Source organism: Rhodococcus sp. NPDC019647 (genome assembly GCF_044389235.1).
Lineage (GTDB): Bacteria > Actinomycetota > Actinomycetes > Mycobacteriales > Mycobacteriaceae > Rhodococcus_F > Rhodococcus_F oxybenzonivorans.
The window spans coordinates 57,672-115,342 of the sequence record NZ_JBIRXS010000004.1 but is presented as its reverse complement, the minus strand read 5'-3'; the positions used below and the strand labels follow the sequence as shown (position 1 = coordinate 115,342).

48 protein-coding genes and 2 pseudogenes (2 of these 50 cut by a window edge) are annotated in these 57,671 nt (G+C 64.6%); 21 read left to right on the top strand and 29 right to left on the bottom strand.

The window, feature by feature from the left end; genetic code table 11:
* The 12 genes from ACH49N_RS10565 to ACH49N_RS10510 form a co-directional block, all read right to left on the bottom strand.
* Positions 1 to 1,516 carry the 5' portion of an AMP-binding protein gene (locus ACH49N_RS10565; RefSeq protein WP_397504536.1) on the bottom strand. 83 nt of this gene lie to the left of the window's left edge, so the window shows 1,516 of its 1,599 coding nt (coding positions 1-1,516); its start codon is at positions 1,514 to 1,516; the stop codon falls past the left edge of the window.
* A gap of 26 nt (positions 1,517 to 1,542) precedes the next feature.
* Positions 1,543 to 2,424 carry an amidohydrolase family protein gene (locus ACH49N_RS10560; RefSeq protein WP_358272563.1) on the bottom strand — a complete coding sequence of 294 codons (882 nt, stop codon included), beginning with the start codon at positions 2,422 to 2,424 and terminating at the stop codon, positions 1,543 to 1,545.
* Between the two features lie 153 nt (positions 2,425 to 2,577).
* A complete protein-coding gene (locus tag ACH49N_RS10555) occupies positions 2,578 to 3,573 on the bottom strand; it encodes a PDR/VanB family oxidoreductase (RefSeq protein WP_358272565.1) in 996 nt (331 codons plus the stop codon).
* Positions 3,574 to 3,630: 57 nt separating this feature from the next.
* Complete coding sequence (locus ACH49N_RS10550; RefSeq protein ID WP_358272567.1) at positions 3,631 to 4,743, bottom strand: NAD(P)-dependent alcohol dehydrogenase; 1,113 nt, start codon at positions 4,741 to 4,743, stop codon at positions 3,631 to 3,633.
* An 87-nt stretch (positions 4,744 to 4,830) separates the two neighbouring features.
* Positions 4,831 to 7,155, bottom strand: coding sequence for a LuxR C-terminal-related transcriptional regulator (locus ACH49N_RS10545; RefSeq protein ID WP_358272569.1), 2,325 nt, complete (start codon positions 7,153 to 7,155; stop codon positions 4,831 to 4,833).
* 240 nt (positions 7,156 to 7,395) lie between these two features.
* A complete protein-coding gene (locus ACH49N_RS10540; protein WP_358272571.1) occupies positions 7,396 to 7,614 on the bottom strand; it encodes a DUF3263 domain-containing protein in 219 nt (72 codons plus the stop codon).
* A gap of 87 nt (positions 7,615 to 7,701) precedes the next feature.
* Entirely contained in the window at positions 7,702 to 7,890 is a 189-nt protein-coding gene (locus ACH49N_RS10535) for a ferredoxin (protein WP_358272573.1), read from the bottom strand.
* 28 nt (positions 7,891 to 7,918) lie between these two features.
* The gene (locus tag ACH49N_RS10530) at positions 7,919 to 8,572 is read right to left on the bottom strand and encodes a cytochrome P450 (RefSeq protein WP_358272574.1); all 654 of its coding nucleotides are present in this window, start codon (positions 8,570 to 8,572) and stop codon (positions 7,919 to 7,921) included.
* On the bottom strand, positions 8,490 to 9,113 hold the full coding sequence (locus tag ACH49N_RS10525) for a hypothetical protein (protein WP_358272576.1): 624 nt from the start codon (positions 9,111 to 9,113) through the stop codon (positions 8,490 to 8,492). The genes ACH49N_RS10530 and ACH49N_RS10525 overlap by 83 nt, the downstream gene beginning before the upstream one ends.
* A gap of 74 nt (positions 9,114 to 9,187) precedes the next feature.
* Positions 9,188 to 10,681, bottom strand: coding sequence for an aldehyde dehydrogenase family protein (locus ACH49N_RS10520; protein ID WP_358272578.1), 1,494 nt, complete (start codon positions 10,679 to 10,681; stop codon positions 9,188 to 9,190).
* A 208-nt stretch (positions 10,682 to 10,889) separates the two neighbouring features.
* Positions 10,890 to 11,741 carry a cytochrome c oxidase assembly protein gene (locus ACH49N_RS10515; protein WP_358272580.1) on the bottom strand — a complete coding sequence of 284 codons (852 nt, stop codon included), beginning with the start codon at positions 11,739 to 11,741 and terminating at the stop codon, positions 10,890 to 10,892.
* A 213-nt stretch (positions 11,742 to 11,954) separates the two neighbouring features.
* Positions 11,955 to 14,159 carry a hypothetical protein gene (locus ACH49N_RS10510; protein WP_358272582.1) on the bottom strand — a complete coding sequence of 735 codons (2,205 nt, stop codon included), beginning with the start codon at positions 14,157 to 14,159 and terminating at the stop codon, positions 11,955 to 11,957.
* Between the two features lie 593 nt (positions 14,160 to 14,752).
* Here ACH49N_RS10510 and ACH49N_RS10505 point away from each other — a divergent pair.
* A complete protein-coding gene (locus ACH49N_RS10505; RefSeq protein WP_358272584.1) occupies positions 14,753 to 16,096 on the top strand; it encodes an MFS transporter in 1,344 nt (447 codons plus the stop codon).
* Positions 16,097 to 16,385: 289 nt separating this feature from the next.
* On the opposite strand, the gene ACH49N_RS10500 is transcribed toward ACH49N_RS10505, so the two are convergent.
* From ACH49N_RS10500 to ACH49N_RS10485, 4 genes are all read right to left on the bottom strand, one after another.
* The gene (locus ACH49N_RS10500) at positions 16,386 to 17,123 is read right to left on the bottom strand and encodes an SDR family oxidoreductase (RefSeq protein ID WP_358272585.1); all 738 of its coding nucleotides are present in this window, start codon (positions 17,121 to 17,123) and stop codon (positions 16,386 to 16,388) included.
* A 125-nt stretch (positions 17,124 to 17,248) separates the two neighbouring features.
* On the bottom strand, positions 17,249 to 18,652 hold the full coding sequence (locus tag ACH49N_RS10495) for a hypothetical protein (protein WP_358272586.1): 1,404 nt from the start codon (positions 18,650 to 18,652) through the stop codon (positions 17,249 to 17,251).
* A 45-nt stretch (positions 18,653 to 18,697) separates the two neighbouring features.
* Entirely contained in the window at positions 18,698 to 19,393 is a 696-nt protein-coding gene (locus tag ACH49N_RS10490; RefSeq protein ID WP_358272588.1) for a 4-carboxy-4-hydroxy-2-oxoadipate aldolase/oxaloacetate decarboxylase, read from the bottom strand.
* Positions 19,390 to 20,112, bottom strand: a complete 723-nt coding sequence (locus ACH49N_RS10485) for a PIG-L deacetylase family protein (protein ID WP_358272590.1) — start codon at positions 20,110 to 20,112, stop codon at positions 19,390 to 19,392. Before ACH49N_RS10485 ends, ACH49N_RS10490 begins: the two co-directional genes overlap by 4 nt.
* Positions 20,113 to 20,301: 189 nt before the next feature.
* Between ACH49N_RS10485 and ACH49N_RS10480 the strand changes: the two genes are divergently transcribed.
* The 10 genes from ACH49N_RS10480 (at position 20,302) to ACH49N_RS10435 (ending at position 29,156) form a co-directional block, all read left to right on the top strand.
* The gene (locus tag ACH49N_RS10480; RefSeq protein ID WP_358272592.1) at positions 20,302 to 21,624 is read left to right on the top strand and encodes a glutamate ligase domain-containing protein; all 1,323 of its coding nucleotides are present in this window, start codon (positions 20,302 to 20,304) and stop codon (positions 21,622 to 21,624) included.
* Positions 21,621 to 22,844 carry an aminodeoxychorismate synthase component I gene (gene pabB / locus ACH49N_RS10475; protein WP_358272594.1) on the top strand — a complete coding sequence of 408 codons (1,224 nt, stop codon included), beginning with the start codon at positions 21,621 to 21,623 and terminating at the stop codon, positions 22,842 to 22,844. The genes ACH49N_RS10480 and pabB overlap by 4 nt, the downstream gene beginning before the upstream one ends.
* Positions 22,845 to 22,946: 102 nt before the next feature.
* The gene (locus ACH49N_RS10470) at positions 22,947 to 24,302 is read left to right on the top strand and encodes a hypothetical protein (RefSeq protein ID WP_358272595.1); all 1,356 of its coding nucleotides are present in this window, start codon (positions 22,947 to 22,949) and stop codon (positions 24,300 to 24,302) included.
* Positions 24,303 to 24,336: 34 nt separating this feature from the next.
* Positions 24,337 to 25,221, top strand: coding sequence for a methylenetetrahydrofolate reductase (locus ACH49N_RS10465; protein ID WP_358272596.1), 885 nt, complete (start codon positions 24,337 to 24,339; stop codon positions 25,219 to 25,221).
* The gene (gene purU / locus ACH49N_RS10460; RefSeq protein ID WP_358272597.1) at positions 25,218 to 26,090 is read left to right on the top strand and encodes a formyltetrahydrofolate deformylase; all 873 of its coding nucleotides are present in this window, start codon (positions 25,218 to 25,220) and stop codon (positions 26,088 to 26,090) included. The genes ACH49N_RS10465 and purU (ACH49N_RS10460) overlap by 4 nt, the downstream gene beginning before the upstream one ends.
* A gap of 9 nt (positions 26,091 to 26,099) precedes the next feature.
* Positions 26,100 to 26,945 (top strand): tetrahydrofolate dehydrogenase/cyclohydrolase catalytic domain-containing protein, encoded by an 846-nt coding sequence (locus tag ACH49N_RS10455; RefSeq protein WP_358272599.1) that lies wholly within the window; start codon positions 26,100 to 26,102, stop codon positions 26,943 to 26,945.
* A gap of 9 nt (positions 26,946 to 26,954) precedes the next feature.
* Positions 26,955 to 27,299 carry a protocatechuate 3,4-dioxygenase gene (locus ACH49N_RS10450; RefSeq protein WP_061696852.1) on the top strand — a complete coding sequence of 115 codons (345 nt, stop codon included), beginning with the start codon at positions 26,955 to 26,957 and terminating at the stop codon, positions 27,297 to 27,299.
* A 1-nt stretch (position 27,300) separates the two neighbouring features.
* A complete protein-coding gene (locus tag ACH49N_RS10445) occupies positions 27,301 to 28,158 on the top strand; it encodes a class III extradiol dioxygenase subunit beta (protein ID WP_358272671.1) in 858 nt (285 codons plus the stop codon).
* Positions 28,155 to 28,859, top strand: a complete 705-nt coding sequence (locus tag ACH49N_RS10440; protein ID WP_358272601.1) for an alpha/beta fold hydrolase — start codon at positions 28,155 to 28,157, stop codon at positions 28,857 to 28,859. Before ACH49N_RS10445 ends, ACH49N_RS10440 begins: the two co-directional genes overlap by 4 nt.
* 18 nt (positions 28,860 to 28,877) lie before the next feature.
* Positions 28,878 to 29,156: a muconolactone Delta-isomerase family protein gene (locus ACH49N_RS10435; RefSeq protein ID WP_358272602.1), complete on the top strand. Its 279-nt coding sequence runs from the start codon at positions 28,878 to 28,880 to the stop codon at positions 29,154 to 29,156.
* Between the two features lie 102 nt (positions 29,157 to 29,258).
* Here the strand turns inward: ACH49N_RS10435 and ACH49N_RS10430 are convergent, their stop codons facing one another.
* The 3 genes from ACH49N_RS10430 to folP (ACH49N_RS10420) form a co-directional block, all read right to left on the bottom strand.
* Positions 29,259 to 29,897 carry a response regulator transcription factor gene (locus tag ACH49N_RS10430; protein WP_358272603.1) on the bottom strand — a complete coding sequence of 213 codons (639 nt, stop codon included), beginning with the start codon at positions 29,895 to 29,897 and terminating at the stop codon, positions 29,259 to 29,261.
* Positions 29,898 to 29,926: 29 nt separating this feature from the next.
* Positions 29,927 to 31,552 (bottom strand): ATP-binding protein, encoded by a 1,626-nt coding sequence (locus tag ACH49N_RS10425; protein ID WP_358272605.1) that lies wholly within the window; start codon positions 31,550 to 31,552, stop codon positions 29,927 to 29,929.
* 232 nt (positions 31,553 to 31,784) lie between these two features.
* Positions 31,785 to 32,639 (bottom strand): dihydropteroate synthase, encoded by an 855-nt coding sequence (gene folP / locus ACH49N_RS10420; protein WP_358272606.1) that lies wholly within the window; start codon positions 32,637 to 32,639, stop codon positions 31,785 to 31,787.
* 573 nt (positions 32,640 to 33,212) lie between these two features.
* On the opposite strand from folP (ACH49N_RS10420), the gene ACH49N_RS10415 reads away from it, so the two are divergent.
* A complete protein-coding gene (locus ACH49N_RS10415) occupies positions 33,213 to 34,616 on the top strand; it encodes an NAD(P)H-quinone dehydrogenase (RefSeq protein WP_358272608.1) in 1,404 nt (467 codons plus the stop codon).
* Between the two features lie 51 nt (positions 34,617 to 34,667).
* Here ACH49N_RS10415 and ACH49N_RS10410 read toward each other — a convergent pair whose 3' ends face one another.
* The 7 genes and pseudogenes from ACH49N_RS10410 to ACH49N_RS10380 all read right to left on the bottom strand — a co-directional run bounded on the left by ACH49N_RS10410 (position 34,668) and on the right by ACH49N_RS10380 (position 43,874).
* On the bottom strand, positions 34,668 to 35,804 hold the full coding sequence (locus ACH49N_RS10410) for a cobalamin-independent methionine synthase II family protein (RefSeq protein WP_358272610.1): 1,137 nt from the start codon (positions 35,802 to 35,804) through the stop codon (positions 34,668 to 34,670).
* 251 nt (positions 35,805 to 36,055) lie between these two features.
* On the bottom strand, positions 36,056 to 37,420 hold the full coding sequence (locus ACH49N_RS10405) for a DUF222 domain-containing protein (protein ID WP_358272611.1): 1,365 nt from the start codon (positions 37,418 to 37,420) through the stop codon (positions 36,056 to 36,058).
* A 750-nt stretch (positions 37,421 to 38,170) separates the two neighbouring features.
* Positions 38,171 to 39,355 carry a thiolase family protein gene (locus ACH49N_RS10400; RefSeq protein WP_358272613.1) on the bottom strand — a complete coding sequence of 395 codons (1,185 nt, stop codon included), beginning with the start codon at positions 39,353 to 39,355 and terminating at the stop codon, positions 38,171 to 38,173.
* Between the two features lie 61 nt (positions 39,356 to 39,416).
* Positions 39,417 to 40,211 (bottom strand): enoyl-CoA hydratase-related protein, encoded by a 795-nt coding sequence (locus tag ACH49N_RS10395; RefSeq protein ID WP_358272615.1) that lies wholly within the window; start codon positions 40,209 to 40,211, stop codon positions 39,417 to 39,419.
* Positions 40,211 to 42,175 (bottom strand): annotated as a pseudogene (locus ACH49N_RS10390) (acetoacetate--CoA ligase); the annotation flags it as partial. The pseudogene ACH49N_RS10390 and the gene ACH49N_RS10395, both read right to left, overlap by 1 nt.
* Before the next feature lie 87 nt (positions 42,176 to 42,262).
* A pseudogene (locus ACH49N_RS10385) lies at positions 42,263 to 43,018 on the bottom strand (HpcH/HpaI aldolase/citrate lyase family protein); the annotation flags it as partial.
* Entirely contained in the window at positions 42,975 to 43,874 is a 900-nt protein-coding gene (locus ACH49N_RS10380) for a hypothetical protein (protein WP_358272617.1), read from the bottom strand. The gene ACH49N_RS10380 and the pseudogene ACH49N_RS10385, both read right to left, overlap by 44 nt.
* Positions 43,875 to 44,034: 160 nt before the next feature.
* On the opposite strand from ACH49N_RS10380, the gene ACH49N_RS10375 reads away from it, so the two are divergent.
* The 4 genes from ACH49N_RS10375 to ACH49N_RS10360 all read left to right on the top strand — a co-directional run bounded on the left by ACH49N_RS10375 (position 44,035) and on the right by ACH49N_RS10360 (position 47,080).
* On the top strand, positions 44,035 to 44,955 hold the full coding sequence (locus ACH49N_RS10375) for a VOC family protein (protein WP_358272618.1): 921 nt from the start codon (positions 44,035 to 44,037) through the stop codon (positions 44,953 to 44,955).
* Positions 44,956 to 44,988: 33 nt separating this feature from the next.
* Positions 44,989 to 45,462 (top strand): nuclear transport factor 2 family protein, encoded by a 474-nt coding sequence (locus tag ACH49N_RS10370; RefSeq protein ID WP_358272619.1) that lies wholly within the window; start codon positions 44,989 to 44,991, stop codon positions 45,460 to 45,462.
* Positions 45,463 to 46,212 (top strand): alpha/beta hydrolase, encoded by a 750-nt coding sequence (locus ACH49N_RS10365; protein ID WP_358272620.1) that lies wholly within the window; start codon positions 45,463 to 45,465, stop codon positions 46,210 to 46,212.
* Between the two features lie 136 nt (positions 46,213 to 46,348).
* The gene (locus tag ACH49N_RS10360; RefSeq protein WP_358272622.1) at positions 46,349 to 47,080 is read left to right on the top strand and encodes a GntR family transcriptional regulator; all 732 of its coding nucleotides are present in this window, start codon (positions 46,349 to 46,351) and stop codon (positions 47,078 to 47,080) included.
* A 71-nt stretch (positions 47,081 to 47,151) separates the two neighbouring features.
* On the opposite strand, the gene folD is transcribed toward ACH49N_RS10360, so the two are convergent.
* Both folD and purU (ACH49N_RS10350) read right to left on the bottom strand, forming a co-directional pair.
* The gene (gene folD / locus ACH49N_RS10355) at positions 47,152 to 48,081 is read right to left on the bottom strand and encodes a bifunctional methylenetetrahydrofolate dehydrogenase/methenyltetrahydrofolate cyclohydrolase FolD (RefSeq protein WP_358272623.1); all 930 of its coding nucleotides are present in this window, start codon (positions 48,079 to 48,081) and stop codon (positions 47,152 to 47,154) included.
* Positions 48,081 to 49,034 carry a formyltetrahydrofolate deformylase gene (purU, locus tag ACH49N_RS10350; protein WP_358272625.1) on the bottom strand — a complete coding sequence of 318 codons (954 nt, stop codon included), beginning with the start codon at positions 49,032 to 49,034 and terminating at the stop codon, positions 48,081 to 48,083. The genes folD and purU (ACH49N_RS10350) overlap by 1 nt, the downstream gene beginning before the upstream one ends.
* 311 nt (positions 49,035 to 49,345) lie before the next feature.
* Between purU (ACH49N_RS10350) and folP (ACH49N_RS10345) the strand changes: the two genes are divergently transcribed.
* The 5 genes from folP (ACH49N_RS10345) (at position 49,346) to ACH49N_RS10325 (ending at position 57,357) form a co-directional block, all read left to right on the top strand.
* Entirely contained in the window at positions 49,346 to 50,269 is a 924-nt protein-coding gene (gene folP / locus ACH49N_RS10345; protein WP_358272626.1) for a dihydropteroate synthase, read from the top strand.
* Between the two features lie 88 nt (positions 50,270 to 50,357).
* The gene (locus ACH49N_RS10340; protein ID WP_358272627.1) at positions 50,358 to 51,695 is read left to right on the top strand and encodes an aminodeoxychorismate synthase component I; all 1,338 of its coding nucleotides are present in this window, start codon (positions 50,358 to 50,360) and stop codon (positions 51,693 to 51,695) included.
* Between the two features lie 123 nt (positions 51,696 to 51,818).
* On the top strand, positions 51,819 to 53,156 hold the full coding sequence (locus ACH49N_RS10335; RefSeq protein ID WP_358272628.1) for a glycine cleavage T C-terminal barrel domain-containing protein: 1,338 nt from the start codon (positions 51,819 to 51,821) through the stop codon (positions 53,154 to 53,156).
* Positions 53,157 to 53,294: 138 nt separating this feature from the next.
* Entirely contained in the window at positions 53,295 to 54,350 is a 1,056-nt protein-coding gene (locus ACH49N_RS10330; RefSeq protein ID WP_397504501.1) for a porin PorA family protein, read from the top strand.
* A gap of 115 nt (positions 54,351 to 54,465) precedes the next feature.
* Positions 54,466 to 57,357, top strand: coding sequence for an AAA family ATPase (locus tag ACH49N_RS10325; RefSeq protein ID WP_358272631.1), 2,892 nt, complete (start codon positions 54,466 to 54,468; stop codon positions 57,355 to 57,357).
* 79 nt (positions 57,358 to 57,436) lie between these two features.
* Here ACH49N_RS10325 and ACH49N_RS10320 read toward each other — a convergent pair whose 3' ends face one another.
* Positions 57,437 to 57,671, bottom strand: the 3' end of a protein-coding gene (locus ACH49N_RS10320; protein ID WP_358272633.1) for a 3,4-dihydroxy-2-butanone-4-phosphate synthase. 794 nt of this gene lie beyond the right edge of the window; the window shows 235 of its 1,029 coding nt (coding positions 795-1,029); its start codon lies beyond the right edge, outside the window; its stop codon occupies positions 57,437 to 57,439.

The window sequence follows — 57,671 nt, the reverse complement described above, 5'->3', positions numbered from 1 at the left end:
GGAGGACAACCGTGCGCGGCACTTTATATCCGGCGAGTTCCTGCCGAACCCAGTTCTGCAGGTCCTCCTCGGTGACTGTGCTCGCGGCATCGACGGCGACGACGGCTGCGACTTGTTCACCCCACTTCGGGTCCGGTGCGCCGACAACGACGCAGTCTCGGACGTCTGGATGGGTGAGCAGTACGTCCTCGACCTCCTGGGGATGTACCTTCTCGCCACCGGTATTGATCACCCCGGATTGGCGTCCGAGGAATCGGATGGAGCCGTCCTGGTGCACCTCCACGAAGTCTCCTGGAAGGGCGTACCGGACCCCATCGATCACGCGGAAGGTCAGCGCCGTCTTGCCGTCATCCTTGTAGTAGCCGAGGGGGGAGGGGCCGCTGTAGGCGAGGACACCGGTTGTTCCGCTGCCCGGTAGCACCTCGTTGTCGTGCTCGTCGAAAACCTTCGTCGCCGGCACCGGAAAGAAATTGGCGGGTAGGTCGTCGACCGAGGACGTGGTCGCGAATACGAACGGTCCGCCCTCGCTCGAGCCGATCGCGTCGATGATCGTGACGTCGGCCCGCTCGTGAAGCGCATGTTTGAGATGATCGCTGAACGCGGTGCCCGAACTGAGCACGGTGTGCAAGTTGCTCAGATCATAGGGGCATCCATCGGTTTCGGACCGGATGAGCTCGTCAATCAGCGGCGAACAGACGGCATTGCCCGCGACAATGATCGTTTTGACGTGCTTGTCCTGCACGATCGACCACACCCGGGAGGGGTCCAGCCCGCCCGGGTCCGCGAGCACCACGGTTCCCCCCAGCAGCATCGTGCCGATCGTATTGAACAGACCGGTGGCGTGCATGAGCGGCACGACCGGCATGGTGACCGGGACCATCCCGCGAACGCTTGCCTCTCGGGCGGCGTCGACGGCGTCGGCGATCGTGGTGGGCAGGTCACGCCCAACCGGCCGATAGACGGGCACTGCCAGTGAATGCAGAAGGTCCCGGTGTCGCCAAATCACCCCTTTAGGGCGACCGGTGGTGCCTCCGGTGTACATGAACAAGGTGTCGGTCCCCGGCCTCGGCGCCTGCGGAAGTGGTGGGTGAGCGGCGATTACCCCGTTCAAGTCATCACCCGCGGCAATCCCCACCGCCTTTCCGCCGGCGCGCAGGGCCACGGCCAGCGTGGGGACAGCGTCGACGATACCGTCGACATTGGCTGCCAGCTGATCGCTGTAGACCAGGGCGCGAGCATCCGCGTCGGTGAGCAACGAGGCCAGTTCGGAACCGGTGTACCGGTAGTTGGCGTTGACCGGGACCGCCCCGATCTTGAACGCGGCGAACACCGTCTCGAGGTACGCGGCACTGTTGTAGAGGTAGCACGCGACGGTGTCGCCGGCGGCCACACCGGATTGCTGCAGAGCCGTCGCGAGCCTGGCTGACCGCTCCTCGAATTGGGCGTAGGTGTACTCGCTGTCCGGTGTGGAGATGGCGATGCGGTCGGGCACGGCTTCTGCGACGGCCTCGAGGATCGAGCCAAAACTGACGTCGATGGTCCTCAGCCCCTTTCCTTCTCGGGGCCGTTGAGACCGAACAGGCGGATGGCGTTTTCCTTGAGCACCAGGGGTCGAACTTCATCCTTGATCGGCAGTTTTTCGAAGTCCTTCAGCCACCGGTCGGGGGTGATCGCCGGGAAGTCGGACCCGAACAGCACCTTCCGCTTCAGCAGTGAATTGACCTGGGCCACCAGATTCTCCGGGAAGTACTTCGGCGACCACCCGGACAGATCGATGTAGACCTGCGGCTTGTGACCGGCCACCGCCAATGCCTCGTCCTGCCAGGGGAACGAAGGATGCGCGATGATGATCGGCATATCGGGAAAATCCACCGCGACGTCGTCGAGAAACAGCGGGTTGCTGTACTTGAGTCGGATCCCACCGCCGCCGCGCTGGCCTGCTCCGACACCGGTCTGGCCGCTGTGGAACAGCGCCGGCAGCCCTGCTTCGGCGATCACCTCGTAGAGGGGGTACGCGCTGCGGTCGTTCGGGTAGAACGCCTGCTCGCTGGGATGGAATTTGAAGCCGCGCACCTTGTGCTCGTCGATCAGTCGCTTCGCCCACTTCACGCCCGCGGCACCCCGACCGGGATCGACACTGGCAAACGGCAGCAGCACGTCCGCGTTCTCGGCTGCGAGCTCGGCGATCTCTTCATTGGACACCCGCGGTTCGCGCCCGGACCGGACGGGGCTGTCGACGGTGAACACCACTGCCGCCATGTTGCGCTCACGGTAGTAATCGGCCAGCTCGGGAACGGTGAGTTCGGGCATATCACCGAAGACGTTCGCGATTTCGGACGCGCCACCGCCGTCGGAGGCCGGTGTGCGCGTCGACGCCAACACGTGAGTGTGCACGTCGACGGCGACCAGTGTTTCGGTGTTCATGCGGATCCTGTTCGTTGTGGTGAAATACGCTCGCTCGCAGCGGGCAAAAGAGTTGTGTAATGCGTGTCAGTCCTGGATGTTACGAACTTCATCGAGTCCGGAACACCGCAAACCGTCGCCACGATGGCTGAGTCAAATGACGTAGCCGCGCGGTCAGAGTTCGAGAACGAGCTTCTTCGAGCACGACCGAGACACGCAGATCATCATGTAGTCGTTCTCGGCCTGCTCGTCGGCCGTGAGAACCGAGTCCCGATGGTCGGGCGTTCCCTCCAGAACGGCGGTCTCGCAGGTGCCGCAGGTGCCCTCCTCGCACGAGGCGGTTGTTCCGACACCCGCAGCGCGCACCACCTGGAGAATCGACTTGTCGGCTGGAACATGCAGCGTCAGTCCGCTCTCTCGAAGTTCGACATCGAAAGCGGTGTTGACGGCATCGTCAAAGTGCTTGGGTGAGAACCGTTCGATATGCGGATCGCCTACTTTCCACTGCGCACATTTGTCTTCCACCGCCGTGAGCAAGCCCTCCGGACCACAGCAGTACACCAGCGTTCCGGGCGCAAGCGTGGACAGGATCGCATCGAGATCGGGAAAACCTCGCGTGTCCTGAGGAAAGACGTCGACCTTGCCCCCGTGCTGTTCCAGGTCGTCGAGGAAAGCCATTGAACTGCGCTGACGCCCTCCATAGGTCAGCTTCCACTCGGCGCCGGACGCCTCGGCGGATCGGATCATCGGGATCATCGGCGTGATGCCGATGCCACCGGCGATGAAGTGATACCGATTCGATGGTGCGAGCTCGAAATGGTTGCGGGGACCGCGCACCCGGACGGTCTGGCCCTCGACCAACTGTTCATGGATGTACTCCGAGCCACCGCGGCTCTCCGGCTCCCGCAGGACACCCACCTTCCACCGCTGGTGGTCGGCGGGGTCACCCATCAATGAGTACTGGCGGGTGATGTCGCCGGGCAGGATGAGGTCGATGTGCGCACCGGGTTCCCACGCCGGAAGCTGTTCGCCATCCGAGTGCCGCAACACGAGGAGTACAACCCCGTCGGCGACCAGCTTCTTCGACTCGACCAGGACATCAGCCTCGTACTCGGTTACCTTCGTGGTTACCGACGCGGACCCGACACGGGTGTTCTCGATCTGTGTCATCACAATCTCTCCAAACATTTCGTACACGCGCTGTTCACAAGACCCCGGAACGCTGGGTCAGTCGAACAACAGAACCGGCTTGATCGTGGTACCGGCCTTCGCGTCCTCAGCAGCTCTGTTGATTTCGCTGAAGGGGTAGGTGGTTACCAGTTTTTCGAGCGGAAGCCGGCCTTGGCGGTACAGGTCGGCGAGGGCGGGGATGAAGGTCAGCGGCTCCGAATCGCCCTCCGTGACACCCACGATCTTGCGGCCGACCAGGAAGGCACTGATGTCGATGGCCAGCTCGGTGCCGGGCGCCGGTGCACCCACGACAGCACAGGTGCCGAACGTCGCAAGATTGTCGGTGATGGCACGGGTGACTCCGACGTTCGCGGTGGTGTCCACGGCATGGTCGAGGCCGGCGCCGCCGGTAATCGCCGCGATTTCACCGGCAAGATCGGCGGTGGTGGTGTTGATGGCGTGGGTTGCGCCCAGCTCGAGGGCCAAGTCCAGTCGAGACTGGACCCGGTCCACCGCGATGATCGCTCCAGCGGCCGTGACAGCAGCCCCCATGATCGCGGCCAATCCCACCGCTCCGGTTCCGAACACGGCGACGGACTGACCCGCGTCGGGCTCGAGAATGTTCAGCACTGTGCCGGCGCCGGTCTGGATGGCGCATCCGAGCGGGGCCATCAGATGCAGTGGTAGGTCGTCGTCGAGAAGGACCACGCACCGTTCGTCGACCACCGAATGTGCACTGAACGATGATTGCCCGAAGAACCGGGCGGTCACCGCTGCACTGTCGCGCCGCGCCGTCGACGTTCCGTCGGCCCGCAGACCGTTGTTGAACAGATTCGCGGGCACCCACGTCGCGCAGTAGGCGGGATGCCCGCTTCGGCAATGCGCACAGCTCCCGCAGGAGGTGAAGGTCAGGGCGACATGATCGCCTGGCCGTACCCTCGTGACCGCCGAGCCGACTGCCTCGACGATGCCGGCGCCCTCGTGGCCGAGAATGCCCGGGAATGCGTAACCGGTGTGACCGGCCTGCACGGAGAGGTCGGTGTGGCACAGCCCCGCGGCGACCATTTTCACGAGCACCTCGTCCGGCCGCAGATCGTCGAGTTCGATCTCTCCGAGAACGAAGTCAGCACCCGCTGCTTCGACCAGTGCCGCTGTCGTTGTCACTGTCATCTGTCTCTCCCTGTCAACACGATGTGCGTTGAGTCACATGGTGCTAGGGGAGGGGATTCGGCAACCGGGTAGTACTACCCGGTTCAGCTACCCGTTCTGCGCTGCGGCCCGCGTGCGGGTCACCCAGGCGGCGACCTGGGCGCGGGAATTGACGTGCAGCTTGCTGAAGATGTTTTCGACGTGTCCATCGATCGTGCGAGTCGACAGGACCAGCTCCTCGGCGATTTCCCGGTTGCTCAGCCCGTCCGCCACCATGTCCGCGACCTGACGCTCGCGGCGGGTCAGTGCCACGGGCAATGTCGTCGTGGAGGTATCGAGTGTGCGCTCCCGGCCGCCGAGAGCGTAGGTGACGGCGCGCGGGGCGCTCCAGGACGCTCCCTCGGCCGCCAGTGCATCGAACTTGTCGGGCGCGAGGGCGGCGCGAAGCCGTTTCTCGCAGAGCGCGGAATGCTCGGCGAAGTGCAAGCCGAACGCTCCGATGGTGGTGCCGAGGTCGGTCCACATCGATCGTGCGGCGCCGAGAAGGCGTACGGCCCACTCATTGTCGCCCTGCGATGCCGCCACCCAGGCCAGCAGGTCGATGTCCAGTGCGGTACCCACCCTGTTGAACTCCGGCTTCATCGCGAGCGCCTGTCGTACGAGGCGTGTCGCGCGGTCGTGGTCGGCGCTGAGCCAGCTGTCGAAGCCCAGGGCCCACATCGCCTGGCATCGTCCCCAGTGCTCCCCGCATTCCTCGCTCAACCGCAGTGCACTCGCCGCGACTTGCTGAGCACGGGAGCTCTCCCCGACTTGTGCGAGCGCCACCACCAGCTGCATCGACCCGAGCAAAGTACCGGCATGGTCGCCGATCGCTTCGAGGCCGATGATGGCCCGATCGAGAGCGGTAATCGCTTCGGACAGGTCGGAGCGGAACAGCGCGGCTGTGCCGATCATCAACTCGATATAGGTCTGTAGGTCGCCGCCGCCGAGGGCGTCGGCAGTGTGTTGTGCCTCGACAAGATAGGTTGCTGCCCCGTCACGGTCGCCTTGCACCAGAGCGACCCATGCTGCGACCCACAGTGCGGTACCCCGCGCGGGGGTGGGTTCGGGTTGATAGGTGATTGCCTGATCGAGCCACCGTCGGCCTTCCCGGAGGAAGCCGCCGATCGCCCAGTGGAAGCGCAATGTGATCACCATCTCGAGTCCGGCCTGCTGCTCGCCGGGAGTGGAGAAACTCCATTCGAGAGCTCGGCTGATGTTGAATCGCTCGTCCCGCAACCGCGCGATGCCCTCAATCTGTCGAGCGGTCGCCCAGTTGTCGAGCACTGTTCGGGCGAGGGTGAGGTAGTAGTCGCGATGTGCCCGGCTCACGCTCTCAGCCTGACCGGACTGCCGAAGTCGCTCGTACCCGTATTGACGGATGGTCTCGAGGAAACGAAATCGAGCGGTCGATGCATCGGTGTGAGCCGTCAGGATCGACTTCGAGACGAGTTGATCGACGAGCTGCAATACCTCTTCCGCCGTGACCTTCTCGGTCGCGCAGACGCCCTCGGCGGCCTCGAGGTCGAATCCACCGGCGAACACCGAGGCCCGCTGCCACAACACTTGTTCCTCGACGCTGCACAGGTCGTAGCTCCAGTCCACCAGTGCCCGCAAGGAGCGCTGCCTGGGAGGCGCGGATCGCTCGCCGGTCCCCAAAATGTGAAATTGGTCGTCCAGACGCTGGACCACCTGAGCGACGGATAGCGAACGCAACCGTGTTGCTGCCAACTCGATGGCCAGGGGGCTGCCTTCCAGACGTGCACACAGTTGCGCGACTGCCCGGAAGTTGGCGTCGGTGATCGCGAAACCCGGATGCGCTGCGGTTGCCCGGTCCAACAGTAGCGCCACCGAATCATACTGCGTGACATGGTGGATGTCTGAAACCGACGAGGGATCGGGTGCCGACAGTGGTGGAACCGGGATGACTTGCTCACCTGCTGCGCGCAGCGACTCCCGGCTGGTCGCCAGAATGTGCACATCCAAGTCAGTTGCCAACAGTTCGGCTGCCAGGGCCGCGGTCTGATCGATGACGTGCTCGCAATTGTCGAGCAGGAGGAGGATCTGTCGATCTTCGAGATACGACAGGAGGCGATCGTGCGCGGAACCCGTTGAATGATCCTGACCACCGAGCGCGGCAAGAACGGCCTCCTCGATGGACGAACTGGGTTTCACCGGTGCGAGATCGATGAACCACACACCGTCGGCGAAGGTGTCGCGAACCTCTTCTGCCACTGCGAGTGCGAGACGCGACTTACCCATGCCACCGAAACCGGTCAGGGTGACCAGCTTCGAGCGGGTCAGCGCTTCGCGAACCGAGTCCCGCACGTCGTCCCGCCCGACGAAACTCGTCACCTGAATCGGAAGATTGCCGGGCATACGGACACCGGTCACCGGCGCGCCTCCTCGTCGAAAGCGGAGTGCACGATCGCAAGCGGCGATATCGAACCAACACTCCACATGATCTACATCACAATACAGTGTGAGATCGAGGGAAGGATCAGCGCTCGCCATTTCTTCCAGGTAGCCGAAATCACCCAGCCGCGGATCGAAATGTCTGTGGGCCGGGGCAATTGGACGATCTGTCTGCACCGGGGTCGAAATTCGCAGTTGCCGGCGACCGCATCGAGCGGGTCACGGGATCCCGGGCTGGGAGTTGACCACGGCATGCAGGCGGACAAGTTCACCCGGTGACATGTTGGTCACCAGCACGGAGTCGAGTATCCGCTGGAGTTGGACATAGAAACGGGCGGGAGACATCCCGAACTCGACGAGGATGTCACCACGCCGCGGGCCACCGTACGGCGCCCACTTGCGGGCGTAATCGAGGAGCACCTGGTCGTCGGGGGTCATGCGAAGTCTCTTCCGGTCGTGGCGAAATGCGCAGTGGCGGCACTGCGCGGGCTACCCGTGCAGTGCCGCCACCAAAGGTGTGAAAGATCAGTCGAGATGAACGGCGCTGACCGGGCAGGCACGCAGTGCAAGGTCCACCGCCGGAGGCACCTCTGCCGGCACCTGCTCCTGAATCACCACCGGTTCACCGTCGTCGTCGAGTCGGACGAAATCGGGGGCGGATTGGGCGCACATGCCGTGTCCGTCGCATACGTTGCGATCGATGCCGAGTTTCACTGTGGTTGCTCCTCTCGTGGTCGGTCGCTCAGCTGATTCGTACCGGCAGTGTCGACAGACCACGGGTGATGTTGTTCGGCACTCGCGTCGGCTCACCGACGAGTTCGATGGTCGTAACCCTCTCCGCGAGGGCGGTGAACAACGCCTGCGCTTCCATCGTCGCCAGGGTCCGGCCAGGGCAGGCATGGGTACCGAAGTCGAACGCGAGATTGTCGGTCGGATTGCGCCGGACGTCGAACCGATCCGGATCCGGGTAGTGACGCTCATCGCGATTTGCTGCCGCGTAGGAGTGGATGATTTTCGAGTCGGCCGCGATGATGACGCCCTCTCCGAGGTCGACCTCCCGCGTGGTGGCCCGGGAGAAGAACTGCGCCGGGGACTCCATGCGCACACCCTCGAGGAACGCACTCGGAACAAGTGAGGGATCTTCGTGGACGAGCTTCCACTGGTCGGGGTTCTGCGCGAACAGCATCAGCAAGCTTCCGACCGCGTTGATGGTGGTATCCAGCGCTGCGTTGAGGTACCCGGCCAGCATGATCGGGACGTTTTCCTTCGGCAACTCGCCACGGTTCGCGGCATCGAGGATGATGCTGCCGAAGCTACCGGGAATCAGGTTCTCCTCGTTGGCGATCTCCTGAAGGTATTGGAATGCTTGCGCCACCTTCGGCAGCGAATCGAGCATTGTTCTCCGGGCCCGCCGAGTTGAAACTGCCCTCGGCCCATTCGAGGATCTTGTCGCGGCCGTCCTCCGGCCAGCCAACCAGATCCATCACGATGTGCATCGGCAGATCCCGGGCGAAGTCGATGACTCCGTCGAAAGTCTTGCGCTCGAGCAACTGGTCGACGACCACTCGGGCGCGTGACTCGATGTCGCCTAGGGCCTTGCGGACGAATCGGGGGCGCAGTGCGTCATCGAACACCTTGCGCGGCGCGGCATGGGCGGGCGGATCGGTGACCAGGGTCGACCCCGTCCAGGCCTCGTTGCAGGCCTGGTTGAAGGCGATCCCTCCCAGGTGCGCGGAACTGAACGTCTCCCAGTCGGCGAGTGCGTTCTTGACCTGGTCGTAACGGGTGAGGATCCACATGTCGTACTTGGTCAGGTATGCGGCCGGCCCCTTGTCCCGCAGCATCTTGTAGTGCGGATACGGGTCGAGTAGAACTTCGTCGTCCCACAGGTCGAGGTCGGTTTCGAAGCGGGCGCGATCACTGAGTGTCATGGTCATGAGAGGAATCCTTCGAGCTGGATTAGGCCGATGGCCTGGAAGGGGGCTGGGATGCGGGCCGTGCGCGACGGCGGCTAGGTGGCAACGATCACCGATTTAGTCTGAAGATATTCGTCGAGTCCTTCGGGGCCGTTCTCCCGGCCGTACCCGGATTGCTTGTAGCCACCGATGGGCATCTGGACGTCGAGGACGCCCCAATTGTTGACCCACACCAAACCTGCATTCAGGCGAGCGGCGACGCGGTGGGCACGGCCGATGTCGGTGGTCTGAAGGCCGGCGGCAAGACCGTAGCGGGTGGAGTTGGCCAGAGCGACGGCCTCGTCCTCGCTGTCGAACGGTTGCACGGTCAGAACGGGACCGAAGATTTCTTCCTGCACGAATTCCGAATCTTGGGTGACGTCGGCGAGCACGGTCGGGGCCTGATACCAGCCCGCGCCGTCGACGCCGCTGACCGCGCCGCCACCGAGCACCCGCACGTCGGCGGCTGCCGCCCTGTCCAAAAACCCGGTGACTTTCGCCAGATGCTTGGGCCCGGTCATCGGCCCGATCACGGTGGAGTCCGCGAAGGGGTCGCCGACCGGAACGTATCCGGCTCCGGCTCCGACGGCCGTGACCACATCCTCGTAGATGGGACGCTCGACAAGCAGACGGGTACCGGCCATACAGAACTGGCCGGTGTTGTAGACAAAGCCGGAAATCGCCGCCTGCACAGCCGATTCGATGTCGGCATCAGCGAAGATCAGGTTGGCTGACTTGCCGCCGAGTTCGACGGTGACATGCTTGAGTGTGGCAGCCGCACGGGTGGCGATCGTAGTGCCGACCGCGGTCGACCCGGTGAAGGCGATCTTGTCCACGCGGGGGTCCTCGACGAGGACGCTGCCGGCCTCGGCGCCGCCGGTAACGACATTGAAAACTCCGTCCGGCAGCCCCGCCTCGATGAGAAGTTCACCGATCGCCAGCGCGGTCAGCGGGGTGTCCTCGGCGGGCTTGTGGACGACGGTGTTGCCCGCTGCCAGTGCCGGCGCAATCTTCGACAGAGACAGAATCAATGGGAAGTTGAACGGCGTGATCGCAGCGACGACTCCTATCGGCTCGCGGAGCGTGTACGCGAAGGTCGGTACTCCGGTCGTGCGGGTGGCACCTTCGATTCCCAACGCCAGGCTGCCGTAGTACTCGAACATGTCCGCTGCGGTGGCGACATCGACCATTCGACTGAATGTGATGGGTTTTCCGGTGTCGGTCGACTCGAGTCGAGCAAACTGCTCGGCCCGGTCCCGCAGCAGAACCGCGGCGCGCAACAGGATGCGGCCACGGTCCCGGCAGTTCAGCGTCGCCCACGCCCCCTCGTCGAAGGCCGATCGGGCGGCGCCGATCGCGGCCCGCACATCGTCGGCGGTGGCCTCGGGTACAGAAGTCACGACGGCGCCGCTGGACGGGTCGAACACATCGCGGGTACGTCCATCGGACGCGTCCGTGCGCTGACCCGCAATGAGTAGCTTGGTGACCGGAAGCGTGATCTCGGGCCGCGTCGCGGCCGAATTCGACTCGGCTGCTCGAGTAACTGTCATTCTCAGATTCCTTCACACCTCGTGTGGTTTGCGTCGCATCAAGCGTTGCGTGAGACAGTGCCCGGGAACCGGGTAGAACTACCCGACTCGACTACCCGGGTTGTGTCCTGCGCCACGTTTACTGGCGGATATGGACTGGATCTCACCGGAGTTGTTCGGGTGCGCCCTCGGGTCAGCCGCCGGCGGACGGTGGCGATCAGCAGGGCAATCAGCACGCAGCAGGCCATGATCCTGCTCCTTCGATCGCATCAGGCCGAGTGCCTACCGGGGCCACCGTGCCGCGGCGGGCGCGCAGCCACAGTACGGTCAGACCCGCCACGGACAGCGCACTGCCGCCCAGCACCAGAACTGCGCCCGCAGCGGCAGCCCCCGAAAGGACGGACACCGTCGGAAGAAGGGCAACTGCGATGCCGAGTGCTACGTAGAGCGGCACCCCCATCATGAGCATGACCCGCTGCGTGGGCCAGGGGGTCCGACGGCCGATCGGGTCCTCGCCGATCAAGGGAATCCAGAACAGCAGGCCACAGATGAGGAAATAGATGTGTGCGGACATGTGCAACCACTGATGTTCGGTGCTCCACCGGTATACCGGCGTCAGGAGATAGACCGCCATCGACCCGTAGTAGTCCGCGCACAACCAGAACACCGCCCGGCGTCCGCCGGTGAAGCGGCGGACCACCGGATCCGCGAAGACGGCACCGATCTCGCTGCGCACGTGCTGAGGAAGAGAGCGTAGAAGCAACCGAAGCGGCCCGCCGTATACCAGCAGAATCGGCGCCACCATCATCAACACGAGATGCTGTCCGACGTGGACGGCAAAGATGTCGTCATAGTGCGATATCCCCGAAAACAAGGTGATGGCGACCACCCCGCATCCCCCCACATATGACCAGGTCCGATACCGCGGCCAGGTGCGACCGCTGCGCGATCTGCGGCGTGCCGCCAGGACAAACGCCGATGCCAGAGCACAAAGAATCACCGTTCCGGCGACGGACACGATGTCGGTCGACCACCAGTTGACAGCTTCGGTGGTCGTCGGCGCTCCGTGGGCGTTATTCATGACCGTGCGCTCGGGCAGGTGGAATCACGGAGAGATCGCGGCGTCCCCGGAGGGCGGATACCCGCCGGAACCATTTTGCCCAAGTAGGTATCCCCATCCACGTGGCGGGTGCCTCTGCGATCCAGCGGACCGTGTCGGCGTAGTGGGTACGAACCCGCTGCCATGCGGTGGTGGGCAGCCGCCGAAACGTCGGCGGGGCGGTGGTCTCGTCCTTCATCGGTTCTTGTCTCCGTTCTGGAAGGTCAGCGTCAGGGCAGAGCGACCCGCGACCTCCACCTGGACTCGCGCCCGGCCTGCGTCATCGGCAACCACGACTTTCTCGAGGGCCCCCGTGAGCGTGTACCGACCGCCCGGGCGGAGGCGGGCAAACGACACCGTCACCCGCTCCTGTCGACCGACCGTGCGCAAGACCGCGTCGAGGTCGCGGCCGTTGGGGCTGACTGCGCGAGCGACCATCACTTGGGGGTACGGAACCGAATCGATAACCGGGCCCTCCTGCCAGATGGCAGGCATCCCCTTCTCCACGATGTCGATCCAGCCGCCGTGGCGCCCGAACAGCGCCCGACCCAGACCCGCGTGAGCGAGAATCGAGGCGCCTTCGGCGACGAGCCACCCTCGATTGTCGATCGAAATGTCCAGTCGTGCGCGTAGCTCTCGGTAGACACCTTGGCTGAGCTCTTCATCGCCGGCCTCGCGTGCTTCCTCCATCACCATCGCATAGCCGGCGAGCGGATTGAAGGTGTAGTTGCCCGGGTCGAGAAGCCTGTCATCGGTGCGGAACGGGGTAATGATCTCGCCGTCCGGGGTCCTGCACGCCGCCTGCAGGAGCAAAAATCCACGGTCGGCGACGTTCGGGACGAGATTGCGCAGATCCGCTGACAGAGTCAGCCCGGCCGCACCGATCCCGACCCGGCTCGATCGGTGCCCGTTGACCATGCCATCCGGGCGGACCAGCTCCTGCTGGAACCCGCGACGGTATCGATCGCCGATCTGGTCCCAATAGGTTGTGCCATGGAGGCGGTCATGGAGCCGAAGTCCGGTTCCTCCCCGCATGTTGCACAACGAGAAGATCCAATTCGGTTCGCACACCACCAAGCCCCACGGGGAGCGCACGTAGTCGGCAGCCAGAGATGCACACAGTGCTCCATAGCTGAGTGGGTACCGCCGTTGGTCGTTCCAGGTGAACATCAGCGAACCCGGCTCGCTGTGCTGCAGATCGCCACTCACGGTCTGGTACAGCCCGAGCGACTGCGCAAAGTACCCGGTCATCATAATGTTCTGCCGCTTTGCCGGATCCGGATCCCACTCGAGATTTCCCCAGAGGTTCTCGAGCGCCCAATACCCCCACACCTTCTTCTCCAGGTACCGGGTAATCAGTTGACGTTGAGCATCTTCCAGGTAACCCTTGAAAGCCGGCACGCGGGTGTACTGCTGCAATGCCAAGGCATCGATCACCGCGTTGATTTGATAGCGCAGGGCCGCCGGCTGGAACTGGTCGATCACGTTCCAGTTCGACCAGTCGTCGGGGGCCTGATTCGCCATATCGACGAACCGACGCGTCAAAGCAAGTTCCTCGTCGTCGAGCTCATCGGCGACGTGCACATCCGGGCGGTTCGCACCTTCGAGGGGACGCGAAGCCTGCGCCAGAAACGCGTTGGCGGCCTCAGCCTGCGCGACCTGCTGCGTAAAACTGCGGCGTCGGTGCCGGCTGATCTCCAACGCTGTCAACGCCGTCGCGCCCGCAACGGCGAGAGCCGCCCTTCTCCAGGTGCGCTTCGACCTGGATGCCCGTCGAGCAGCATAGGCCGCCGCCCCGATCCAGATCACCGGCGGCAACACCATGTTGCCGGTGCCGAACCACAGCAGCAGGCTGAACGCAAAGGTGACAACCGTCAACGCGAAACGGGCGGGGTCACGGGTGTAGAGAAAGCCCGCGCCGGGGAGCATCATCCCCGTCGCGAAACCCTGATTGCGAGCCTTGCCGCCGGACAGCGAAGCCGCGACACCGACAGCCTGCGCGCTCCCTAGGATCGCGAGCATCCTGCGTTGGCGTGCTTGCGCCAGTGGACCGTTCGCCCCCGGCGCAGGAGGTATCTCGATACCTTCGTACACCGGCCCCGCATCAGCGAACGTCGTCTCGCGAGGTGGCATGACCGTGGTGACCAAACCTGCCACGAGCGGGGCGAGGAGCGGCGCCCATCCCGAGGTGGCCAACGCCGCGCCAGCGGCGATGGTTCCCGACAGTATCGAGTCCGAGGCTTTCGAGCGCCCAGCCGAGGCGTCCTCGAGCGCAGTAATGACCGAATCCCACCCGTGATCGCGGACCGTGCTTCTACATGCGTCAAGTAACTCGCGCAGGACACCGGGCGGAAGCCCGGCATCGAAACTCGGGAGCTTCGCACGCCTACCAGCGACCATGAACCAGTTCCTCACATTCTGTCGTGGGCACCGATCGCGTTCGTCAAATACGAGTCGCGATCGGAGACACTGCCCGGTGGGTTCGAGCGCCCGATGACAACGCTCCTCCATGCTAGGAGCGACCAGTGATTTCACACACAGCCGAAAGGCCGCCAGCTGCAGGCAGTTCCGGCAATCTGCTCTACGTCAATTAACGTAGGCCGATCGGAGTTACTCAACGTTGTGCCCTCTGAAAGAACCGGGCCGAGTATGTCATGTGACGTACTCGATCTACGTCGTTCGTACGCACACGCATCCGTCATGCGTCGGTTCTGAAAAGTGCTACCTACCCTTACCGTGATGTGTGTCACGACTACGTGCACGAAATCCGAGAGAGGTGACTCCGAGGCGGACATCAGAGTCCGATGACTGCTCGATCGACACAGTCGCAAACAGCCTCGACATCGCACAGCACGAGCACGGCCTTCTCGTGGTCCCCTGCACCCTCGAGGATGTCGCCGACGCTTCTCGCTGACGGAAGTCTGCGGTCGCTGCGGGTGCACTGCTGCGCGTCTTCACAGCACCCATCGTTGCTCTTCAGAAAGGTAGCCCCGATGCCCGGCACCGAGGTACACAGCAACCCATCCCCACCGACCGCACGCGAACGACGCAAAGTCCTCGGCGCGAGTTTCATCGGAACGGCGATCGAATGGTACGACTTCTTCATCTACGGTGCCGCCGCGTCGATGATCTTCGGGCCGCAGTTCTTCCCGAGCGAGGACCCGATGACTGGGACGTTGGCCGCGTTCGCGACCTTCGCGGTCGGCTTCATAGCCCGACCGATCGGCGGGATCGTGATGGGGCACTTCGGTGATCGGCTCGGCCGCAAGAAGATGCTGCTGATCTCGATGTTGCTGATGGGCGGCGCCACTGTGGCAATCGGACTACTCCCGAATTATGCCGCGATTGGCGTCTTCGCGCCGATTCTGCTGGTCACTCTCCGTTTCATGCAAGGTATCGGCGTGGGCGGCGAATGGGGCGGCGCGGTATTGATGGCCGTCGAATACGCTCCTGCCCATCGGCGTACGCTATATGGCGCGTTCCCGCAAATGGGTCTGCCGGCCGGCGTCATCACTTCCAATATCGTGTTCATCATCGTCACGTCGGTATTCGCGCCGGACGTACTCAGCGACTGGGGTTGGCGAGTGCCGTTCCTCCTCAGCGGTGCATTGATTCTGGTCGCCCTGTATCTGCGCGTTCAGGTGGAGGAAACACCGTCATTCCGCAATGCCCGGGCACATGGCGATGTGGAGTCCAGCCCGCTGATGACAGTCCTGCGGGAGCACGGTAGGACCGTAGCTTTGGCTGGAGCGATTTCGATCGCCTGTCCCGCATTCGGTTACATCTATTCGGTCTACCTCCTGTCATACGGCACCAAGGAACTCGGTATCGCGCAGTCGACGCTGCTCGAGCTGATCGTGGCCGGCGCAGTGGTGCAGTTGATTTCGATCTACATCGCCGCGGTCCTGGCCGACCGGTACGGGCAGCGCCCGATCTTCCTCGCTGGAGCTGCGGTCGTGGCGGTATGGGCGTTTCCCTTTTTCATGTTGGTCAACACCGCAAGCCCACTCCTCATTCTCGTAGCCTTCGTCGTCATGCTGTTGGGCACCTCGTTGATGGCGGGCCCCCAGGCCGCCATGATTGCGGCACTGTTTCCTGCGAACATCCGCTACAGCGGCACATCGATTGCCTACCAGATCGGGTCGATCCTCGGTGGCGGCTTTGCTCCGCTGATTGCGACCAGCTTGTATGCGCGGTTCGGTTCCACGACGCCCACCTCGATCTACCTGATGATCCTCGGTCTCATCAGCTTGATCGCAATCGCGACGCTACGTGTGCCACGCGACCGAATCGTCGAACCGGCGGCCGACGATCGTCAGGCAAATCCCGTCACCTGATCATGGGATGTGGCTGGGGCCCCGCCGAGCACGGCGGGGCCCCAGCGCCCAGGAACCTCGAAGGGACCATCGTGGTAAGTCTGTTTCTGCACGCCATTGCGGCGTTCCTCTATCTTTTCGTCCGCTCGGCATGGCGACGGTCGAGTACCGTCCCGGCCGACGACCGTACGACGCACTGCGCCACGAGCGATGACGTCGGAGCGACCACCGACACCCGTGGGCAGACGATATGGCGCGGGTGAGCACTCGGACCCGCGTGAGCTGAGCGTCTGTGTCGTCACGCAGACGTTCAGTGGAGAAGCCCGCCGCCGTCGTATACCAGCGACTGCCCGGTGATCAGGGCGCCGTCCGGGGATGCCAGGAAGGCCACCATGCCGGCGAACCACTCGGGGGTGACGAACTCCTGAATTGCTTGTTGAGACATCGTCCGGGCGAAGACATCGTCGCCGGAATGGGCGCAGGTCCCCGGTGTGGCGACTTGGGCGGGCATGACGGCGTTGACCGTGATCCGATGCTCACCTAATTCCCGGGCCATCACCCGCGTCATACCGATCAGGGCACCCTTGCTGGCGACGTATCCGATCTGCCCCGGAGCACCGGTGAAGAAGGTTCGGGATGCGATGTTGACGATGCGACCGCGGTGGGGGCTGTCGCGGAGGTGAGGAAAGCATGCCTGCACCATGCGGAGGGCACCGACCGCATTGACATCGTAGAAGCGGTGCAGTTCCTCGGGTGAGGCGTCGAGCAGGCTGCTGCGGCCGGAGAGTAGTCCGGCGTTGTTGACCAGAATATCGATGCTCCCGAGGCGCGCGGCGACAGCTTCGACGGCCGCGGTGACGGCGTCAGTGTCAGTGACGTCGCATCGCCAAGGCAGTACCGAACCCGTGGTATCAGACGCGACCTCGATATCGAACGCGGCGACCGATGCGCCATCCGCGGCGAGTCGGTCGGCGATGGCCCGGCCCAGTCCGCGGGCTGCACCGGTCACGATGGCGGTTCGACCGGTAAGGGGGCGCGAAGGGTGCATCACAACTCCTGCAGGCTCGTCGGCGCATCAAAGTTCGGCTCGGTGTGCGGGTTGTTCACGCGAGGGGTTGAGGCCGCCTCAGCCGGTCGGGCCGCTGCTTGCGCGGTGGCCCGACCGGATTGGTGTCAGGCCTTGACCGCGGTGCGCCAGCCTGCCTGGTAGGAGTCGCGGGCCATGACCGAGTACGGCGCCGGGCTCACGATCGCGCGCACGGCGAGCTGCTCATGCTGCTGCACGGTGGTCTTGCGGCTTCCACCGTCGGGCTCGCCCCAGATGACCTTGACCTCGGCACCGAGCGGAACGTCGGGGTTGATTGTCGCCAAGGACAGTGCGGCGCGTTCGTTGGCGCTGTATCCGGTGAACAGGGACAGACCGATGTTGTTCCCGTCGGCGTCGACGATCGCGTCGTAGTTCGACGACCCGTAGTTGGCGTTGGGCAGGTCGAAGAACTGGTAGCCGGGCCCCTTCGGATCGACCGGCGATGCCAGCAACTTCGCGACATCCTCGGGGTTCCAGGCGAGGGTCACCTTCCGGCGCTGGCTCTCCTGGTCGATGGCCTCGAGTGCGTCACGTCCGATGAAGTCGTGGTCGAACTTGACGAACGATCCGTATCCCAGCTCCCACGGGTTGAGGTAGTAGTCACTGATGTCGTTGGAGACGAAGCTGCCGGCCAATGCATTGGTCGCCTCGTAGCTGTCGGCGCCGAGCCATTCGCGGTAGTCCCGCATCCCGTTGCTGGTGTAGATCGCCGGCAGCGGGGACGGGATCCACCCGGATTCGAGAGTGTTGCACGAGTATGCCCGTGCGCCGGCCGGTTCGAGACCGAACTCGCGACCAGCTTCGAGGATGGCGTCGCGGATCTTGTCGTAGGACTTGTAGGGGCCCCAGATCTCGAGTCCGGGTGCACCGGCCATCCCGTGACGCAGCGTGCGGACCTGCTCGCCGGCGATGTTCATGTACCCCATGCGGAAGAATTTCACCTGTTCGACGGTGCCACCGTTGACCTTCTCGATGACATCCCAGGCACGAGGACCCTGGATCTGGAAGCGCCACAGGTCACGGGTGACTTCCTTGCCGTACGGGCGCGACGGCGACCGCGGGTCCAGGCGCAGCTCGACGTTGTAGCCACGATTGGCCTGGAAGGTCAGCCAGTTCGCCACGGGGGCGCGGCCGACGAAGGTGAACTGCTCCTCGGCCTCGCGGAAAAGGATGCCGTCGCCGATGACGCCGCCCTCGGGAGAGACTGGGACGAACTGCTTGGCGGTGTTGACCTCGAACTTCGCAACGCTGTTGATGCCTGTGTCGGAGATCAACTTCAAGGCATCCGGGCCGGTGATGAACAGGTTGACCATGTGGTGGCTCTGGTCGAACAACACCGCGGTCTCGCTCCAAGCCTTCACCTCGCGGCGGAAGTTCGTGAACTCGGACGGGACCACCGGGTAGATATAGGTGCCGAGTTGGGAGTTGCGCAGCAGCTCCACGGTGTTTCCGGCCTTGTCGAGGACGTCCTGGAGATTCTTCGGGCTCATGAATTTTCCATTTCGTTGTTGGGAGAACAGGTAGTTGAAGGCAAGTCAGGAAAGGTGCTGTTCGGCACTGATGTACTCGACACCGAGCTCGGCGAGCTTGGCGCGCAGACCGTAACGGTCCAGTCCGAGTTCACCGCTACGGAACGCGGCGCGGGTTGCTTCTTCTTTATCGGTGCGGGCCTGCGCGGCCTCGATCGCGCGGTCGACGTCGCCGCGGGGGACGACCATCACGCCGTCGTCGTCAGCGAGAACGGCGTCACCGGGCCGGATAGTCTGTCCACCGATGGTGATCGGGATATTCACCGCACCGGCAGTGGCTTTCACGGTTCCCTGTGCGCTGACAGCGGTGGACCATACCGGGAACCCCATTGCATCGAGCTCGGCGACATCGCGCACGCCTGCCTCGGTGACGAGCCCCCGCACCCCGCGGGTCTGCAGCGCAGTCGCGAACAAATCACCGAACATGCCGTCCGAGCTCGGCGACGTGGTGGTCACGACCAGGAGGTCACCGAGTCGGCACTGCTCGATGGCCGCGTGAATCATCAGGTTGTCGCCGGGCCAGCTCAGAACGGTGACCGCCGTGCCGCCGATACGCGAGCCCAGGTGAACCGGCCTCAGCTTCGGCCCCAGGAAGCCGGTTCGGCCCAACGCCTCGTGAACTGTGGCGACGCCGTATTCGGCAAGCTTGTCGACCCTCTCGATGCACGCGCGCGGTGGGTCTGTGACAACGACGTTTCTCATGAGAGTTCCTCGGTAACTTGGGGGTACAGCCGCATGTATGCCTCACCCATTGCATTGTGGGGCAGACCCAGATTCGGGCCGGCGTTCCGTTTTACCTGGACCCCCCGCCGTTTGGCGAGATCTGTGTAGTAATCCCACATGTGCTGTTGCGCCGCCAGGCACTCCATGGCCTTGCGTTTGACCTCGAAGACCTCGGTAATATCCAGCAGCACATTGGGTTTGAAGTCGCACTGCTCGGGCTGGTGAGGTTCGAAGAAGAATACCGGGGGAGCGCCGAGCGGATCGCCGGGCGCGTCGTAGCCGACGGCTTGGGCGAGGACACGAGCATCCAGCGCCATCCTGGCCGCCGCGGGATGGTCTCCGTTGTACGGGTCGGTCAGCGGATGGGTCAACACCACCGCCGGATCGAACTCACGGTAGACCCGGACGATGCGGTCCACCAGTTCATCGGACTCGCGGAGCGGGTAGTCGCCGGCATCGAGGAACTCGATTTCGGCGCCGAGTACGGCGGCGGCACTCTCTGCCTCTGCGCGCCGGAGAGCCTTGATCTCCTCGAGTGCCTTGCCCTCCCGCCAGGCCCGTGCAGATTCGCCTCGCTCACCGAAGCTCAGGCACAGCACTTTGGCCCGCTGACCCCGGCTGGTCGCTAGCGCGATCGCGCCGGCGGCGCGCCAGACGAAGTCACCCGCGTGTGCGCTGACCACGAGTAAGGAACTCATCCTGGCATCTCTCCTTGGATTGTCGTTGACTCTCGCAATCGACAGTAGGAGCGATGGGTGGTGCATCGTCAGGTCCCGGAGTCCGGTCTGTTCTACGTCATTTGACTCCTCGGTCATCTGCCGATCAGCACGATGAGAGCCGACATCGGACCGTTTCCCCTGCTCCGCCTAGGCCATAGCGTCGATTGAATGAAAACTGAGGAAGACCGGCGTGGAGCGGCGACCTCGCTCGGTGTGGAACGCTATTTCATGACGGGTATATCCTCGACGGCCGCCCGATCTCCCGCCACAGCGACGGGTCAGCGACGCACGGAACAGCTTCTCACTCTGATGGGCTCTCCACAGAATGATCTGCGGGTCGTGCACGTTGCGGGCACCGCGGGGAAGGGCTCGGTGTCGACCTTCATTGCATCGATTCTTCGTGCACAAGGTTTCCGGGTCGGTACCTACCTGTCGCCACACGTGCATTCAGTTTTCGAGCGATTCCAGATCGACGCCCGGCCCGCACCGGAAGAGCACCTCGCTGCTGCTCTGCGCATCGTGCGCGATGGTGAGCGCCGACTCGACCCGACGCAGTTTGGACGCGTCACCATGTTCGAGGCCGCGACAGCGACCTCGTTTCAGCTGTTCCGCGACCAGAAAGTCGACTACGCGGTCATCGAAACTGGTATCGGTGGACTGCACGACGCCACGAACACCGTCTCGCGAAGCGACAAACTCGCCGTATTGACGACCATCGGTCTCGACCACACCGAGGTTCTCGGACCGACGGTCATCGAAATCGCGAGGCAGAAAGCGGGCATTTTCCCCGCGGGCGGTGCGGCCATCGCACTGCGCGGGGGAGCGAGCGTAGACAAGGTCATCCGGGCCGAGGGGCGACGGCGCCAGTGCGCCGTCGACCACCTCGCTCCAGCACACGCGGCCGACCTTCTGCCCGCGGGCGTCGTCCTCGGCCTGCCCGGTCGCCACCAACGGGTCAACGCCGGACTGGCACTGCGTGCGGTACGGCACCTGGCGGATCGGGACGGATGGTCGCTCCGTCTCGGCCGCAGCACGGCCGGTCTTGCCGGCGCCCGGTTGCCCGGCCGATTCGAACGACGCCGATGGCATGGTCGCCATGTCGTCCTCGACGGCGCCCACAATGAGATCAAGCTCGCGGCCCTTGCCTGCGCGGTCCGCGACGAGTGGCCCGATCGCGCACCGATCTGGGTGCTGACGTTCAAACCGGACAAGAACGTCGACGACGCCATGAAGGCAATCGCCCCATCCGCGGGGAGAATATTCGCGACGCAATTCGACAGCGACGGAACGAATCAGGGTCGAGGACACGCCCTCGCCGCCAGCGAGGTCGCCGCGGCGGCCCAACGGGCCGCGATCGATGCAGTGGAGACGTACCCCAGCATCGGCGACGCACTCCGAGCGGCGATCGAGCTCTCCGACTCCGAGGTTCCGGTGATCGTCACGGGGTCATTCTTCGCCGTCGCCGACGCGGGAAAGGTGATGACGACATGAAGGTGCCGACTGCCTGGGCGAGATTCGACGACTTACGTGCCGGAACCGCCTGCCGGTTCCCGGAAATCGCCTATGACCTCGTCGCAACCCGGCCCGAACATGTCGTGGATGTGCTGGCAGAGGTCGACGAGGCCACCCGCAGAGGCTGGTGGGCATTCGGGTTCGTCAGTTACGAGGCGGCAGCAGGGCTCGACCCGTCGCTGGCCGTGCACGACACCGTCGACGGCCTACCCCTGGCGTGGTTCGGGATCGCACGGAAGCCCGAACGGGTACCACTCGTGCGCCCGACCGCGAACCCCAGCTATCAGGTTGGGACGTGGCGCTACGAATGGGCTGCCGACGAGCATCGCGACAAGGTCGAAGCGGTCCGCCGGCACATTGCGGCGGGGGAGACCTACCAGACCAATCTCACCACCCGCCTCACCGCCGACGTCGCCGGAGACCTGCCACAGCTGTACGCGGACATGGCATGCGCCCAGGGCGGCGCGTATAACGCCTACCTCGATACCGGCCAGTTCGCGATCGCCAGCGCAAGTCCCGAATTGTTCTTCGAGATCACCGACGACCAGCTTCTCATGCGTCCAATGAAAGGCACTGCAAAGCGCGGACATTCGGCCTTCGAAGACCGAGAGATCGTCGCGCGCCTACAAGCGAGCGAGAAAGAACGCGCCGAAAACATCATGATCGTCGACCTCGTCCGCAATGATGTCGCGCAACTCGCGGTCACCGGAGGCGTGTCCGTCACCGCGCTGTGCCGCGCCGAACAGTACGAGACCGTTCACCAACTCACCTCTGATGTCACCGCCCGACTGCGTCCCGATCTCGATCTCGCCGAGATTTTTCGCGCACTGTTCCCCTGCGGCTCGGTCACCGGTGCCCCCAAGCACCGAACGATGGAAATCATTCGTGACCTCGAACCGACACCAAGGGGTGTCTATTGTGGTGCCATCGGCGTCGTCGCCCCGGTCGGCGTACCGGTCCGAGCCCGATTCAATGTAGCCATCCGCACGCTCGTCCTGGACACGGATCGCGGCAGCGCCGTCTACGGGACCGGCGGTGGTATCACCTGGGACTCACAACCCGCGGCCGAGTACGCCGAGCTGCGAGCGAAGGCGGCAGTGCTCACCACGCGTCGCCAGTCCCCGTTGGGGAGGCAGGTTGCCCGGTCGCGTCCGTCATTTGTCGCAGTCAAGTCTGCCTCGATGCCCGACGAAAAGTGATGTGCGCTTCGGCTCTACTGAATACAGGCGGAAATTCCAGAGACCGTCTCTCACACAGCGAAGGTCGGGACACGGGTCCGGCCGCAGGAGGTATTTCAGGTCATGGGTGTTGAAAGTCTCGAGTCTGCGATCCAGCGCGTCGGGTCTCCGGTCGAGTTGCTGCGCAACTCGACTTACCGGCCGATGACGTTTCCTGTCGCACCGGAGTTCACGAACTGGCGTTCCGAGCAGCAGTCCTGGCGCTCGTCATGTGCGCTGCTCGATCAGTCGCACCACATGACAGACCTCTACATCAGCGGAAAGGATGCACTGCGGCTGCTGAGCGACTTCGGTGTCAACACGTTCAAGAACTTCACCGCGGGTAAGGCCAAACAGTACGTGGCGGTGAACCAGGACGGATACTTCATCGGCGACGCCATCCTGTTCGCCCTCGAAGACGACCTGTTCGACGTCGTCGGCCACAAGACGGTCATCAACTGGCTCCAGTACAACGCCGAGAAGGGCGACTACGACGTCACCCTCGAACGGGACGAGAACTCCTACGACCGGCCCTCCGGTCCGCCGAAGCTCTACCGCTACGAACTGCAGGGCCCGACTGCGAAGTCGATTGTGGAAAAGTTGACCGGGGAGCCGCTCCCCGACATCAAGTTCTTCAACATGACCGAATTCACCATCGCCGGTCACCGTGTACGGGCGCTGCGCCACGGCATGGCAGGCCAGCCGGGCTTCGAGCTGTTCGGACCGTGGGCCGAGGGTGAGGACGTCCTGGCAGCGATCCTCGAGGTCGGCAAGGAATTCGATCTGGTCCGGGCCGGTGCCAAGGCCTATTCGACTGCGAACCTCGAGTCGGGCTGGATCCCGACCGCCGTTCCGGCGATCTTCGGCCCCGAAATGGCCGACTACCGCGAATGGCTCGGTGCCGACGTACTCGGATCGCTCGGCGGCAGCATGGACTCTGCCGAGATCACCGACTACTACGTCACCCCCTACGACATCGGATACGGCCGAACCGTCAAGTTCGATCACGACTTCCTCGGCCGTGAGGCACTCGAGGAGATCGCCGAGAATGCGAAACGGACGAAGGTGACGCTGGTCTGGAACTCCGAGGACGTCGCCGCCGCGATGCGCACACTGTTCGAGGCGGGGACCCCGGCCAAGTACCTCGAACTGCCCAAGTCCCGTTACGCCTTCTTCCAGGTCGACAAGGTCGTTCGCAACGGGCAGCAGGTCGGGATGTCACTGGACCTCGGCTACATCGTCAACGAGCAGGAGTTCGTGTCGCTGGCAACGGTGGACAAGGCACTCGCTGAGCCCGGCACCAAGGTTTCCGTGGTCTGGGGTGAACAGCCCGTGTCCGCCAAGCCTGCCGTCGAGCGTCACCGTCAGGTCGAGATTCGTGCCACGGTTGCCCCCGCACCGTACGTCTACGAGGTCCGCGACAACTACCGCAAGTCCTGATCTTCCCCACTCGCACCCAGGGAACGAGGAACCAATGACGAACCTGAGCAACGAAACCGGCGTCCGCCACCGGAGCACCAATGCGGCGGACCTCGTACGCAACATGAGCTACGAGGTGATGCCATTCAAGAACACCGAGCAGGACGTGGTCGATTACGTTCCCAAAACGGTTCCACTCACTGTGACGGTGACCGAGGCCAAGGGAATCGACACCACCTTGAACCTCACCGAGCAACTGATCGGCCACGGCTACCAGGCTTCTCCGCATCTGCCGGCCCGGCAGTTCGTCGACGACACGCATGTCACAGACACCATCGCCCGTCTCAGTGAGATCGGAGTGAAGTCGGTGTTCGTCATCGGCGGTGACGCACCGAACCCGGCAGGCAAGTTCGTCGACGCGTTCGGACTCCTCCGGGCGATGGAAGAAGCCGGCCACCCCTTCCAAGAAGTGGGCATCGGAGGCTATCCGGAGGGCCACGGCGCGATCGAACAAGAACTCATCGATCTTGCCCTGCAACAAAAGGCACCGCTCGCGACCCGTGTGCTCACACAGATTTGCTTCGACGCGGCCACCACCAGCACGTGGGCTGCCGGCGTCGCCTCCTCCGGGGTGGACCTTCCCATCTACGTCGGCATGCCGGGACCGGTCAGCCGCCAGAAGCTGATGCGAATCTCGGCCGGCATCGGACTGGGGCAGTCGGCCCGGTTCCTGCAGAAGCAGCAAAGCATGCTGTGGCGATTCCTTCTACCCGGCGGCTACAACCCCACTCGCCTGCTCAAGCAACTCGGCAGCGCCGTACCGAAGACCAGCAACAACGTCGCCGGCCTGCATATCTTCACTTTCAACGAACTCCGCAAGACCGAAATCTGGCGGCAGAAGCTCCTCACCGCCATCGTGGAAAAGGATGCTCGGTCATGACCGACAACATCTTCGCCGAAGACTACGGCCGCCTGATCGTGCAGGGCGCCGACCAGCCTGGCATCGTGTCCCGTGTGTCCACCGTGCTTGCTGAGCACGGCGCCAATGTCGTCGCACTCGACCAGAGCACCAGCGACCCGTCGGGCGGACAGTTCTTCCAGCGCACGGTATTCCATCTGCCGGAGCTTTCGGTCAAGCGTGAGGCACTCGCCGACGTCCTCGACAAGAACCTCGTCGACGACCTGGGCCTGTCCTACCGGCTGGTGGAGGCCAAGCGGCAGAAGCGAGTCGCGATCCTCGTTTCCAAGTCCGATCACTGCATGCTCGATCTGCTGTGGCGTCAGCGCCGCGGCGAGCTGCGCATGACGGTTCCGATGGTCATCTCCAATCATCCTGATCTCGGGGATGACGTCCGCCAGTTCGGTATTCCCTTCTTCCACGTGCCGGTCGAGAAGAACAACAAGGCCGCGGCGGAGAAGGAACACCTCAATCTACTGAAGGGCAACGTCGATCTGGTCGTCCTCGCCCGCTATATGCAGATCCTTTCCGGCGACTTCCTCGAAGAGGTCGGCGCGCCCGTCATCAACATCCACCACTCGTTCCTGCCCGCCTTCATGGGTGCCGGACCGTATCAACGGGCGAAGGACCGTGGTGTGAAGCTGATCGGCGCCACCGCGCACTACGTCACCGAGGACCTGGATGAAGGGCCCATCATCGAGCAGGACGTCATCCGGGTCTCGCACCGCGAATCCACCCGTGAATTCCAGCGGCGAGGCGCGGACGTCGAGCGCTCGGTGCTGTCGAAGGCTGTGTCCTGGCATTGTGATGACCGGGTCATCCGCGACGGCAACACGACCGTTGTGTTCTAGGGAGTACCAGTGACCGCAAAAATTCTGGATGGACGTCACGTATCGTCGACGATCCTCGATCGTGTGCAGAAAGAGGTCGAGCAGTTCGTTTCCGAACACGGACGTGTCCCGGTCCTGGCGACCGTACTCGTCGGTGACGATCCCGCATCCCATACGTACGTCCGTATGAAGGCCAATCGGTGCGCAAAGGTGGGAATGGAGTCGCGGCGCATCGAACTCGACGCGACGATCACCACCGAAGAACTTGTCGAGCACATCCGGGGACTGTCCGAGGACCGGGTGGTAGATGGAATACTGCTGCAGCACCCGGTGCCGGATCACATCGACGAGCGCGCAGCGTTCGAGGCCATCGCCCCGTCCAAGGACGTCGACGGCGTAACCCGCACGTCATTCGCGACGATGGCGTTCGACGAGGGTGGATTCGAATCCGCGACCCCGGGCGGGATCATGGCGCTCCTCGATGCCTACGACATCCCGTTGGCCGGCAAGCATGCCGTCGTGGTCGGGCGCAGCCCCATCCTGGGCAAGCCGGTAGGCATGCTGCTACTCGCGCGTGATGCGACGGTGACGTACTGCCATTCACGGACCTCGGGGCTCGCCGACCACGTCGCGCGGGCCGACGTCCTGGTCGCCGCCGTCGGCCGGCCGGAACTCATTCGCGGCGAATGGCTCAAGCCGGGTGCGGTCGTGGTCGACGCCGGTTACGCCGACGACAAGGGTGACGTCGAATACGACAGCGCAGCAGCACGAGCCGCGTACATCACCCCTGTCCCGGGAGGTGTCGGACCGATGACCATCGCCACCCTGCTGTCGCAAACGATCCGCGCCGCACGCGAACACGAATCGACCTCGTGAGGAGGCGACATGAGTAAGGCACAGGACAACTACATCCTCGATCTGACCCAGAACCGCCGGGGCTACGCTCTCAACCGCATGTGCGGATCGTTCAAGGACGCCGAGAACCGCGACCGCTTCACCGCAGACGAGGCCGCCTACTGCGACGCGTATGGACTGTCCCCGCAACAGAAACAGGCGGTGCTCGATCGCGACTGGATCGGCATGTCGGATCTCGGTGCATCCATCTTCTACATCTTCAAGCTGGCGATGATGGACAAGAAATCGATGCAATACCTCGGCGGTGTCTTCACAGGGATGACCGCTGACGAGTTCGCGGCGGAACTGAGTGCAGGAGGACGGAGCTTTGGCTGAGGTGATCTGGGGTCTGGCGACCTCCCATGTGCCGTCGATCGGGGCGGCGATGGACAACCACAAGACCGAGGAACCGTACTGGAAGCCGCTCTTCGATGGATACGCACCGGCTCGTTCGTGGATGGCCGAGCACCGGCCCGACGTCGCGGTGATCATCTACAACGACCACGCGAACTCGATCGACCTCGATCTCATTCCGACCTTCGGTGTCGGCACCGCCGAGTCGTACCCGGTCGCCGACGAAGGCTGGGGACACCGTCCGGTTCCCCCGGTGATCGGTGACCCGGAGCTCAGCGAGCATCTCGTCCGGGAATTGATGGACGACTCGTTCGACATCGCCACGTTCAATCAGCTCGACGTCGACCACGGTTTGACGGTGCCGCTGTCGGTGTACTGCCCGGACCCGGGCCAGGCATGGCCCTGCGCCGTGGTCCCGGTGGTGGTCAACGTGATCCAGTACCCACAACCGACGGCGGCTCGCTGTTACGCCCTCGGACAGGCACTGGGACGGGCGATTCGTTCGTTCCCGCAAGAGCGCAAGGTCGCAGTCTTCGGAACAGGCGGAATGTCGCACCAGCTGGCTGGTGCGCGTGCGGGTTTGATCAATGCAGAGTTCGACCGAATGTTCCTCGACGCCATCGAGACCGATCCGGAGAGGCTCGCCGCTCTCACCCGGGAAGACTATGTCCGGGAGGCGGGTACCGAAGGCATCGAACTGATCATGTGGCTGGTCATGCGCGGCGCGTTGAGCAGCCAGATCAAGCGGATCCACGAGACCTATCACGTCCCGGCCTCGAACACCGCGGCGGCGCTCGCCCTGTTCGAAGACCTCGGTGCGAAGAATGCGGTGACCGCATGAGCACGTTCGTTCTCTTGCACGGCGCCTGGCACGGGGGCTGGGTCTGGCAGCGGGTCGCGCCGCTGCTGTGCGCGGCCGGCCACGAGGTGCACACACCGACATTGACCGGTGTCAGTGACCGGGCGCATCTGCTGAATCCGTCGATAGGGCTGGGCACCCACATCCAGGACGTGGTGAGCTTGATCGAGGCCTACGACGCTCAGGACGTCGTGGTCGTGGGGCACAGCTACGCGGGACAGGTGGTCACCGGGGTCGCCGACCGCATCCCGGATCGGCTTTCTCAACGCATCTACCTCGACGCCTTCGTCGGCTCGGATGGGGACGCTGCGATCGATCTGCAACCCTCCACAATCGCCGGTCATTATCGGGAATCGGTGCGGGACAATGGTTTCGGATGGCTGATCCCGGTTCGCTCGCTGAAGGCGCTCGGTGTGTCGGAGCAAGCCGACGTCGACTGGCTCAGCGCTCGGCTGACCCCCCATCCGTGGCTGACCTACACCGAACCGCTGCGGCTGACCGGTGCCGCGGATCGTGTGCCGGCCGCGTTCATCGAGTGCACGGACTGGATGCGGGTGTTCCAGGACCACGCCGAGCGGGCCGCGGCGCGTGGATGGCCGGTCCACACCATCGCGACCGGACACGAAGCCATGGTCACCGAGCCCAAAAAGTTGGCGGACCTACTGCTGACTGTCTCCGCCTGAAAGTGTATGGAGGACAACATGGAGTTTCTCGTTCGTACCGAGAACCTGATGCCGGCGGACACTCCGGACGAGACCCGCGAGCGCCTGCGCGCCGGAGAACGTGAACGTGCGATGCAATTGCGCGAGGCAGGGATGCTCAAGCGGTTGTGGCGGGTACCTGGCCGCAACGCCACCGTCGGGTTGTACGAGGCAGGCGACCCAGCCGAACTCCACGACGCGCTGGCGTCGCTGCCGATGTGGAAGTGGATGGATGTGACGGTGGAAGCACTTGCCACCCACCCGCAGGAACGCCAGTAGTCCCACCCTTTCCATGCATTGCCGAGCAACTAGTTCGCCCCCGGTGCACCCGCACCGGGGGCGAACTCGTGCGCAGATCGGATCACCCTGTGTCGCAGGGTGTCAGCCTTGCGGGGGTGCAAGGCCTTCGCGCACCGCGACCAGCGCGGCCTGGGTGCGTGAGGTCAGTTGGAGCTTGCGCAGCACGTTACTGACGTGAGTTCGGGCGGTTCGCTCGCTGATGACGAGTTCACTGGCGATGGCCTTGTTGGACTTGCCGGTGGCGATCAGGCTGAGCACGGTTCGTTCCCGATCGGTGAGTGCACTGATACCGGTGGGCGGTGCGACGATCTCCTGCGTCAATCGGCGCGCTACCACCGGATCGAGGAACACGTCGTTGCGGGCGGCGGCCTGAATCGCCCCTGCGACCTCGTGCGGTCCGGCGCTTTTGAGGAGGAAACCGGAGGCCCCGTTGGCCAGCGCGGTGTGCACGCGCTCCATCTCACCGAAACTGGTGAGGATGACAACCTTCACCGCGGGGTACGCGCTGGTGATTCGTGATGTCGTGGCGGCACCGTCCAGGCGGGGCATGAGCAGGTCGAGGAGAACGACATCGGGCAGTTCCTTGTGGGCTGCCATGGTGTCGAGTTTGTCGAGTGCGTCCTGACCATCACTCGCCTCGTCGACGACCTCCATGTCGTCGAGAACGTCGAGGTATGCGCGGATACCTCGACGCACGACCGCATGATCGTCGACGATCATGACCTTGATTCTGCGGCCAGCTGTCCCGGTCACGATGCTCGGCCTCTCGTGTCGGTCGGTGTCCATGTGCCTGTGATTTCCACGGAGGCGCCGGCTCGCGGGAGTCCGGCGGTCAGAGGGACCGACACCTGCACGATGGTCCCGGATCGCTTGCGTGGCTTCACCGCTACTGTTCCACCCCATCGTTCGGCCCTTTCCTTCATCGTTTGTAGCCCGTATCCAGTCGAATGCCCGGGCACCTCGTCCTCGCGCGGTGAGGTCAAGCCCCGGCCGTCGTCCGAGACACTGGCGCGTAGCCGCTGGTCTCGGACACCGATCCGGATCTCCACCTTGCCCGCCTCGGCGTGCTTGACCACGTTGTGTATCGCCTCGGCGACGATCCTGTACACGTCCTCCGCCATCTCACCCTCGATTCCGTCGAGCCCCTGACCCATGAAGAGTCGAAACCGCAGACCCGTCCGATTCGTGGTGCTGTCGACCAGGGCGCGCACCGCCTCTTCGAGCCCGCCCACCTGTGTGGTCGACAGCGGTCGCAGTTCGTGCACCATTGCCTGCAGGTCCGCGAGGACGGTGCGTGAAAGCAGTCCTACCTCGTCGGCAATACGTTGGACGGCGTCGGCCGGCAGCGAACTGCTGCGCTGAGCAAGCACCTCCATCGACTTGGCCTGCATGGAGATGGAAAAAACCTGCTGCACGATGGAATCGTGCAGGTCGCGCGCGAGGCGTTGGCGTTCTTGGCGACGGACGACGTCTCGTTCGCGATGCATCAGCGCGGCGTAATCGATGGCGACCGCCGCCTGCTCCGCCATTGCGCTCAAGAACTCGAGGGTTCGAGTGCTGACGACCTGGCCCGGCGCGAAGAAGGCATTGAGTACCCCCGCGGCCCGGCCGCGGATGATCAGGGGAACGCTCGCGAACGAGTCCCAGCGCAGTTCGCCGAGATACTCACGGAGCGGTTCCCATGCAGGGTCGGTCCGAATGGTCTCCCAGCGGTGTGCGACCACCTTCGGTTCGCTGTCGGTCAACGCATCGAGCATCAGCAGCGAGGCACCGCGCTCCCGGCATTCGAGGAGACGGTCGAAGAAGTCCGGCCAATGCTGGAACCCGGCCGAGCCCATGATGCGTAGACCCTGGCCGCTCTCGTCAACGGTCAAAATCTGCACTCCTGCCAACGCGTCGGTCTGCAGGACTTCGTGTGCGAGCGCGTCGAGTGTCGCCGGAAGTGATCCCTGCGAAGCCAGCTTCGCCGCACTACGGGCGACGGCGATAATTCGACGTTGCCGCCGGCGTTCCTCGGTGACGTCCCGAAAGGTGACGACGGCGAGGCGGGGATCCCCAGGCGCCTGCTGCACCCGATACGCGAACTCCCGTTGGGGGCCCCCGTCGAGAGCCCACGGCGTAACCTGCTCACTTTGACCGTCGTCGAACAGACCCACCGGCTCGGGGGCGATCTCGGGGTTGAACAAGAACGGCGACAGGGTGCCGATCAGGGCCGTCTCGGTCTTCCCGAACAACCGTGCCCCGGCACGATTGATGCGGACGAAACGCCCCTCCGAATCGACGACCGCAAGACCGTCCGGCGCCGCCTCCGGCAGACCGGCCCAGGCGAAGGGCAGCAGCGCCGTCGATCCGTCGCTTTCAGACGCGCCGACCATGGCGGACCTCCTCAGCGTCGGCTGTGACGGCGGGCATCACACAGCGGTAGGAACAAAGTTGCACCCCAAGAATGCATGGCCGGCCAGTCGAATGCACCCCTTGGTCGAGGCATTCTCGGTGTCGGCAGCCGATATACGTCAAAGGACGTAGGCATGCATGGTCGGATCGGCCGCTACCTGCAGGTTTTCTGTCGCGCCGACCGCCCAACCGAGCATCCATGGCCACTGCGCGCTACGCCCGAGTTGCACCCCAGACGGCCTCCAACATCGCGATCGTGTCGAGTGTCTGAGGTACGTCGTGGACCCGGATCACATCGACCCCCGCCGACCATGCCGGTGCGATGAGTGCCAGCGACCCCGGAAGGCGCCCGCCAACGTCACGCCCGGTCACCTTTCCGATGAACGATTTCCGGCTGACTCCCAGCAGCACCGGCACACCGAGCGCGCACATCGACGGCAACCGACGCAGTAATTCCACGTTGTCCTCGAGTGATTTCCCGAAGCCGATACCGGGATCGATCCACATCTCCCCAACCCCCTCGACGCGGGCCGCCGCAGCGATGCCGGTCAGGTGCGTGGACACCTCGGTGAAGACATCGTCATAGACCGGGTGCCCATCGACCGACACCGGGACGGTGTGCGAGTGCATCCCCACGTAGCCACACCCCAGTCGGCCGGCGACGTCGTGCAGAGTGCCGGAAACGTCGTTGACGATCGATGCGCCCAGCCGGACCGCCTCCTCCGCCACCACGTCGTGTCGGGTGTCGACGGAGACCCGGCCTCTCCTGGCGAGAGCTGCAACGATCGGCGCGATGCGCTCGAGCTCGGCGTCCGGCGAGACCGCGACCGCACCGGGGCGTGTTGATTCACCGCCGATATCAACAGCCCACGCCCCTGCTTCGAAGATCGCCTCACCCGCGGCGATCGCTTCCTCAGTCGCGGCATAGCGGCTGCCGGCCCAGAACGAATCCGGGGTGACATTGAGGATGCCCATCACTTTCAAGGGCTCTGTGCCGGGCCGGGTCGTGCTCGGTTCACTGCGGAGGTGGGATCCGTAACGTGATGGTGAGAAGTCGATTGTCATCATGGCCCCCGCCGCTGCCCTGCGCTCGACTCCATGCATGTTGAGTCGCGACGCACCACAACGGAATTCAATGTCGGTGTGTTTGAGATGTCGGTGTGTTTGAGATGTCGGCGACCGAATCCAGCGGGATCAAACGATTCGTCTCCGGATAGTAGGCTGCAGCACAGCCTTTCGCGGTGGGAGCGAAAGCACGCTCGATGGAGATCCGACCGCTGCCATTTCCGCCGCATGGTCGTGGACGTGCCCTACCCGCAGCTGGGACTCATCGATGTCGATATTCGACGATGCGCCACTCATCCTGTGTTGCCTCCGAGCTGACGATCCATGTCCTCGCTCCTCATCGATTCATCCGCACTGGATTCAGCGTAGGAATACGGTGCGGCTGAGGACACTGTTCTATGACCGAGCCGTATCGGCTATCGTCCACACCCCGCACTCATATAAATGACGTAATCGTCGGTTGTGGGCGAAAACTGACCTCCGGAGCGACGTATATTCGGATCGAAAATGGCCCGGTCGGGCAGAGCGATCTATCGGCAGCTGTGACCCGGCTGGTCCGGCAGTAATGGAGGACGAATGACCAAAATCGTGATCATCGGTGGCGGGCCTGCCGGGTACGAGGCAGCACTCGTGGCCGCACAGCACGGCGCCTCCGTAACACTGGTCGATTCGGATGGGGTGGGCGGCGCATGTGTTCTGTACGACTGCGTGCCGTCGAAGACCTTCATCGCCTCCACCGGAGTGCGCACCGATATGCGGCGCGCCACCGACCTGGGTATTGCTTTCGATCCCGAGCAGGCCACGGTGGCCTTGCCACAAATCCATGCACGGGTGAAGAGCCTGGCGCATGCGCAGTCCGCCGACATCCGCACCCGACTGCAGGTGGTGGGTGTCGTACTGCTTTCGGGCACTGCCGAACTTATCGATCCGCGCCTCGGCATGGCGTCGCATCAGGTGTGTGTCACCCTCGCGAACGGCGAGAAGACGACCCTCGACGCGGATGTCGTCCTCGTCGCCACCGGCGCGAGCCCGCGGACGATTCCCGGGGCGGAGCCGGACGGCGAGCGCATCCTGACGTGGCGCGAGCTCTACAACCTCGACGAGCTGCCCACGCACCTCGTCGTCGTCGGTTCCGGTGTGACGGGTGCCGAGTTCGTTTCGGCCTACACAGAAATGGGGGTCGAGGTCACCCTGGTGTCGAGCCGCGACCGCGTCCTGCCCGGTGAGGACGCGGACGCCGCCCTCGTTCTCGAGGACGTTCTCACCGGACGTGGCGTCACCCTGGTCAAGAACGCCAGGGCTGATGCTGTGAAGCGCACCGACGACGGCATCACGGTGCTCCTTGCCGACGGCCGGACGGTCGAGGGTAGCCACGACTTGATGACCGTCGGTTCGGTACCCAACACGCAGGGTCTAGGGCTGGAGAAGGTGGGCATCAAGGTCGACAAGGGTGGCTACGTGCGGGTCGATCGTGTGTCGCGCACGCCGGTGTCCGGAATATACGCTGCAGGTGACTGCACAGGATTACTGCCCTTGGCCTCGGTCGCCGCCATGCAGGGTCGCATCGCGATGTACCACGCACTCGGTGTGGGCGTGAGCCCCATCAAGCTGAAGACTGTGGCTTCGGCGGTATTCACCAATCCCGAGATCGCCACCGTAGGCGTCAGCCAGGCGGCGATCGAGACTGGCCGGGTTGCCGCCCGCACCGTGATGCTGCCCCTCGACACGAACCCGCGCGCAAAGATGTCCGGGCTGCGGCGCGGTTTCGTGAAGATCTTCTGCCGGCCCGCGACCGGCGCGGTCATCGGTGGGGTGGTTGTCGGATCGACCGCATCAGAGCTGATACTGCCCATCGCGATCGCCGTGCGAAACAACCTCACCGTCAACGACCTCGCCGCGACGTTCTTGGTGTACCCGTCACTGACGGGTTCGATCACCGAGGCGGCGCGCCGCTTGATTCGGGAGGACGACCTCAGCTGAGTCGCGAAAGCACAGGATCACTGGATATTGCGAGGGCCACTGCAGTCGAAATCAGTCGTTCCAGAACGCGGATGCCGCCGATCTCACCAGGTCGAGCTTCGCTGTTTGAATATCCGCCGTCAGGTCCGGGTGTGATTCGACCATCGAGGCGAATCCGCACTGGGTCGAGAGAGCAAGTTGCTCCGGAGCGACGTACTTCGCTGCCTCGCGTAAACGCTCGAGGATCAGGTCTTCGCTCTCGACGACCGCCGTCTTCGTCGACACAAGCCCAAGGACGACCACCTTGCCCGAGGGGGTGTGAGACAAAGGCTCGAAGGTGCCGGAACGATCGTCGTCATACTCGAGAAGGAAGCGGTCGAAGCCACCGCAGCGGGTGAACAAAGCCGCTGACACGAAATCGTATCCGCCGGCCGCCATCCATCGGCCATTTCGATTACCGCGACACAGGTGGATACCAAATTCGACTCCAGGCACGCCAGTAACGGAGTTCAACAGATCGAGCCCCTCAGTGAGGATGCGATCTATCGAAATACCCTGCCGCTCATACCACTCGCGGGTCTCTCGCTGTACGAGCGTGGCGATCTCCGGGGCATCGATATGAATGTACGTACAACCCAGCGCAGCCAGTTCACGGACTTCCTCGCGAATGATGGCCGCCGCGTCGGCGACCATGTCGAACGCATCACGGTAGGCGGAGGTCGAATGATTCGGCGACCACCGCAGCAGCATCATCAAAGGGCTGGGCAAGGTCACCTTGAGCGGCGTTCGGGCGCGCGCCCGCGCGTAGGTGAATTCCTCGGTCACCGCCGATCGTCGCAGGCGCAGACGCTCGGTGACGACAACAGGAAGTTCCTCTTCGACGGGACCATCCGGGGTGTACCACGTACGTGTCACGCCGGGAACGTACTGGAGGCCGTCAACGTTCTCAGTCAACGGTCCAGTGAAGATACTGCGGCGCAGTTCCCCGTCCGTGATCACGTCCATGCCCGCAGCCTCTTGTGCCGCGATAGCGATATCGACTGCACGATCCTCGATGGCCTTGAATGCGGTAGCCGATAGTTGACCGGCGGCGCGGGCCTGGCGGGCGCGGACGAGGGGCGGTGGTCTCAACAATGAGCCCACAACTTCAGCCCTGATCGGTTGCGACAGCATTTCTTTCCTCACGATCGGCAGCGTTTGCGTGATCACCTGACGGTATGGCGCGACGGCACTCTCGGGCATCCGCCCTGTGACCGGCAACACGCGGCGGGATGTCTCTGCCGGCCTACGTCATTGGAAGTAGACCGACGCCGGGAACTGGCAAGTAGCAACGGGCTTGGCGGAGTAAATGGGGACTGCGGTCGATGCAGTCTGGCTTGGCGCTTGGCACGACGATATGCCGGCTCCACAACAGGCGTGGTCCTGTTGCGGAGTGGGCAGATGTGTGTCGCGCGCCGGGGTCAGGCCGCTCGGGGTCGGGCCTGGTTGTGTGCGGGTATGGGTGTGCGTTCGAAGTCGACTTGCCGGGGTGGAATGAAGGCGGGGTGCCGGTCTGCTCCCATTTCGATTTCCCAGTCGCTGTGGTGGAGCAGTCGGTGATGGAACCCGCAGAGCAGTACGAGGTTGTCCATGTCGGAGGGCCCACCTTTGGACCACGGAATGATGTGGTGGCCCTCGCACCATGAGGGTGGCGCACCGCATCCGGGAAATGCGCATCCCCGATCTCTGGCGACCAGCGCTTTTCGTTGCCTTTTGGTCACTGTCCGGGTGGTGGTGCCGAGGTCGAGTGGCGCACCGTGGTCGTCGAGCACGATCGGCGTGTAGATCGAGTCGCAGCTGAGGAGCCGAGCCGCTCGCAGGCTCAGCGGTCCCATCCATTCGGTCCACGCGACCCCGTCGACCGCGAACAGCGACGCGTCCCTCGCGCAGGCGCCGCGCTGATCTTCTGCGCTGGCGTGGTTGGCGTGGTTGGCGTGGTTGGCGTGGTCGGTGAGGTTGGCGTGGTCGGTGAGGTCGGTGAGGTCTTTGATATTGATGTGGAGGGAGACGTGGGGTCGTTCTCCGCCTTCTTCGCCGGCGATTGCGGCGTTGAGGTACCGGCGCAGCAGTTCGGTGAACCCGTCGGCCCGTCGCTGTCCGGGGGTGCGGTTGTCTCTGGTTCCGTCCTGCGCGGGTCGCGGCTGGGAGAGTCCGGAGAGCGCGGAGAGCAGCATTTCACCGGTGACGGCATCGAGGTCGCCTTTGACGGCGACGCGCCCGTTGAGCGTTCTGGAGGCGTGGAATTCGTTGAGTTCGGTGTCTTCGGCGGGCGGCGGGTCGTCGGATTCGAAGGCACGTTCGAGTCGAGCGATGACGGCACGCACGGCGTCGGTGTTGGCGGTAGGACCGGCCGCCGCGTACAGCAACGCGTTTCGGCAGTCGTCCATCGCTTCGAGTGGCATGCCTTTGGGCGGCCGCTCGCAGAATTTCATGATCAGTGCGGCGTGCTCCGCCGAGATAGTGGTGTCGAAGTAGGCGTCCGCGATTTCCGGTTGGGAACGTAAACCTCGTCCCAGCATCACGATGCGTCCCGCCGCACCCACCTCGAGCAACGTCTTGGAGGCCAGCCACATCTTGGTGTTCGGAAATCCCAGCACATCGACCTTGCAGCGGTGGTCGACGGCACCGACGAGCCTGACCCGCAAAGCCTCGAGTCGCTGAATCTCCTCCGACACAGCAACCACCGATGCGAGCAACTCGGCCTCGGCCAGACGCCACGCATCACCGACCGCAGTCGCCAGAATCTCGCCCGGCAACGCCCCCTGGATATCCTCCCCGATCCCCATGGCCAAATCCTACTTCGAACGCGTGTGAGTCAATGGCGAGAACAATTCACCTGTCCTCACCGTCGACGCCCCGTCACACCCGCGAGCCACAAAGCTGCCGCCGACACCGCCACGCGCATCAGCACCGCACTGACAATTCTCGGCACCGCGGCCCCCACCATCCTGCTCGGGTGGTCGCACTCGCTGTGGCATCGTGCGCCGTCACCCCCCGACGCAGACGACCACTCCCACCCACCAGACACACACCGGAGAAAAGTCCGCCGCACTCGATCGAGAGAGCGGATCGGCAGACTCGGGCCTATTGCTCGGGGTGCACATGATCGGTGTGGGCTTCGGCGCAGCTGTATCGACCACCTGTCGGGCAGGAATTCCCGCTCGAGCTCATCCTGCGCCTACCACCTCCCATCGCATGTCGCAGCTCGCGCCGAACGATGCCTAAAACTGAGGACATACACGTGCTCGACTGGTCGTCCACGCCATCGTCGCTGGTACTGCTGCTGGCGTGGGACGTAAATCATCACCGTGCCTGCGTGTCGGCTCTGACTTCAATACGCGTGACGCCAAGGCAGTGCACGCCCGAGGTCCTCACCTTTGCTGAGATTCCGGGATCTTCAATTCCTATGTCTGATGCATATATCGCACCGGCCAAGTAACCGCCATCGACTGGCAAGGTGACTCCCGTGAGGAAGCTCGCCCGATCTGAAATCAGAAAGGCAGCCTGATGACGTGCGCCGACGGGCGGCGGAAGGTTCAGTGCACCCGGCGCAGCAGTGCGGCGAGGGCCTGACCGCCGCCGATGCACATGGTGACGATGCCGAGTTCGAGGTCACGACGGACGAGGTCCTTGGCCACACGCAGGGCGAGGATGGTTCCGGTCGCGCCCACGGGGTGCCCGAGTGCGATGGCGCCGCCGTACGGGTTGGTCTTGTCCGGGTCGAGTTTGGCGTCCCGGATGACGGCGACGGCCTGGGCGGCGAAGGCTTCGTTCAGCTCGATGGTGTCGATATCACCGGCAGTGGTTCCGGTCTGCTCGAACAGCTTTTTCAGGGCCAGGACCGGGGCATAGCCCATCACCTTGGGCTCGAGCGCCGACGTGGCAACGGCCTCGAGGGTGACCAGCCCGGCCAGACCGCGCTCGCGCGCCACTGATTCACGAGCCACCACCAGGGCGGCGCCGCCGTCGTTGATCCCGGAGGAGTTACCGGCGGTCACGGTGCCGCCCTTCTCGAAGGCCGGACGCAACCCGGCGAGCCGCTCCACCGTGGTTTCGGGGGTGGGGTGCTCGTCGACGGTGATCGTCACCGGTCGGCGGCCGCCCACCTCCACCGGGGTGATCTCCTCGGCGAAGGCAGCGTGCGCGGCGTCGGTGGCGGCGCGGCGTTGTGACTCGACCGCGAACTCGTCCTGCTGTTGACGGCTGACGCCGTATGCGCGGGCTACATTCTCGGCGGTGACACCCATGTGGATGCCGTGGAACGGGTCGGTGAGCATACCGACGGTCCCGTCGATGAGTTGGCGGTCACCGAGCTTGTACCCGGCTCGGGCGTTGAAGTCGTAGAACGGCATCCGGGACATGTTGTCGTTGCCGCCGGCCAAGGCGATGTCCACCCCGCCCCAGCGGATCTGCATGGCCGCCGACCACACCGCCTGCAAACCGGAGCCGCAGAGTCGGTTGACGGTGTAGGCGGGGGTGGAGTTCGGTAGGCCGGCAGCGAGTGCGACTCGTCGGGCGTTGTAGGCGTCGGCGCCGACCTGGCCGATGCAGCCCATCACCACCTCCTCGATATCGCCGGGAGCGACACCGGCGCGATCGAGTGCCGATCGCGTGGCGGTTGCCCCCAGTTCATGAGCGGGAACGTCTTTGAAGACGCCACCGAAGCTGCCGACAGGGGTGCGGGCGCCGTCGACGATGACAATACGATCTGGGGAAGACATGAAGATCCGATCTGTAAGTGGTTGCTTAGCAGGGCAATGTGAGGTGCGGTGTGAAGGCACGTCAGGTGAATTGCGGTGTACGCCGGGTGAGGAATGCGTCAACCCCTTCGTGCGCGGCGGGCTCGTCTACCAGGGTGGTGATGGAGGCCGCCTCGCGGTCGAGCTGTGTTGCGAGATCCTTGCCATTGGATGTCCTGAGCAGGTGCTTCGCTGCCCCGTATGCCCGGGTGGGGCCCGCGGCCAACAGTTCGACGACCGATTGGGCCTCCTCGTGGAGGGCGGGCGGATCCACGGCTCGGCTGATGAGTCCCCAGTTCTGCGCTTCCGCTGCGGTGAACACGCGGTTGGTCAAGGTCAGATCGAGGGCGCGTGCAAGCCCGATGTCGCGGGAGAGCCGCCACGTAGTACCGAAGTCCGGGCTCAGTCCCGCTGCGGTGTAGGCCATTTTGAACTTCGCGGTGTGGGCGGCGATGATGATGTCTCCGGCCAGCACGATGCCGATTCCGCCACCCGCGGCGGTGCCCTGAACGATGGTGACAACTGGCACGGGCGCGCTCGTCAGCAGTTCGATGGCGCGATGGGCCCTGGATGTCACTCGGTCCATCAGCTCACTGCGGTCCGCTGCTGCGGCGAAGCTCTGCAGATCGCCGCCGACGCAGAACATGAGTCCCGCGGCATCGAGGACCACCACTCGCAGACCGTCCGAGCCTGCGGCACAAACTTTTTCGACGGCTTCGAGGAAGTCCTCGGCCATCGGAAGGTCGAAGGCGTTGCCGTTGTCGGGATTATTCAAGGTGATTCGAGCCACCACGCCGTCCGATTCGAAGGCGATGCGCCCGTGGGTCAGGTGTGCCATCAGTGCGTGTCCTCCGGAGTTCGGTTGCGTTGGGCAGCGAGGTCGATGTACCACTGCAGGACTGCGGCGTCGTCGGCGGCCTGAGGGTCGACGACAGTGTCGACCTCGGCTCCTTGGAACAGTCGTTTGATGGGAATTTCGAGCTTCTTTCCGGTACGGGTATGCGGAACCGCGGGTGCGGCAAGGATCTCGTCGGGCACGTGCCGGGGTGAGGCTTCGCGGCGGATCGTGTCGCAGATCGTGCGGATCAGGTGGTCGTCGAGGATCGTGTCGTCGGCGAGCGCGACGAAGAGCGGCATCCAATAGGTTCCATCGGGATATTCGACTCCGACAACGAGGGACTCGCGGACCTCGGGAAGTTTCTCGACGGCTTGATAAATATCGGAACTGCCCATTCGCACGCCGTTACGGTTGAGGGTGGAGTCGGAGCGTCCGTGAACCACCACGCTGCCGCGGTCGCTGACGGTGATCCAGTCACCGTGTCGCCACACCCCGGGATAGGTGTCGAAATATGCGTCGCGGTACCGCTTGCCGTCGGGATCATTCCAGAACTGCACCGGCATCGAGGGCATCGGTTTGGTCAGGACCATCTCACCGACGACACCGACGACAGGGTGGCCGTCCTCGCTCCACGATTCCAATGCCGCACCCAGCGAGATGACCGGGATTTCTCCCGCTTGGACGGGCACTGTCGGAACGGCCGTGGCGAAGGCGCTGACCACGTCGGTTCCGCCGGTCATCGACGCCACCTGCACGTGAGCGCCGACGTCGTCGGCGACCCAGCGGTAGGAGTCCGGCGGCAGGACCGAACCGGTCACACCGAGGGTCTGGAGGGCGCGGAGATCGTGTTCGGTAGCAGGCGAATGCTTGCCTTTTTCACAGGCCTGCAGATATCCGGGGCTGGTGCCGAGGTGGGTGACCTCGTTGCGGGCGGCGAGCGCCCACAGGGTGTCGGTGGTGGGGAAGCCGGGACTGCCGTCGTAGCAGACGATGGTGGCCCCCACGAGCAGGCCGGCGACCTGGAAGTTCCACATCATCCAGCTCGGCGAGGTGTACCAGAAGTACGTGTCGCCAGGGGAGAGGTCGAGGTGGAAGGACATGGATTTGAGGTGTTCGAGCAGCACGCCGCCATGTCCGTGCACGATGCCCTTGGGGCGCTCGCTGGTGCCGGAGGAGAAGAGCACCCACAGCGGGTGGTCGAACGCGACGGGGGTGGTTTCGAGTGCAGCGTCACCGGTACTGGCGTCGGCCCAGGAGGTGATCGGCGCGAGGGCGGCGGAATCGAGTCCGAGCCGGGAAATGACGATGGTGGCATCGACAGAGGGGATATGGGTTCGGAGGTAGTCGATGGCCTCACGCCGATCGTGAGCCTTGCCGCCGTAGTGGTAACCGTCCGCCGCGATCAGGACTTTCGGTTCGAGCTGCCCGAGACGGTCGACGGCGGCCGGCGCGGAATAGTCCTGCCCGCAGGACGCCCAGATAGCGCTGAGACTGGCGGTGGCGAGAAACGCAACGACGGCTTCGGCGATGTTGGGGAGGTATCCGACGACGCGATCACCGTGGCCGACCCCTGCCTGGCGCAGGGTGTCGGCGACGGCGCCGACCTGCCGTTCGAGTTCTGCCCACGTCAGTGTGCGGCGACCGGCACCGCCGGGTTCGCTTTCGTCGATGATCGCGATCGACTCGGGGCGGCGATGCCGGAAGACCTGGTCGACGTAATTGAGAGTGGCGCCGGGAAACCACTGCGCGCCGGGCATGGTCTCGTCGACGAGCACCCTGTCGTAGGGGGAAGCGGCCGCGATGTCGAAGTACGCCCACGATGCACCCCAGAATTGCGCGATGTCCGTCGCCGACCACCGCTGAAGGGCGGTGTAATCGTCGAAGTCGAGCCCTCGATTGGACCTCAACCAGCGGCGGAAGACCTCCACGTTCGCGTTCTCGGTGCGCTCACAGGTGGGGTACCAGGTCGAGGGCGAGCCGTCGGATTCACTGGCGACCCGGCGACCGACGGAGACGGCCTGCCGTGCGGCGCTGCCGAGCAGGGTGGCGTCGTTGCTCAGCATGGTGAAGTCGTACCCGGCGTCGATGGTGGCGCGCACCGCCTTCTCACCGGCTGCCCCGGCATTGCCGACCGGCACTCCCGCGGCCTGCGCCGCGGCGATCGCCTTGGCGATCAACTCGCTGATGGCGGCATCGGTTTCGGCCTTCCCTTCGCTCACTGCGAGATCAGCTGCGCCGATGAGAATCGCGTCGACACCGTCCACGGCGGCGATGTCACCGGCAGCGAGTGCTGCTGTCGCGCTCTCGATCTGCGCGATGCACACCACTTCTTCGTTGCCGAAGCGGAGGTATTCGTCCCGGTCCAGTGCCCCCCACTGCCCGGCGCGGCTGGTATTCCCCACTCCGCGGGTTCCCCGCGGTGGGAAGCGCATCGCGCGAACCGCGCCACGGGCCTCGTCGACGGAATCGACATGCGGGAACATCAGCCCGTCGGCGCCGCTGTCGAGGACCCGTTGAATGAGCCCGGCATCAGCAGCGGGAATCCGCACGATAGGTGACAGACCCGACGTCTTCGCGATCCCAATGAGGGCGAACGCCGTTCCGATGTCCACCGGGCTGTGCTCGAGGTCGATCACCACGAAGTCGAAGCCGGCACCCGCAACGAGTTCGACGCTCTCGAGTGCGGGAAGTTTGATCCAGGTACCCAGGGGAAGGTAGTTGCCTCGTTCGATTGCCGCACGGAACCGCAGGTGTTGGTGGTAGTCATCGGGTCGGGTAGTCCTTTGCGTTGAGAACCCAACCAGCATCGGAGAAGTCCTGGCGAGGCGGGGAGAAGATGTCGATCAGCTGTTGGGCGGGGCCCACCCCTTGGCTGGTGTGCACGGTGGGTGGGGGGATCACCGCCACCGACGGAGAACCGATTGCAGTGTGTTCGTCGGGTTTCCACTCGGTCGAGTCCGGCCCCCACGGGTAGCGGATGTGGTGGATGTAATTCCCGGTCACCGCGAGCGACATCTGTTCGAAGTCGTCGTGGTGGTGCGGGGAGAGCTTCGTGGGGGGCCGCGGCGCGGATTCCTCGGCGAGAAAGTTCACCATGATGTTGGTAGTGCGGAAGATTCGCCCGAACCTACCCTCCGCAATGGGGGTCTGCGCAAGCGGATAGACCCGAAGTCGGTAGCCGTCGACAGGATCAGGCAACGGTTGCCAGTCGGCGACCCGCGGGTCCCGTTCGGTGTAGGCGGCGGCGTTCTGCGCGGTGGACGCTACGTCGTTTTGTGTGGTGATCAGCCGAATCACCGGCCCGTCGGTCAGCGCTTCGATGGTGCTCGACCCGGGCGGAATCACCACCAGAGCTGCTTCGGTGACCTCGGCACTGTCGTGGCCGGCGGCGACCCGGATCTGGGCACTCCCGGAGTAGAGCAGGGCGACGTACTCGTCGTCCTGCTCGCGCGGAAATTCGTCGCCGGCGACGGCGTCGGTCCACAGAACGGCCAGGTTCTGACTGCGAAAGACCCAGGTCTGGGAGCCTTTCTCGGTGATCTCGTCCGGGTCGGAATCCCGGAACTCGAGGTACTGCGCCGCTCGGATACCGGTAGCCGGCGGGCCCTGCGGTTGCTGCTTGCCGCCCGCGAGCTTCGATCGCACGTCATCTGCCGCGTACATCCCTTACCTCCAATGTCGGTACCGCGAAACCACGGAGAGCTCTTTCCGATCCGATTCCGGATGGCTTCTTTACAGCCCTACCAAAGTGTGTATACGATTCGTGTGTTGAGTATAGGTGATTGTGCTCACAACGTGTCAACGAACTTCCGAGGAGTAACAAATGGCAATCAACCGGATCGACCACGCGGCCGTGCGCGTCAAGGACCTGGGTCAGGCGCTGGAGTGGTACGAGGGTGTCCTCGGGCTGACCGTGCTGGACCGCAACGCCGATCGCGCACTGCTGGCGTGTTCGGGCACCGACGCCGACCTCACGCTCATCGACGGCGGGCAGAGCATCGACAGCTTCGCCTTCGGTGTCGACCACGCAGACGACCTCGACGAGATCACCTCGCGGCTGGACAAGAACGGGGTGGCTCACAAGCGGTACAAGGAAGCCGACCGCCCCGGCCACAGCGACATTCTCGGCTTCGACCTGCCCAGCGGCCACCGGATGGAATTTGCCGTCGGCTACGGCGACCGACGGGCCGGAGTGACGAACTTCCAATCGGACGGCTCGTTCGTCCCCACTGACATCGACCACATCAACCTTCTCGGAGAAGGCGATCCGCAGGAGTTCTCCGAGTTCATGAAGATGGTCCTGGGATTCAAGCAGTCCCTCGCACTGACGATCGCCGGCAAGTGGGCGGCGTCGTGGCTGCGCGCCTCCAAGCTCGACCACGACTTGGCCTACATGCAGGCTCAGCGCCCGTCGGACCGCCTGCATCACGTCGCGTTCGCGGTCCAGGACGGCAACCACTACTTCCGCCTGAGCGACCGGCTCACCGAAACCGGCAACCGGTGGGAGTTCGGACCCGGCCGGCACATGGGCGGAATCCCTCAGGACACCCAGGGATTCGGTACCAACAACTTCGCCTACGCCTTCGACCCGACCGGCAACCGCAACGAATTCAGCTCCGGCATGAACGAATTCGAGGACGACAACCCGGGCTACATCGGCGAGACCAGCCCCGAGAAGTTCCCGGAAATCATGAACGGCTGGGCGTACAACATGCCCGAGTCGTTCATGACGATCGGCTCGTAACCCCGTCCCGTCCCCTTCCCACAGGAGAAGTGCATGTCTTCGGACCCACCGCACGGCCCGGCGGCCGCCGAGTCGAATCGCCACACCGAGATCGCCCAGGCGGTATACCGCAGCTGGTGGAATGTCGACCGGGCCGCCGGGGTCGGTAGCGAGCTGCTGTACACCGAAGACGGGGTGTGTGTGATGCCGGCGCTGACGATGACCGGCCGGGACGAGATCGTGCGCGGGTACGCGGCACGCCAGGCCCACGGGCCGCGGTTGTCGCGTCACCTCGTGTCCAATCTCGTCACCGACCATCACGACGACGATCGGGTTACCGCCACATACGCCCTGACCCTCTTCGCCCGAAACGGGGTCGCGCCTCAGGAGTTGGAATCGCCGTCGGCGATCTGCGACGTCGTCGACGATTTCATCCGGACCGGCGACGGCTGGCTCATTCGCCAGCGTGTGCTCGAAGCAGTTTTCGTTGCCCCGGAGAATGATTCGGTCCTCCTCGGGCGGAAGTGAATGAGCACGACCACCGATCACAGCTGCGCCCCACCCGTCGTCCTGGTACACGGGTGGGGCAGCACCTACGAACGAACGTGGGGCGGCAGCGACCTCGAGCGGAACCTCGAGGCGGACGGCCGCCGGATCATTCGCATCGACCTGCTCGGGCACGGGACCTCCCGTGCCCCGCACGACCCCACCGAGTACGCGCACCTCGCCGAAGAGCTTGACGCGCACCTGTCGGCCGATACCGTCGTCGACGGCGTCGGATTCTCCCTCGGCGGCAAGCTTCTGCTCCAGCTCGCTTGTGCACGCCCCCAACGATTCCGGCGACTGGTCATTGCCGGCGTCGGGGACAACCTGCTGCGGCCGGAAAACGGCGCCGCGGTGGCGCAGTCCCTGCGCGAGGGAATCACCGACGACACCCCGGCCGCGCTGCGCCCCGTACTGGCCGAGGCACTCGCATCCGGCAACGACCCTGACGCACTCGCGGCCGCCATCCAGCGTCCCCCGTCCCTGCTCACCGCAGAGCAACTGCGCGCCGTCGATGCCCGGGTCCTGCTGGCAGTCGGCGACCTCGACGTCATCGCCGGCTCGGCCGATCAGGTCGGTGCGGCGATCCCACAACTGGCCGCGATGGTTCTCGAAGGAGTCGATCACGTCTCGACACCCCACGCACCGCGATTGCAGGCGGCGGCCGCGCAATTTCTGCGAGACGGGTGCGCAACGACCGACGTGCCCGCCGCGCTCCGTGCGCACCCCGGGTAGTGCACACAGTCGGAAGGCCGGACCACCACCAGGTGGCCCGGCCTTCCGCGTCGATCGCGGACCTGCCGGGCTAGCCTGGCAGGGAAGCGGGAACACACGAAGGTTTCGTGTGAACCGGAACGATAGGATCCTGCTAATGGAAGACATCGATGAGGCCACGCGTGACCGGTCCGGCACCGGACCGAGGTCGGTCGTGGACCAGGTCGCCGCGCATATTCTCAACATGATCCTCGCCAACGAACTCGCGCCTGGACAGCCGGTGGCCATCCAGGAACTCAGCGCGAGGCTCGATGTCAGCAACGTCCCGATTCGCGAGGCTCTTCGCCGACTCGAGGGCCGCGGACTGGTGCAGTTCCGGCGGGGCCGTCGCCCGCAGATATCTCCCATCAACATCGACGACTTCGACGACGTGTATCGGCTGCGCGCCCTGCTGGAGGGGCAGATCGCGGAGCGTTCGGCTGAGCTCATGACGCCCGAGCGGCTCACACTGCTCGACGAGACCCTTGGCGAACTCGAACGCATCATCACCCGGGGCAACGCTTTCGACGTCTACTCCGTGCACGCCAGGTTCCACCTGCTGATGCTGCCCAGTGCCACCGACTGGGACCGACGCCTGCTCGACCAACTCTGGGTGGCATCCGAGCGATACATTCAGCTGTACGTCGGGGCGCGCCCGAACCCCGAGGTTGCGGACAAGATCATCGCCTCCCACCGTGTCCTGGTCGACGCGGCCCGCGGCGGCGATCCCAGCAGCGTCCGCGATGCTGTCGTCGATCACGTCGTCTACAGCCACAAGATGATCGCACCGACCGTGCAGGCGGCAAGCGGCCGTGCCCGCCCGGGCTCCGCCGCCGCGCCCGGCGCCTGATCCTCCCTTCACAGAGTCAGACGCCGCAGCGGTTCGCGGACACCGGGTGGGCATGCTCATCGGTGAGCTCGCTACGGACGCACCGTCTGCGCGGTCCGTCCGGCCGCCACATCCGCGACACCCCGGGACGGACCGAACCCGTGGGAACGGGTCTCCCGGCGTGCACTGTTGTGCAAGTTCGCCGCAGTCAGGGTGTTCCGCAGCAGCGTCGCGATGGTCATGGGACCCACGCCGCCGGGAACCGGGGTGATATGTCCGGCGATGCCGACCACGGCATCGAAGTCGACGTCGCCGCAGAGGCCGCTGTCGGTGCGGTGGATTCCGACGTCGATCACCGTCGCGCCCGGTTTGATGTGTTCGGCACCGATCAGTCTCGGAACTCCGGCCGCCGCGACGACGATGTCGGCGTCGCGCGTGTGACTGGCCAAATCCCTGGTGTGCCGGTGGCAAACGGTGACGGTGGCGTCGCGGGCCAGCAGCAACTGGGCCTGCGGACGACCCACCAGGTCGGAGCGTCCGACGACCACCGCATGGGCGCCCTCCAGATGCACACCGGCGGAGTCGAGCAGCTGGATCACCCCCGATGGGGTGCACGGGCGCAGACCCGGCCTGCCCAGAGCCAGCCGTCCGGCATTGGTCTCCGTGAGACCGTCGACGTCTTTGTCCGGATCGATCCGCTCGATCAGCGACGGGGCATCGAGATGCTTGGGCAGCGGTAGCTGCAAGAGAATGCCGTCGACTTCGGGGTCGAGGTTCAGTTCGTCGATCACGTCTTCGACTTCGGCCTGTGACACGTGCGCGGGCAGGATCCGGTGCCGATCACGCATGCCGGCCTCGACGCAGAGTTTGCGCTTGTTCGACACGTAGATTGCCGACGCCGGGTCCTCGCCGACGAGAATCGTCGCCAGCCCGGGCCGGCGATCGAGCGCGGCGACCTCTTGGGCGACTCGGCGGCGCAACGTCTGGGCTTCGGCCTTGCCGTCGATAATGGTGGCAGTCATCAGGCGAACACCACCGTGGTGTTGTCCTGACGCAGAACGCGGTCTTCGCAGTGCCAGAGAACAGCCCGGTGCAGCACCGACCGTTCGACGTCGGCTCCGCGTCGCTCGAGTGTGGCGATATCGTCACGATGACTCACCCGGACCACGTCCTGCTCGATGATCGGGCCCTCGTCGAGGTCCTCGGTGACGTAGTGGGCGGTGGCGCCCACGAGCTTGACACCTCTTTCCTTGGCCTTCTGATAGGGGCCGGCGCCGATGAAGGCGGGCAGGAAGGAGTGATGGATGTTGATGATCGGGCACTCGATCTTCTCGAGGAAGTCGTGGGTGATGATCTGCATGTAGCGGGCGAGCACGACCAGATCGAAGTTGCCGCGGAGCAATTCGAGTTGTCTGGCCTCGGCCTCGGCCTTGGTGTCACGAGTGACGGGAATGTGCACGAACGGCACACCGAAGGATCGAACCTCCGCCGCGAGATCGGCGTGGTTGGAGATGACGAGGCCGATCTGGACAGGTAGTTCGCCGCGGCGGGCACGCCAGAGCAGGTCCAGCAGACAGTGGTCGTATTTCGAGACCATCACCGCCACCCGCTTCGGGGTCGAGGCGCTCGTTATCGACCAGTCGGTGACGTCGAACTGCTCGGTGATCGAGGCTTCGAACGTCGCCTCCATCTCCTCGAGGTGTGCCTGGAGATCGCGCCTGTGGAACACCATCCGCAGGAAGAAATGCCCACCCTCCGGATCGCTCGTCGACTGATCGGACTCGATGATGTTCGCTTCGTGATCAGCGAGGAACCGAGAGATCGCGGCGACGATGCCCGGCTGATCGGCGCAGTGAAGGATCAACCGTCCCAGATCGGTCAGCTCGCCCCCGCCGGACTTGCCCTGCGCTCCAGCGGTGCGCAGCGGAGCGAACTCCACCGTTGTGGGTGCCGACGTCGACGGTGTGGCAGTCATAATGCCCTCCTGAGCGGGATGAAAAAGCTGAGCGGGATGAAGATGGGATCGTGGGGTCCGAGACGATGGGACTACAGGGAAGTCCGACCCGAACAGCACCCAGCGTATGAGCGGGCCACGGTCGATTTCGCCCGGTGATTCCCATGGGATTTGTCCCCCACCGGGGTGGGAATACGCACAGGCCCTGCCCAGGCACACCTCCCGGTCGCTAACGTTCACCGCAGATTTCCGGTCCGCTCGGTGCGGCAGCGCAGCGCTTCACGGCCGCCGCCGCCGCGAATGTCGAAATCGGGGCCGGCAGGAAGGCAGCCATGCACCACACCATCAATGAGCACCCTCACCCGGCGCACACGACCGAACGCGATCGCATCGACGAGTCGGCGCCCCGCTCCGGAGTCCGCTTGTCGCGGTTGCCCGCGCCGGCGCGGTGCCTGGTGATGGGCATCGTCAACGTCACCCCGGATTCGTTCTCCGACGGGGGGCTGTGCGCCGCCGCCGATTCCGCGATCACCCGGGGGCTGGCGTTGGTGGCCGAGGGCGCGGACATCGTCGACATCGGCGGCGAATCCACCCGGCCGCAGGCGCAACGCGTTCCGGTCGCCGAGGAACTGCGGCGAGTGATTCCAGTGGTCCGCGAGCTGAGCGGGGCCGGCGTCCTGGTCAGTGTCGATACCATGCGCGCCGTGGTCGCGGCCGCCGCGGTCGAAGCAGGAGCGGCCGTGGTCAACGATGTGAGCGGTGGACTTGCCGACCCGGACATGGCCGCGACCGTCGCGGATCTGGACGTGCCATACATCGCCATGCACTGGCGCGGGCACAGCACGACCATGGCCGACCTTGCGGTCTACGACGACGTCGTCACCGAGGTCGTCGCAGAACTCGCCGACCGCCTCGACGCACTGGTAGGCGCCGGGATACGCGAGGACCGCATCGTGCTCGACCCCGGACTCGGATTCGCCAAGACCGGTGCCCACAACTGGGGTTTGCTCGCCCACCTCGACCGGATTCTCGAACTGGGCAGGCCGGTACTGGTCGGCGCCTCCCGCAAATCGTTCCTCGGCGCCCTGATGACCGACATCGAAGACACCACCCCACCGCCGGCCGACCGCGACGACCTCACTTGCGCGGTCTCCACGCTCGCCGCCGCGGCCGGCGCCTACTGCGTGCGGGTTCACGACGTGAAATCGACCCGTCGTGGTGTGGCTGTCGCGGCGGCGTGGGAGAGCGCGTCCTGATGATCGCCCGACCCCTTCCCGCTTGCCTTCCGACCGAAGTTGACCCACCCGAAAACGCTGCCCTGCTGAGGAATCCGAGCATTCACCCGTGCGCCTGGAACGTCTAGGGCCCGGCGGCCGGCCCGCCGAGGTGCTCCGGGCACTGCACACCCGGGCGCGGCGGTTGGCGCTGCCGGCACCGGCCGCGCTGGTCGGCCACTGGTTCGACGCCGCCGCCGTGATCGCCCCGCATCTGCAGGCGCAACCGGTGGCTCCCCGGGCCGCTTTCGCGTCCCCGGCTCCAGGTCGCCCCACCACCGGCGGCGACCCGGTGATCGGCGGTGGATGGATCGGCTACCTGGCGTATCCGGACGGTGCGGGCCGGCTCCCTGCGGCCGCCGGCGGCTGGACCGACTCGGTGCTGCGCCTCGATGCCGACGGGTGCTGGTGGTACGAAAGCCTCACCGACGCCGGCTGCCCACCGGACCTGGCTGCCGCCGCCCTCGATCCACGGTCCGAACCGGGCGCCTGGTCGATGCGGTGGACCCCGCCGGACCGCGAATCGCACCACCACAACGTCGAGGCCTGCAAGGACGCGATCCGCGCCGGTGAGGTGTACCAGAGCTGCATCTGCACCCAGTTCACCGGCCAGCTCACCGGCCGACCCGCGGACTTCTTCGCCGACGGCATCGAACAATCCCAGCCCACCCGGGCCGCCTACCTGCAGGGTCACTGGGGTGCCGTCGCCTCGTTGTCTCCCGAGCTCTATCTGGCCCGCCACGGCACCACCGTCACCTCCAGCCCCATCAAGGGGACCCTGCCGATCAGCGCCGACCCGGCCGCCCTGCGCGACTCCGCCAAGGACGTCGCCGAGAACGTGATGATCGTCGATCTGGTCCGCAACGACCTCGGCCGACTGGCAGTGACCGGCACCGTCGCGGTGACCGACCTGCTGCGCGTGCGCCGCGCCCCCGGAGTGTGGCACCTGGTGTCCACCGTGCAAGCACAACTACCTCCGGCTACCACGTCGGCGGATCTGCTCGAAGCGAGTTTTCCACCCGCCTCGGTGACCGGATGCCCGAAAATACGGGCACGGCAACTGATTTCCGGTTGGGAATCGCAGCCCCGCGGGGTGTACTGCGGCACAGTCGGGATGAGCAGCCCACTCGCCGGGCTCGAACTCAACGTCGCCATCCGCACAGTCGAGTTCACCCCCACCGGCGCGGCCGTCCTCGGCGTCGGCGGCGGCATCACCATCGACTCCGACCCGGGAAAGGAATGGCAGGAATGCCTCGACAAGGCCCGCAGCATCATCGAACTCACCCCACCCGGGCACGCGCGCTCACCCCGCGGCCCTGACTCCAGCATCACCTCCCCGGGCTGGAACATCACCCTCCCGGGCCATCGACCTGTACAAACGTGGATCGACACCCTCCCCCCAGGGTGATCCGGGGACCCCATGGGATCAAAACCCCCGGGGGCTGGGAGGGCCCCACGGGGTGCGGAGCGTCATACGCTGACGGAGGCCGCCCGATGTGGTGGCAATCACAATCTTCAGGAGGAAACTCACATGACGGACCCAGCACCCTTCCGCGCCTTCACGGGAATCGCGCCCGTCGGATACTTTCCGGTCATGGGGCCGCCCGAACACTCGGGATGGATGGACGAGCAGCTGTCTTGGCACACCGATTGTTATGTCGGTGACTGGTCTTTCGTCCCACAGATCCGCTTCAAGGGACCCGACGCGCTCAAACTCTTCCGTGACCTGTCGGTCAACGATTTCGTCAACTTCCCGGTCGGCAAGGCCAAGCACGTCATCCAGTGCAACGACGACGGCAAGGTCATCTCCGAGGGCATCTTGCTCCGGCACGCCGAGGACGACTTCGAGTATCAGGTCGGCACCCCGCAGTGGTCGCTGTACAACGCCCGCAAGGGCGGATACGACGTCGAGGTCTCGTTCCCGCTCACGCACAAGTTCCAGGTCTCCGGGCCCAAGGCCCTGGCAGTGATCGAAAAGCTCACCGAGACCGGGCTTCGTGATGTGAAGTTCATGAACACCCGACAGGGTGTCATCAACGACATCGACGTGACCTTCCTTCGTCAGGGTATGGCGGGGGAGATCGGCTTCGAAATCCAAGGGCCTATCGAGAACCACGCCAAGGTCCTGGAAGCCATCCTCGAGGCCGGCAAGGATTTCGGCATTCGGCGGCTCGGCACCCGGACCTTCATGATCAACCACCTCGAGGCCTGCTACCCGACCGGGGCGATGCACTTCTTCAACGCCCTCTCCGACGAGAGCAAGGCCGATTACCACAAGTTCATGGACGAGAACCTTCCCCCGGAATGGGTGGAATCACCGTTCAACGGACCTCTGCGCCACAACTTCTCGACTTCCTTCGACGGCAGCTGGGACGGCGACGATCTGAAGGAGCTCTACCGCAGCCCGATCGAAATGGGCTGGGGACGAAACATCGCGTTCGATCACGACTTCCCGGGCCGCGAGGCACTCGAGAAGGAAGCCGCCAACCCGCGCCGCCAGGTGGTCACCCTCGAGTTCGACAGCGAGGACGTCAAGCGTATCCACGCCTCCCTCTACGACGACGGGCCTGTCTACCAGCAGTTCGACCTCCCCGAGGTGCAGTTGGTGTGCAACTGGGTCGACTGGATCCTCAAGGATGGCAAGAAAATCGGTCACGCCACGCACCCCGGTTACAGCCGGTGGTTCAAGAAGACCCTCGCCCTGAGTTTCATCGACACCCAGTATGCAGAACCCGGCACCGAGGTCACCGTGTTGTGGGGCAAGCCCGGCACACCGCAGACCGAAATTCGGGCCACGGTCGCACCGGCTCCCTACAAGAAGGACAGCCGCCGCCGCGACCTGTCCCAGGAGACGGCACTGGCCGTGTGAATCCCGTGCCGAACTCCGTGGCACTCGGGGCCGCGAATCAGTGAACCCCGCAGGTGGGATCCGGCATCACCTCGCCGGATCCCACCTGCATCAGCGTCCCATCCTCGCCCACAGCAGCACAGGAACCGAGACCCTTTTGTGAACGTACGACGCTCATCTGTCATCTGGGGGGTGATCGGCCTCGTGCTGATCGCACTGGCCGCACTCACCCGCTTCGTCGTCACCCCGCACCTGGCGCAGTTGCCATCCGACACCGACGTCACCATCACCTACACCGGCACCGCCACACTGCTCAACCCGGACGCCCTGCAGGCCGGCGACACCGCGAACGCCGTCGCCAACAACGTCCCGGTCACGATCGACCGACGAATCCACGTCCTCGACACCGAGGGCAGCACCGCCGTCGTCGCCGACGAGGCGACCATCCACGCCGGCCCGGCCGTTCTGCCCAGCACCCACACCTACGCCGTGGACCGCACCAGCCTCGAGGCCGTCACCGCCCCCGACAACGCACCCGCAGTGGAGCAGGCCTCCGGGCTGACCGTCGCCTTCCCCGTCCATCCGGCACCGGAGGACCGCTACACCTATTGGGACCCGCAGACACGAACCAGCGCACCGATCACCTACAGCGGCCAGGACACCCGGCAAGGCCGAGACGTGCGCGTCTACACGACCACCGTGTCCGGAAATCTGAGGGACGACGCAACCCTGGCCACCCTGCCACCCGCGCTGCCGAAAAACCTACTTGCCGGTCTCGCACCAACGCTGCCCGCCGAGGTGATGGCCGCAATCGGTCCCTTCGTCCCGACCTTGCCCGACCCGGTGCCGCTGGCATACACCGCCGACACCACCCTGACCTTCTACGTCGACGACACCAGCGGAATCGTCCTCGACGCCCGGTTGCAGCCGCAGGTCACCGCGGGAGTCTCGGCAAATGACAGCGTCACCGACGTCACCCCCGTACTCGCCGTGGACGCCGCCGTCACACCCGAGAGCCGGCAAGCAGCCGCCGGCACGACCGCGAGTATCAGTACCGCACTGACCGTGCTCGGGACCGTGGCCCCGATCGTGCTGCTCCTGCTCGGGGTGATTGCACTCGCAGTGGCATTCGTGCGCCGTCACCCGTCGGCGCAGGGGGCCACTCCCGCTAGTGAGACGCACACCGGAGAAGAGTCTGTCGCACTCGATCGATAGACGGACCACTATGTTGTATACACAAGGTGAGACAACCGACCTGCCCGGTGTCTTGGAAGACGTCACGCGGGAGGTTCAACCCGACAGGGAGCCGCACCGTTCGCGGAAGGTGGATATGCCAACCTCTGAGCAGTCGACCGACGGCCCGGCCCCGCTCCTCGAGCGTGGACGGGAGGTCGAGGCGCTCACCCGCGCGGTCCGCAGCGGAGCACGCGGCGACGGCCAGATGTTGTTGATCGAAGGACCCAGCGGAATCGGCAAGTCAAGCCTGCTGTCCGCCGCGCACACCATCGGCGAGGGCTTCGGAGCAGCGGTGTTGACCACTTGTGGGGGCGAGCTCGAGCAGGAATTTCCGCTCGGGCTCGTCCTGCGGCTACTGGAAACTCGCATCGCCCGTGCTTCGCCGGTAGAGCTCGAAGCGATATTCCGGGGACACGCGGCCCTGGTGGAGCCGATGCTCCGACGACCCTTGCATGAAACCGCCACCGCCCTGACCGACGAGTTCCTGCTGTTACACAGCCTCTACTGGTTGATCGCCAACCTGGCCGAGGAGCGGCCCCTCGTGCTGATCACGGATGACCTGCAGTGGGGTGACGAGCTTTCGCTGCGCTTCTTGCTCTATCTCGCCCAGCGACTCGGTGATCTCCCCGTCACCATCGTCGGTGCAGTTCGCACCGGCGACCCCGCCGCCGAGAACGAACTCGTCGCCCGCATCGCCTTGCAAGCGTCCCAGACGCTGCAACCTGCGGAATTGAGCCGCGACGCGGTCAAGGAATTACTGCACACCCTACTTCCGGATGCCGGCGACAATGATGCTCTTGTCGAGGAGAGTTGGGACGCAACGCGCGGGAACCCCTTCCTACTACGTGAACTTGCCACGGCAATGGACTCCCGCTCAGCTGTCGGTGCCGCAAACCCCTACGGCGCCGTCCCGGACACCGCACCCGACTCCGTCACCCGCAGTGTCATGCTCCGCATCGCGCGACTCGGTAACGACGCACTCGCTTTGGCGCGTGCCGTTGCCGTCCTGGGAACCTCGACATCGCTGGCGACCGCAGCGAAGCTCAGTGGTCTCGATTTCGCCGCCGCCACCGTCGCCGCAGAAAGGCTCGCAGCGGCACAGATTTTCTCGGGTACCTCGAATCTGTCGTTCTACCACCCCATGATTCGTGCCGCGGTCTATCGCAAATTTCCCTCCAGTGATCGCACCCGCTCCCACCTGGAGGCTGCGAAACTGCTTCGGGCAGCCGACGCGGACATGGACGAGGTCGCGGTGCACCTGATGCGAGGAGCTCCCACCGACTCCGAGTGGGCACGCACGGCCCTGCACTCGGCGGCGAAAAGTGCTGCACGAAAGGGTGCCCCGAGCGCTGCGGCGGGATACCTTCGTCGGGCCTTGACAATGCAGCACGACGATCCACGCCAGCGCGCGAAGTTGCTCATCGATCTCGGAATCATGGAAGCCGCGGCGGGTGAGACCAATTCGCTCGTCCACCTCGAATCCGCACTCGAACTCATCGACGAGCCGGACGAGCAGGCTCGGGCGATGTACGCACTCGGCCAAACCCTGTTCCGGTACGGGCGCCCAGCGGAGGCATTGACGGTATTCCGTAGGGGAGCCGACACGTTCACCGACACCGACCGTGATCTCGCCCTACGATTCGAGGCCGGGTACATGGCCTCGGCGGCGTACCTGGTCGATCGCCCGCCCGAGGCGCATCAACGGGTCAGCGCACTGGCCGCGGCCTTTCCCACACAATCCGAACTCAGCTCAGCCGAACGGCTCCTGATTCTGCACCTGGCAGTTTTCCGTGCCATGTCCGAGCCGCGATCCGCCGACCACGCGGAACTGATTCTCCACACGCTCGGCGACAGCGTGAAGCTCTGGCGTGAAACCTCCGACGGCATGACCATCAGTCATGCCATCCTCGCCTTGACCTGGTGCGGCCGTGCCCACGACGCTGCCGAGGTCGCGGACAGTGTCCTCACCGATGCCCGGACGCGGGGCGATTCCCTGATCTTCGCGGAAATCTCCCTCGCCCGGTCCATGGCGATGTACTCCCTCGGCCGGGTCAGCGAGGCAATGGTCGACGCCCAGGCCGCCATCATCGGAATGAAACGCGGATGGAACTCGACAGTGCCTGCCCCGCAGGGCATTCTGGCTTACTGTTTGATCGACCGCGGCGAACTCGACCAGGCAGCCGAAGTTCTTCATGACGCCGAGGCGCAGCTGCGTACCCGTGAGACACGCACCCTGAACGTCTGGTTCTACATGGCACGTGGTCGACTGCGGCTCGTCCGAGGTGACCTTGCCGGGGCCACCGACGACTTCCTCCGCGTCGGGAAACTTCTCGAGAACAACCACTTCTACAACCCCGGTTACATGCTTGCCCCCTGGCGCTCACTGGCCGGCCGCGCCTTGCACGCAGCCGGAAAGACCGATGCGGCCATCGAGCTGATGGACCGGGACATCGAGCTCGCGCGCCAGTTCGGTCTCTGCTCCACCCTCGGCTCCGCCCTGCGGGAGCGAGCATTGGTCGCTTCACCCAACCCGGAGATCGCACTTCTCGAAGAGTCGGTCACCGTGCTCGAATCCGAGGAAAGCTCACCCCTCGAACTCGCTCGCACCCTCATCGAATTGGGATCCGCGCAGCGCCGGACCGGGAAGAAGGTGCGGTCCCGCGAAACCCTGCGTGAAGCGCTGGATCTCGCCCATCGCTCCGGCGCAACGGCGGTCGAACAACAGGCCCACCAGGAGCTGCTCGTCAGTGGGGCGCGACCCCGCCGGCAGGTCATCCACGGAATCAATGCACTCACACCCAGCGAACAGCGTATTGCGACACTGCTCGCGGACGGGTTGACCACTCGGAGCATCGCCGAGACGCTCTACCTGACGATGAGTACCGTCGAATGGCACCGGCGAAACATCTACCGGAAACTCGACATCGACTCGCGAGACGCGCTGCGCACAGTGCTCGACAGCGACGACGAATCTGCCGCCGGCTGAGCCGATCACCCGACGCATCGGGACGACGAGCCTTCGCCATCACACAGCTCGGTGCCGAGAGTAGTGAATGCCCGGTAGCTCAGATGGGGTCTGCCCAGGGCGCCATGTCGACGTCGACGCGGACCGACTCGAGGCCGGTTGCCTGCAGCAATCGGCGTAGCGCGCTGCTGCTGGTGCCGATCCGTTCGACCAGGGCGCTGCGGTGGTCATGGAGTTCTGCACTGTCGTGGAAGGTTACCGCGACCAGGATGTGTGGGAACCGCGAGCGCGCACCTACTTCAGCGAATAACTGTTCGGTCGGCACCCCCCACAGT

Excerpts from the sequence above, each read along its gene's own strand:
- ACH49N_RS10560 (WP_358272563.1), bottom strand. The coding sequence starts at position 2,424 with ATGAACACCGAAACACTGGTCGCCGTCGACGTGCACACTCACGTGTTG.
- ACH49N_RS10555 (WP_358272565.1), bottom strand. The coding sequence starts at position 3,573 with ATGACACAGATCGAGAACACCCGTGTCGGGTCCGCGTCGGTAACCACG.
- ACH49N_RS10550 (WP_358272567.1), bottom strand. The coding sequence starts at position 4,743 with ATGACAGTGACAACGACAGCGGCACTGGTCGAAGCAGCGGGTGCTGAC.
- ACH49N_RS10540 (WP_358272571.1), bottom strand. The coding sequence starts at position 7,614 with ATGACCCCCGACGACCAGGTGCTCCTCGATTACGCCCGCAAGTGGGCG.
- ACH49N_RS10530 (WP_358272574.1), bottom strand. The coding sequence starts at position 8,572 with ATGCTCGATTCGCTGCCGAAGGTGGCGCAAGCATTCCAATACCTTCAG.
- ACH49N_RS10525 (WP_358272576.1), bottom strand. The coding sequence starts at position 9,113 with ATGACCATGACACTCAGTGATCGCGCCCGCTTCGAAACCGACCTCGAC.
- ACH49N_RS10520 (WP_358272578.1), bottom strand. The coding sequence starts at position 10,681 with ATGACAGTTACTCGAGCAGCCGAGTCGAATTCGGCCGCGACGCGGCCC.
- ACH49N_RS10515 (WP_358272580.1), bottom strand. The coding sequence starts at position 11,741 with ATGAATAACGCCCACGGAGCGCCGACGACCACCGAAGCTGTCAACTGG.
- ACH49N_RS10510 (WP_358272582.1), bottom strand. The coding sequence starts at position 14,159 with ATGGTCGCTGGTAGGCGTGCGAAGCTCCCGAGTTTCGATGCCGGGCTT.
- ACH49N_RS10505 (WP_358272584.1), top strand. The coding sequence starts at position 14,753 with ATGCCCGGCACCGAGGTACACAGCAACCCATCCCCACCGACCGCACGC.
- ACH49N_RS10500 (WP_358272585.1), bottom strand. The coding sequence starts at position 17,123 with ATGCACCCTTCGCGCCCCCTTACCGGTCGAACCGCCATCGTGACCGGT.
- ACH49N_RS10495 (WP_358272586.1), bottom strand. The coding sequence starts at position 18,652 with ATGAGCCCGAAGAATCTCCAGGACGTCCTCGACAAGGCCGGAAACACC.
- ACH49N_RS10490 (WP_358272588.1), bottom strand. The coding sequence starts at position 19,393 with ATGAGAAACGTCGTTGTCACAGACCCACCGCGCGCGTGCATCGAGAGG.
- ACH49N_RS10485 (WP_358272590.1), bottom strand. The coding sequence starts at position 20,112 with ATGAGTTCCTTACTCGTGGTCAGCGCACACGCGGGTGACTTCGTCTGG.
- ACH49N_RS10480 (WP_358272592.1), top strand. The coding sequence starts at position 20,302 with ATGAAAACTGAGGAAGACCGGCGTGGAGCGGCGACCTCGCTCGGTGTG.
- pabB (WP_358272594.1), top strand. The coding sequence starts at position 21,621 with ATGAAGGTGCCGACTGCCTGGGCGAGATTCGACGACTTACGTGCCGGA.
- ACH49N_RS10470 (WP_358272595.1), top strand. The coding sequence starts at position 22,947 with ATGGGTGTTGAAAGTCTCGAGTCTGCGATCCAGCGCGTCGGGTCTCCG.
- ACH49N_RS10465 (WP_358272596.1), top strand. The coding sequence starts at position 24,337 with ATGACGAACCTGAGCAACGAAACCGGCGTCCGCCACCGGAGCACCAAT.
- purU (WP_358272597.1), top strand. The coding sequence starts at position 25,218 with ATGACCGACAACATCTTCGCCGAAGACTACGGCCGCCTGATCGTGCAG.
- ACH49N_RS10450 (WP_061696852.1), top strand. The coding sequence starts at position 26,955 with ATGAGTAAGGCACAGGACAACTACATCCTCGATCTGACCCAGAACCGC.
- ACH49N_RS10440 (WP_358272601.1), top strand. The coding sequence starts at position 28,155 with ATGAGCACGTTCGTTCTCTTGCACGGCGCCTGGCACGGGGGCTGGGTC.
- ACH49N_RS10435 (WP_358272602.1), top strand. The coding sequence starts at position 28,878 with ATGGAGTTTCTCGTTCGTACCGAGAACCTGATGCCGGCGGACACTCCG.
- ACH49N_RS10430 (WP_358272603.1), bottom strand. The coding sequence starts at position 29,897 with ATGATCGTCGACGATCATGCGGTCGTGCGTCGAGGTATCCGCGCATAC.
- ACH49N_RS10425 (WP_358272605.1), bottom strand. The coding sequence starts at position 31,552 with ATGGTCGGCGCGTCTGAAAGCGACGGATCGACGGCGCTGCTGCCCTTC.
- folP (WP_358272606.1), bottom strand. The coding sequence starts at position 32,639 with ATGATGACAATCGACTTCTCACCATCACGTTACGGATCCCACCTCCGC.
- ACH49N_RS10415 (WP_358272608.1), top strand. The coding sequence starts at position 33,213 with ATGACCAAAATCGTGATCATCGGTGGCGGGCCTGCCGGGTACGAGGCA.
- ACH49N_RS10405 (WP_358272611.1), bottom strand. The coding sequence starts at position 37,420 with ATGGGGATCGGGGAGGATATCCAGGGGGCGTTGCCGGGCGAGATTCTG.
- ACH49N_RS10400 (WP_358272613.1), bottom strand. The coding sequence starts at position 39,355 with ATGTCTTCCCCAGATCGTATTGTCATCGTCGACGGCGCCCGCACCCCT.
- ACH49N_RS10395 (WP_358272615.1), bottom strand. The coding sequence starts at position 40,211 with ATGGCACACCTGACCCACGGGCGCATCGCCTTCGAATCGGACGGCGTG.
- ACH49N_RS10380 (WP_358272617.1), bottom strand. The coding sequence starts at position 43,874 with ATGTACGCGGCAGATGACGTGCGATCGAAGCTCGCGGGCGGCAAGCAG.
- ACH49N_RS10375 (WP_358272618.1), top strand. The coding sequence starts at position 44,035 with ATGGCAATCAACCGGATCGACCACGCGGCCGTGCGCGTCAAGGACCTG.
- ACH49N_RS10370 (WP_358272619.1), top strand. The coding sequence starts at position 44,989 with ATGTCTTCGGACCCACCGCACGGCCCGGCGGCCGCCGAGTCGAATCGC.
- ACH49N_RS10365 (WP_358272620.1), top strand. The coding sequence starts at position 45,463 with ATGAGCACGACCACCGATCACAGCTGCGCCCCACCCGTCGTCCTGGTA.
- ACH49N_RS10360 (WP_358272622.1), top strand. The coding sequence starts at position 46,349 with ATGGAAGACATCGATGAGGCCACGCGTGACCGGTCCGGCACCGGACCG.
- folD (WP_358272623.1), bottom strand. The coding sequence starts at position 48,081 with ATGACTGCCACCATTATCGACGGCAAGGCCGAAGCCCAGACGTTGCGC.
- purU (WP_358272625.1), bottom strand. The coding sequence starts at position 49,034 with ATGACTGCCACACCGTCGACGTCGGCACCCACAACGGTGGAGTTCGCT.
- folP (WP_358272626.1), top strand. The coding sequence starts at position 49,346 with ATGCACCACACCATCAATGAGCACCCTCACCCGGCGCACACGACCGAA.
- ACH49N_RS10335 (WP_358272628.1), top strand. The coding sequence starts at position 51,819 with ATGACGGACCCAGCACCCTTCCGCGCCTTCACGGGAATCGCGCCCGTC.
- ACH49N_RS10325 (WP_358272631.1), top strand. The coding sequence starts at position 54,466 with ATGCCAACCTCTGAGCAGTCGACCGACGGCCCGGCCCCGCTCCTCGAG.